This is a genomic window from Streptomyces sp. NPDC058619 (genome assembly GCF_042717785.1).
GTDB lineage: Bacteria > Actinomycetota > Actinomycetes > Streptomycetales > Streptomycetaceae > Streptomyces.
In genome coordinates this window covers 339366-395876 of the sequence record NZ_JBHXQN010000001.1, presented here as the reverse complement: position 1 = coordinate 395876, position 56511 = coordinate 339366, and the positions used below count along the sequence as shown (strand labels likewise).

At 72.2% G+C, this 56511-nt stretch carries 55 protein-coding genes (2 of these 55 running past the window's edge); 37 read left to right on the top strand and 18 right to left on the bottom strand.

The features are described 5' to 3' along the window. The 3 genes in view from ACFWTC_RS01935 to mqnP are tightly spaced (each overlapping or abutting the next) and all read left to right on the top strand, a layout consistent with a single transcriptional unit that may run on beyond the window. Positions 1–168, top strand: the 3' portion of a protein-coding gene (locus ACFWTC_RS01935; RefSeq protein WP_383920970.1) for a menaquinone biosynthesis decarboxylase. Its footprint begins 1290 nt before the window's first position; the window shows 168 of its 1458 coding nt (coding positions 1291–1458); the start codon falls outside the window, past its left edge; the stop codon is at positions 166–168. Further along, complete coding sequence (locus ACFWTC_RS01930; RefSeq protein WP_384025800.1) at positions 165–647, top strand: hypothetical protein; 483 nt, start codon at positions 165–167, stop codon at positions 645–647. The genes ACFWTC_RS01935 and ACFWTC_RS01930 overlap by 4 nt, the downstream gene beginning before the upstream one ends. Next, complete coding sequence (gene mqnP / locus ACFWTC_RS01925) at positions 647–1570, top strand: menaquinone biosynthesis prenyltransferase MqnP (protein WP_383920976.1); 924 nt, start codon at positions 647–649, stop codon at positions 1568–1570. The genes ACFWTC_RS01930 and mqnP overlap by 1 nt, the downstream gene beginning before the upstream one ends. Here the strand turns inward: mqnP and ACFWTC_RS01920 are convergent. Then, on the bottom strand, positions 1551–2093 hold the full coding sequence (locus ACFWTC_RS01920) for a rhomboid family intramembrane serine protease (RefSeq protein WP_384026048.1): 543 nt from the start codon (positions 2091–2093) through the stop codon (positions 1551–1553). The two genes, mqnP and ACFWTC_RS01920, sit on opposite strands and share 20 nt — an antisense overlap. 151 nt (positions 2094–2244) lie before the next feature. Between ACFWTC_RS01920 and ACFWTC_RS01915 the strand changes: the two genes are divergently transcribed. Next, positions 2245–2934 carry a UbiX family flavin prenyltransferase gene (locus ACFWTC_RS01915; protein WP_384025803.1) on the top strand — a complete coding sequence of 230 codons (690 nt, stop codon included), beginning with the start codon at positions 2245–2247 and terminating at the stop codon, positions 2932–2934. On the opposite strand, the gene ACFWTC_RS01910 is transcribed toward ACFWTC_RS01915, so the two are convergent. Further along, positions 2931–3065, bottom strand: coding sequence for a hypothetical protein (locus tag ACFWTC_RS01910; RefSeq protein ID WP_383921040.1), 135 nt, complete (start codon positions 3063–3065; stop codon positions 2931–2933). The genes ACFWTC_RS01915 and ACFWTC_RS01910 overlap by 4 nt on opposite strands. A 122-nt stretch (positions 3066–3187) precedes the next feature. On the opposite strand from ACFWTC_RS01910, the gene ACFWTC_RS01905 reads away from it, so the two are divergent. The 5 genes from ACFWTC_RS01905 to ACFWTC_RS01885 all read left to right on the top strand — a co-directional run bounded on the left by ACFWTC_RS01905 (position 3188) and on the right by ACFWTC_RS01885 (position 7715). Continuing rightward, entirely contained in the window at positions 3188–3643 is a 456-nt protein-coding gene (locus ACFWTC_RS01905; protein ID WP_267724008.1) for an Lrp/AsnC family transcriptional regulator, read from the top strand. An 83-nt stretch (positions 3644–3726) separates the two neighbouring features. Then, the gene (mqnE, locus tag ACFWTC_RS01900; protein ID WP_383920981.1) at positions 3727–4890 is read left to right on the top strand and encodes an aminofutalosine synthase MqnE; all 1164 of its coding nucleotides are present in this window, start codon (positions 3727–3729) and stop codon (positions 4888–4890) included. 133 nt (positions 4891–5023) lie between these two features. Continuing rightward, on the top strand, positions 5024–5548 hold the full coding sequence (locus ACFWTC_RS01895) for a GNAT family N-acetyltransferase (protein ID WP_383920984.1): 525 nt from the start codon (positions 5024–5026) through the stop codon (positions 5546–5548). Between the two features lie 141 nt (positions 5549–5689). Further along, positions 5690–5962: a DUF4229 domain-containing protein gene (locus tag ACFWTC_RS01890; protein ID WP_383921034.1), complete on the top strand. Its 273-nt coding sequence runs from the start codon at positions 5690–5692 to the stop codon at positions 5960–5962. Between the two features lie 394 nt (positions 5963–6356). Continuing rightward, on the top strand, positions 6357–7715 hold the full coding sequence (locus ACFWTC_RS01885) for a dicarboxylate/amino acid:cation symporter (protein ID WP_383920987.1): 1359 nt from the start codon (positions 6357–6359) through the stop codon (positions 7713–7715). 144 nt (positions 7716–7859) lie between these two features. On the opposite strand, the gene ACFWTC_RS01880 is transcribed toward ACFWTC_RS01885, so the two are convergent. Together ACFWTC_RS01880 and ACFWTC_RS01875 are read right to left on the bottom strand one after the other, a co-directional pair. Then, positions 7860–8057 (bottom strand): DUF397 domain-containing protein, encoded by a 198-nt coding sequence (locus tag ACFWTC_RS01880; RefSeq protein WP_384025806.1) that lies wholly within the window; start codon positions 8055–8057, stop codon positions 7860–7862. Further along, a complete protein-coding gene (locus tag ACFWTC_RS01875; protein WP_384025809.1) occupies positions 8054–8911 on the bottom strand; it encodes a helix-turn-helix domain-containing protein in 858 nt (285 codons plus the stop codon). Before ACFWTC_RS01875 ends, ACFWTC_RS01880 begins: the two co-directional genes overlap by 4 nt. 146 nt (positions 8912–9057) lie before the next feature. Here ACFWTC_RS01875 and ACFWTC_RS01870 point away from each other — a divergent pair, with 146 nt between their 5' ends. The 4 genes from ACFWTC_RS01870 (at position 9058) to ACFWTC_RS01855 (ending at position 14814) form a co-directional block, all read left to right on the top strand. Continuing rightward, positions 9058–9546, top strand: a complete 489-nt coding sequence (locus ACFWTC_RS01870; protein WP_384026051.1) for an ATP-binding protein — start codon at positions 9058–9060, stop codon at positions 9544–9546. A gap of 937 nt (positions 9547–10483) precedes the next feature. Further along, a complete protein-coding gene (locus ACFWTC_RS01865; protein ID WP_384025812.1) occupies positions 10484–10921 on the top strand; it encodes a hypothetical protein in 438 nt (145 codons plus the stop codon). 201 nt (positions 10922–11122) lie between these two features. Next, complete coding sequence (locus tag ACFWTC_RS01860; RefSeq protein ID WP_384026055.1) at positions 11123–13021, top strand: AMP-dependent synthetase/ligase; 1899 nt, start codon at positions 11123–11125, stop codon at positions 13019–13021. A gap of 212 nt (positions 13022–13233) precedes the next feature. Then, the gene (locus ACFWTC_RS01855) at positions 13234–14814 is read left to right on the top strand and encodes an alpha/beta hydrolase (protein WP_383921000.1); all 1581 of its coding nucleotides are present in this window, start codon (positions 13234–13236) and stop codon (positions 14812–14814) included. Positions 14815–14894: 80 nt separating this feature from the next. Here ACFWTC_RS01855 and ACFWTC_RS01850 read toward each other — a convergent pair whose 3' ends face one another. Both ACFWTC_RS01850 and ACFWTC_RS01845 read right to left on the bottom strand, forming a co-directional pair. Further along, positions 14895–16076 (bottom strand): lipase family protein, encoded by a 1182-nt coding sequence (locus ACFWTC_RS01850; RefSeq protein WP_383921003.1) that lies wholly within the window; start codon positions 16074–16076, stop codon positions 14895–14897. 180 nt (positions 16077–16256) lie between these two features. Further along, positions 16257–17267 carry an AraC family transcriptional regulator gene (locus ACFWTC_RS01845; RefSeq protein ID WP_383921006.1) on the bottom strand — a complete coding sequence of 337 codons (1011 nt, stop codon included), beginning with the start codon at positions 17265–17267 and terminating at the stop codon, positions 16257–16259. A gap of 162 nt (positions 17268–17429) precedes the next feature. On the opposite strand from ACFWTC_RS01845, the gene ACFWTC_RS01840 reads away from it, so the two are divergent. Continuing rightward, a complete protein-coding gene (locus ACFWTC_RS01840; RefSeq protein WP_383921008.1) occupies positions 17430–19190 on the top strand; it encodes an AMP-dependent synthetase/ligase in 1761 nt (586 codons plus the stop codon). Positions 19191–19260: 70 nt separating this feature from the next. On the opposite strand, the gene ACFWTC_RS01835 is transcribed toward ACFWTC_RS01840, so the two are convergent. Beyond that, positions 19261–19659: a hypothetical protein gene (locus ACFWTC_RS01835; RefSeq protein ID WP_383921010.1), complete on the bottom strand. Its 399-nt coding sequence runs from the start codon at positions 19657–19659 to the stop codon at positions 19261–19263. A 263-nt stretch (positions 19660–19922) separates the two neighbouring features. On the opposite strand from ACFWTC_RS01835, the gene ACFWTC_RS01830 reads away from it, so the two are divergent. After that, complete coding sequence (locus ACFWTC_RS01830) at positions 19923–21671, top strand: hypothetical protein (protein ID WP_383921013.1); 1749 nt, start codon at positions 19923–19925, stop codon at positions 21669–21671. Positions 21672–21896: 225 nt separating this feature from the next. Here the strand turns inward: ACFWTC_RS01830 and ACFWTC_RS01825 are convergent, their stop codons facing one another. After that, positions 21897–22100 carry a cold-shock protein gene (locus ACFWTC_RS01825; RefSeq protein ID WP_267724031.1) on the bottom strand — a complete coding sequence of 68 codons (204 nt, stop codon included), beginning with the start codon at positions 22098–22100 and terminating at the stop codon, positions 21897–21899. A gap of 237 nt (positions 22101–22337) precedes the next feature. Here ACFWTC_RS01825 and ACFWTC_RS01820 point away from each other — a divergent pair, with 237 nt between their 5' ends. From ACFWTC_RS01820 to ACFWTC_RS01805, 4 genes are all read left to right on the top strand, one after another. After that, positions 22338–23195 carry a menaquinone biosynthetic enzyme MqnA/MqnD family protein gene (locus ACFWTC_RS01820; protein WP_383926033.1) on the top strand — a complete coding sequence of 286 codons (858 nt, stop codon included), beginning with the start codon at positions 22338–22340 and terminating at the stop codon, positions 23193–23195. Positions 23196–23415: 220 nt separating this feature from the next. Further along, positions 23416–25188 (top strand): serine/threonine-protein kinase, encoded by a 1773-nt coding sequence (locus tag ACFWTC_RS01815; protein WP_384025816.1) that lies wholly within the window; start codon positions 23416–23418, stop codon positions 25186–25188. Positions 25189–25260: 72 nt separating this feature from the next. Next, on the top strand, positions 25261–26460 hold the full coding sequence (gene mqnC, locus ACFWTC_RS01810; RefSeq protein WP_383926027.1) for a cyclic dehypoxanthinyl futalosine synthase: 1200 nt from the start codon (positions 25261–25263) through the stop codon (positions 26458–26460). Between the two features lie 7 nt (positions 26461–26467). Continuing rightward, entirely contained in the window at positions 26468–27118 is a 651-nt protein-coding gene (locus ACFWTC_RS01805) for a hypothetical protein (RefSeq protein WP_383926024.1), read from the top strand. A 46-nt stretch (positions 27119–27164) separates the two neighbouring features. Here the strand turns inward: ACFWTC_RS01805 and ACFWTC_RS01800 are convergent, their stop codons facing one another. Both ACFWTC_RS01800 and ACFWTC_RS01795 read right to left on the bottom strand, forming a co-directional pair. Further along, complete coding sequence (locus tag ACFWTC_RS01800) at positions 27165–27548, bottom strand: response regulator transcription factor (protein ID WP_383926022.1); 384 nt, start codon at positions 27546–27548, stop codon at positions 27165–27167. Between the two features lie 52 nt (positions 27549–27600). After that, positions 27601–28530: a DUF3152 domain-containing protein gene (locus ACFWTC_RS01795; protein WP_383926020.1), complete on the bottom strand. Its 930-nt coding sequence runs from the start codon at positions 28528–28530 to the stop codon at positions 27601–27603. A gap of 334 nt (positions 28531–28864) precedes the next feature. Between ACFWTC_RS01795 and ACFWTC_RS01790 the strand changes: the two genes are divergently transcribed. Further along, positions 28865–29557 carry a demethylmenaquinone methyltransferase gene (locus ACFWTC_RS01790; protein ID WP_383926017.1) on the top strand — a complete coding sequence of 231 codons (693 nt, stop codon included), beginning with the start codon at positions 28865–28867 and terminating at the stop codon, positions 29555–29557. Between the two features lie 7 nt (positions 29558–29564). Further along, on the top strand, positions 29565–30476 hold the full coding sequence (locus ACFWTC_RS01785; protein WP_383926015.1) for a glutaminase: 912 nt from the start codon (positions 29565–29567) through the stop codon (positions 30474–30476). 75 nt (positions 30477–30551) lie between these two features. Here ACFWTC_RS01785 and ACFWTC_RS01780 read toward each other — a convergent pair whose 3' ends face one another. Then, positions 30552–31082 carry a GNAT family N-acetyltransferase gene (locus tag ACFWTC_RS01780; RefSeq protein WP_383926013.1) on the bottom strand — a complete coding sequence of 177 codons (531 nt, stop codon included), beginning with the start codon at positions 31080–31082 and terminating at the stop codon, positions 30552–30554. 97 nt (positions 31083–31179) lie between these two features. On the opposite strand from ACFWTC_RS01780, the gene ACFWTC_RS01775 reads away from it, so the two are divergent. After that, positions 31180–32463 (top strand): geranylgeranyl reductase family protein, encoded by a 1284-nt coding sequence (locus ACFWTC_RS01775; RefSeq protein WP_384025819.1) that lies wholly within the window; start codon positions 31180–31182, stop codon positions 32461–32463. A 130-nt stretch (positions 32464–32593) separates the two neighbouring features. Here the strand turns inward: ACFWTC_RS01775 and ACFWTC_RS01770 are convergent, their stop codons facing one another. Both ACFWTC_RS01770 and ACFWTC_RS01765 read right to left on the bottom strand, forming a co-directional pair. Further along, positions 32594–32845 (bottom strand): hypothetical protein, encoded by a 252-nt coding sequence (locus ACFWTC_RS01770; protein WP_383926007.1) that lies wholly within the window; start codon positions 32843–32845, stop codon positions 32594–32596. Between the two features lie 246 nt (positions 32846–33091). Beyond that, positions 33092–33976: a C40 family peptidase gene (locus tag ACFWTC_RS01765; RefSeq protein ID WP_383926005.1), complete on the bottom strand. Its 885-nt coding sequence runs from the start codon at positions 33974–33976 to the stop codon at positions 33092–33094. 793 nt (positions 33977–34769) lie between these two features. Between ACFWTC_RS01765 and ACFWTC_RS01760 the strand changes: the two genes are divergently transcribed. The 14 genes from ACFWTC_RS01760 to nuoN are packed head-to-tail and all read left to right on the top strand — an operon-like array spanning position 34770 to position 50610. Then, positions 34770–35129: an NADH-quinone oxidoreductase subunit A gene (locus tag ACFWTC_RS01760; protein ID WP_030010013.1), complete on the top strand. Its 360-nt coding sequence runs from the start codon at positions 34770–34772 to the stop codon at positions 35127–35129. A gap of 15 nt (positions 35130–35144) precedes the next feature. After that, the gene (locus ACFWTC_RS01755) at positions 35145–35699 is read left to right on the top strand and encodes an NADH-quinone oxidoreductase subunit B family protein (protein ID WP_007265818.1); all 555 of its coding nucleotides are present in this window, start codon (positions 35145–35147) and stop codon (positions 35697–35699) included. Continuing rightward, the gene (locus ACFWTC_RS01750) at positions 35696–36415 is read left to right on the top strand and encodes an NADH-quinone oxidoreductase subunit C (protein WP_267724072.1); all 720 of its coding nucleotides are present in this window, start codon (positions 35696–35698) and stop codon (positions 36413–36415) included. The genes ACFWTC_RS01755 and ACFWTC_RS01750 overlap by 4 nt, the downstream gene beginning before the upstream one ends. Further along, entirely contained in the window at positions 36415–37737 is a 1323-nt protein-coding gene (locus ACFWTC_RS01745) for an NADH-quinone oxidoreductase subunit D (RefSeq protein WP_383926002.1), read from the top strand. The genes ACFWTC_RS01750 and ACFWTC_RS01745 overlap by 1 nt, the downstream gene beginning before the upstream one ends. Beyond that, complete coding sequence (nuoE, locus tag ACFWTC_RS01740; protein WP_383926000.1) at positions 37734–38471, top strand: NADH-quinone oxidoreductase subunit NuoE; 738 nt, start codon at positions 37734–37736, stop codon at positions 38469–38471. Before ACFWTC_RS01745 ends, nuoE begins: the two co-directional genes overlap by 4 nt. After that, positions 38471–39868: an NADH-quinone oxidoreductase subunit NuoF gene (nuoF, locus tag ACFWTC_RS01735; RefSeq protein ID WP_383925998.1), complete on the top strand. Its 1398-nt coding sequence runs from the start codon at positions 38471–38473 to the stop codon at positions 39866–39868. The genes nuoE and nuoF overlap by 1 nt, the downstream gene beginning before the upstream one ends. Then, on the top strand, positions 39865–42372 hold the full coding sequence (locus ACFWTC_RS01730) for an NADH-quinone oxidoreductase subunit G (protein ID WP_383925995.1): 2508 nt from the start codon (positions 39865–39867) through the stop codon (positions 42370–42372). Before nuoF ends, ACFWTC_RS01730 begins: the two co-directional genes overlap by 4 nt. Beyond that, positions 42369–43721 (top strand): NADH-quinone oxidoreductase subunit NuoH, encoded by a 1353-nt coding sequence (gene nuoH, locus ACFWTC_RS01725; RefSeq protein ID WP_383925992.1) that lies wholly within the window; start codon positions 42369–42371, stop codon positions 43719–43721. Before ACFWTC_RS01730 ends, nuoH begins: the two co-directional genes overlap by 4 nt. 3 nt (positions 43722–43724) lie before the next feature. After that, positions 43725–44315, top strand: a complete 591-nt coding sequence (gene nuoI / locus ACFWTC_RS01720) for an NADH-quinone oxidoreductase subunit NuoI (protein ID WP_383925989.1) — start codon at positions 43725–43727, stop codon at positions 44313–44315. Next, positions 44312–45127 (top strand): NADH-quinone oxidoreductase subunit J, encoded by an 816-nt coding sequence (locus ACFWTC_RS01715; protein ID WP_383925987.1) that lies wholly within the window; start codon positions 44312–44314, stop codon positions 45125–45127. The genes nuoI and ACFWTC_RS01715 overlap by 4 nt, the downstream gene beginning before the upstream one ends. Beyond that, on the top strand, positions 45124–45423 hold the full coding sequence (gene nuoK / locus ACFWTC_RS01710) for an NADH-quinone oxidoreductase subunit NuoK (RefSeq protein WP_112449176.1): 300 nt from the start codon (positions 45124–45126) through the stop codon (positions 45421–45423). The genes ACFWTC_RS01715 and nuoK overlap by 4 nt, the downstream gene beginning before the upstream one ends. 12 nt (positions 45424–45435) lie before the next feature. Continuing rightward, positions 45436–47331, top strand: coding sequence for an NADH-quinone oxidoreductase subunit L (nuoL, locus tag ACFWTC_RS01705; protein ID WP_383925984.1), 1896 nt, complete (start codon positions 45436–45438; stop codon positions 47329–47331). Position 47332: 1 nt separating this feature from the next. After that, the gene (locus ACFWTC_RS01700; RefSeq protein WP_383925981.1) at positions 47333–48958 is read left to right on the top strand and encodes an NADH-quinone oxidoreductase subunit M; all 1626 of its coding nucleotides are present in this window, start codon (positions 47333–47335) and stop codon (positions 48956–48958) included. Continuing rightward, a complete protein-coding gene (nuoN, locus tag ACFWTC_RS01695; RefSeq protein ID WP_383925978.1) occupies positions 48955–50610 on the top strand; it encodes an NADH-quinone oxidoreductase subunit NuoN in 1656 nt (551 codons plus the stop codon). Before ACFWTC_RS01700 ends, nuoN begins: the two co-directional genes overlap by 4 nt. A 63-nt stretch (positions 50611–50673) precedes the next feature. Here the strand turns inward: nuoN and ACFWTC_RS01690 are convergent, their stop codons facing one another. The 3 genes from ACFWTC_RS01690 to fahA all read right to left on the bottom strand — a co-directional run bounded on the left by ACFWTC_RS01690 (position 50674) and on the right by fahA (position 53382). Further along, positions 50674–51273 carry a Uma2 family endonuclease gene (locus tag ACFWTC_RS01690; protein ID WP_383925975.1) on the bottom strand — a complete coding sequence of 200 codons (600 nt, stop codon included), beginning with the start codon at positions 51271–51273 and terminating at the stop codon, positions 50674–50676. A 109-nt stretch (positions 51274–51382) separates the two neighbouring features. Next, positions 51383–51988, bottom strand: a complete 606-nt coding sequence (locus ACFWTC_RS01685; RefSeq protein WP_383925972.1) for a hypothetical protein — start codon at positions 51986–51988, stop codon at positions 51383–51385. A gap of 170 nt (positions 51989–52158) precedes the next feature. Next, positions 52159–53382, bottom strand: a complete 1224-nt coding sequence (fahA, locus tag ACFWTC_RS01680; RefSeq protein ID WP_383925969.1) for a fumarylacetoacetase — start codon at positions 53380–53382, stop codon at positions 52159–52161. A 141-nt stretch (positions 53383–53523) separates the two neighbouring features. Here fahA and ACFWTC_RS01675 point away from each other — a divergent pair, with 141 nt between their 5' ends. After that, complete coding sequence (locus tag ACFWTC_RS01675) at positions 53524–54330, top strand: HAD family hydrolase (RefSeq protein ID WP_383925966.1); 807 nt, start codon at positions 53524–53526, stop codon at positions 54328–54330. Positions 54331–54433: 103 nt separating this feature from the next. Here the strand turns inward: ACFWTC_RS01675 and ACFWTC_RS01670 are convergent, their stop codons facing one another. Next, the gene (locus ACFWTC_RS01670) at positions 54434–56437 is read right to left on the bottom strand and encodes a CocE/NonD family hydrolase (protein WP_383925963.1); all 2004 of its coding nucleotides are present in this window, start codon (positions 56435–56437) and stop codon (positions 54434–54436) included. Positions 56438–56458: 21 nt separating this feature from the next. Next, on the bottom strand, positions 56459–56511 hold the 3' end of the coding sequence (locus ACFWTC_RS01665; RefSeq protein WP_383925960.1) for a hypothetical protein. The gene runs 649 nt beyond the window's last position; only the last 53 of its 702 coding nucleotides appear in the window; its start codon lies off the right edge, out of view; its stop codon occupies positions 56459–56461.

Below are 56511 nucleotides of genomic sequence, written 5' to 3'. Positions count from 1 at the left end.
GACCACGCCTCCTACCAGCAGTTCTGGGGCGGCAAGGCGGGCATCGACGCCACGAAGAAGCTGCCCGAGGAGGGCTACACCCGCGACGGCGGCTGGCCCGACATGGTCGAGTCCGACCCGGCCACCGCGGCACTGGTGGACAGCCGCTGGAAGGAATACGGACTGTGAGCCCGATCGCCGTGGGCGGACCCGCCCTGTTCATCGGCAGCGACACGCCCTGCGTGGCCCTGGTGCGCCCCGAGATCGACCCGGCGCAGCAGAGCGTACGGGAGGCGGCCGAGCGGGCGGGCGTGACGCCCGAGGAGTTCGCCGGCCCCTCGGACCTGTGGCAGCTGATCGCCGACCGGACCGACGGCGAGGGCCGGGAGGTCGACCTGCCCGAGCTCGCGGACGCCGACGCGGCCGCCTTCGCGGAACGACTGCTGACGGCGACCGCCGACCCGGAGGCCGAGTTCTCGGTGGAACTCGCGGTGGCCGGGCACGGCCTGCTCCGCCTCGACGGCCGTCCGGCGGGCGAGGGCTTCGCCTTCCTGGCGCGCGTCACCCCGCCCGGGTCCGACGCGGCGGCGCCGCTGGACGTGGAGATCGGCCCGACGGCCCTCTCGGACCTGCGCGCCGAGCTCGAACAGTTCCGCCGGAGCCTGTGATGGCCACCGCCGACGGGATCGTCGGGCAGGGCAGTCCCGCGCCGGAGGCCACCGGCAAGGTCAAGGCCTTCCTGCGGCTCGTGATGATCGAGCACTCGGTCTTCGCGCTGCCCTTCGCCTACATCGCCGCGCTGACCGCCATGTTCCGGCTGGACCGTACGGTCCACTGGGGCACGCTGCTGCTCGTCACCGTGTGCATGGTGGGCCTGCGGACCTTCGCGATGGCCGCCAACCGGATCATCGACCGCGAGATCGACGCCCGCAATCCGCGCACCGCCGGCCGCGAGCTGGTCACCGGAGCGGTGTCGGTGCGGTCGGCGTGGACCGGGGCCGGGATCGCGCTCGCCGTCTTCCTCGGCTCGGCCGCGCTGCTGAACCCGCTCTGCCTGGCGCTGGCGCCCGTCGCGGTGATCCCGATGGTGGTGTACCCGTACGGCAAGCGGTTCACGAACTTCCCGCACGCCATCCTGGGCCTGGCCCAGGCGATGGGCCCGGTCGGGGCCTGGCTGGCCGTCACCGGCGAGTGGTCCGGCGACGCGGTGATCCTCGGGCTCGCGGTGGGCGTGTGGATCGGCGGCTTCGACCTGATCTTCGCCTGCCAGGACGTGGCCGCGGACCGCGCGGAGGGCGTCAAGTCCGTCCCGGCCCGCTTCGGCGTCCCGGCGGCCCTCTGGGGCGCCCGCGGCGCGCACGTCGTGACCACGGGCCTGCTGGCCTGGTACGCCCTGGCGACGGGCGCGGGCGCGTTCTTCTGGGCCGGTCTGGTGGTCGTCGTCGCGGCGTTCCTCTACGAGCACACCATCGTGAAGCCGCACGACCTGTCCCGCCTGAACCGGGCCTTCTTCACGGTCAACGGCTTCATCGGTATCGCGCTCTTCGTGTGCGCCCTGCTCGACCTCGTGGTCAGGGGCCTGACCGTATAGGTCGGCCGGGTCGCCGGAAGTACAGCGCCGTCAGCACGCCCGCGACCAGGCCGATGAGGTGGGCGTACCAGCCGACGCCGGAGTCGGTCGGCACCACGCCGAGGAGGAACGACCCGCCCCAGTAGGCGGCCGCCGCCAGGCCCACGGCGATGCCCAGCGGGCTGCGCTCGACGAAGCCGCGCACGACCACGTACCCGAAGAGGCCGAAGACCAGGCCCGAGGCGCCGGCCCCGAGGGTGTGGGGCGGGGCGACCAGCCAGGAGCCCGCGCCGACGGCGAGGCAGACCAGGCCGCTCACGGCGAGGAAGCGCCGGATTCCGCTGAGCGCGGTCACGAAGCCGAGGACCAGCAGCGGGAAGCTGTTGGACGCCACGTGGCCGAAACCGAAGTGCAGGAACGGGTGGGCGACGATGCCGATCAGGTGGTCGGGGTCGCGGGGCCTGACGCCGTAGGGGTCCAGGGCGTGGCCGGTGACCACGTCGACCCCCTCGATCAGCCAGAGCAGGGCGATCAGACCGAGCATCAGCTTCGCGGCGGCCTTGGCCCTCTCGCTCCGCGTCCAGGTCGTTTCCAGCGTGGTGCTCACGTGCGCCCCCTCGTCCCGTCCCACCCCCTGGAACGTCTGGGACACCTTAACGAGTGCCCGCTCGCATTGGCCGGATAGTCTCGGAGGTATGACTGAGCGCAAGCGCACCCCGTGGGTGGTCGGGGTTTCCGGGGCGTCCGGGACGCCGTACGCGGCGGCGGTGCTCCGCGGGCTGCTCGCGGCGGGGGAGGACGTCGACCTGGTGGTGAGCCGGGCCTCGCGCCTGACGCTGCTGGACGAGACCGGGATCGCGTTCCGGGACGCGCACTGGCGGGACGACCTCGCGCAGTGGCTGGCCCGGGGTGCAGACGGCAAGCCGGGGACCTTCCAGGACGTACCGCTCGACGACGTGCGGTACTGGGGTGCCGGGGACCTGGCGGCGGGTCCGAGTTCGGGCTCGTACCCGGTGAAGGGGATGCTGATCGTGCCCGCGTCCACGGCGTGCGTGGCGGGGGTGGCGCTCGGGCTGTCGAAGGACCTGCTCCAGCGGGTCGCGAGCGTGACGCTCAAGGAGCGGCGCCGGCTGGTGGTCGCGGTGCGGGAGACCCCGCTGAACGGGCAGACGCTCAAGCACCTGGTGGCGCTGGAGGAGGCGGGCGCGGTCGTGCTGCCCGCCTCTCCGGCGTTCTACGCGGGTGCGACGCACATCCAGGACCTGGTGGACTTCGTCGCGGGGCGGGTGCTCGACGCGGCAGGGGTGCCGCACGGGCTGTACCGCCGTTGGGAGGGGGAGCTCGGTGGGGGCTCCCGCACCCGGGAGGCGAGCGGTGGCGGCTAGGCCTTCTTGGCGCCCCGCGGCTTGCGGGTCTTGTCCACGCGGTGCGCGGCGGCGGGCTGGTGGGCACGGGATCGGTTGGCCAGCTCCTGGAGCTGTCGCATGTGCGCGTAGGCCATCTCGATCGTGTACACGGTGAACCACTCCTGAAGATCGTCATTGATCTGTTGAAAGATTCGCAGGGTGTTGACCCTGCGTGCCTTAGATTCTATACCTAGACTTGCAGGATCACCGAATAATGGAAGGCTCCACGTAAATGGACACGGTGGATAGGCAGCTCATCCAGGCACTTCGCGAGAACGGTCGTGCCTCGTACGCGGAGCTGGGCCGTCTCGTGGGCCTCTCCGGCCCCAGCGTCACCGACCGCATCAACCGGCTGGAGACGGCCGGCGTCATCACGGGCTACCGCGCGACCGTGGCAGCCGCCGAGCTCGGCCTCGGCGTCACGGCGCTGATCGGCATCTCGCTCTCCGACGCCGCCGACCACGAGGACGTGGCGCGCCGGCTCAAGGACCTCGCCGAGATCGAGGACTGCTGGTTCATCGCGGGCGACGACTCCTTCATGCTGAAGGTGCGCGCCAACGACGTGGACGGTCTGGAGAAGATCATCCGAAGGCTCTCGGGGACGAAGGGCGTCTCGCGCACCCGGACGACCATCGTGCTCTCCACCAAGTGGGAGAACCGGGTCGGGGAACTGCCTGAGGAAGCCTGAGAGTACGGTTGGTCGCGGTTGCAGGCAGCAGGCGGCAGCAGCAGGACAGGGTTGCGGGACACAGAGGAAGGCGGGCGACCGGCATGGACGCTGGGCTCAAGCGCGAGCTGGAGGAGAAGGTCCGCTCCGGCGAGCGGCTGACGCGTGAGGACGGTATCGCCCTCTACGAGTCGGACGACCTGGCCTGGCTCGGCGGCCTCGCCCACGAGGTGCGGACGCGGCTGAACGGTGACGTCGTCCACTTCAACGTCAACCGCCACCTCAACATGACGAACGTGTGCACGGCGTCGTGTGCTTACTGCTCGTTCCAGCGCAAGCCGGGCGAGAAGGACGCGTACACGATGCGCATCGAGGAGGCCGTACGCCTGGCCAAGGCCATGGAGAACGACAACCTCACCGAGCTGCACATCGTCAACGGCCTGCACCCGAACCTGCCGTGGCGCTACTACCCGCGCTCGCTCTCGGAGCTGAAGAAGGCGCTGCCGAACGTCTCGCTGAAGGCGTTCACCGCGACCGAGATCCACCACTTCGAGACGATCTCCGGAATGTCGGCCTCCGACATCCTGGACGAGCTGATCGAGGCGGGCCTGGAGTCCCTCACCGGCGGCGGCGCGGAGATCTTCGACTGGGAGGTCCGCCAGCACATCGTCGACCACCGCACCCACTGGGAGGACTGGTCGCGCATCCACCGTCTCGCGCACTCCAAGGGGCTCAAGACGCCCTCGACGATGCTGTACGGCCACATCGAGGAGCCGCGCCACCGCGTGGACCACGTGCTGCGGCTGCGCGAGCTCCAGGACGAGACCGGCGGCTTCCAGGTCTTCATCCCGCTTCGCTACCAGCACGACTTCGTGGACATGCAGGACGGCAAGGTCCGCAACAAGCTCCAGGCGCGGACGACGATGGCGACCGGCGCGGAGGCGCTGAAGACCTTCGCGGTCTCGCGGCTGCTCTTCGACAACGTGCCGCACGTGAAGGTCTTCTGGGTGATGCACGGCGTGCAGACCGCCCAGCTGGCGCTGCAGCACGGTGCGGACGACATGGACGGCTCGGTCGTCGAGTACAAGATCACGCACGACGCGGACAACTACGGCACCCCGAACAAGCTGGGCCGTGACGACCTGCTGGAGCTGATCCGGGAGGCCGGCTTCCGCCCGGTCGAGCGCAATACGCGCTACGAGATCATCCGCGAGTACCCCGGTCCGATCGAGGGCCTGCGCGAGACCCCGCAGGCGATGCGCGTCTGACCCGCCCGCCCGCACTCCGCTGACGCAAGCCCCGGCCGGGACGGCCGGGGCTTGCGTCGTCGGTGCGTGGTCGAGCCGTGCGTGGTCGAGCGGGTGCGTGGACGAGGCGGAATGTAATGAATAGAATCCACCTATGACCCTTACTTTCACCCTGGATCCGGTGATCGACACGGCCCTGCGTGACGGCATCCTGGAGCTGTGGGCCGACGTCACCAACGCGGACGGCGCCGTCGGATTCGTCCCTCCGGTCACGGTGGACGACATCCGTCCCGCGCTGATCACGCAGCTCGCCTCGGTGGCCGACGGGGGCAGCCGGCTGCTGGTCGGCCACGACGCCGACGGCGGGCTCGCGGCGACCGCGTTCCTCACCCACAACACGCACCGGCTCCAGCTCCACTGGGTGTGGGCGTACACGGTGATGGTCCACCCGCGCCTCCAGGGTCGCGGGTACGGCCGCGACCTGATGGCCGCGGTGGAGGCCGCGGGCCGCTCCATCGAGGGCATCGACGCCATCCGCCTCGGCTGCCGCGGCGGCTACGGCCTGGAGCGCTTCTACGCGGCCTGCGGCTACAAGGAGGTCGGCCGCGTCCCCGAAGCCATCCGGGTGGCGCCGGGCGACGACCGCGACGACATCACGATGCTCCTGCCGCTGCGCTGACGCGCGGTGGGACCGGACCCCCGGCGGCCTCGTTCGCAGGGCGGGCGTGCTTCACTGGACGGGCACATCCCGACGCAGGACGACGAGAGAGAAGGGGTCACCGTGTCCCTCAAGCCGAGCGCAACGATCCGCTACACCGCGATGCGCCTGGGCATCTTCGTCGGATGCCTCGTCGCCGTCGCGGGCCTCGTCCGCCTCGGCTGGGTGCCCTCCTCGATCGGCGACGCCAACTTCGCCTGGATCGTGCTGCTCGCCCTCGTGATCTCCGCCCCGCTCTCCTTCGTCCTCCTGCGCAAGCAGCGCGACGAGATGTCCGAGCAGATCTCCGGACGCGTCGCGGGTGCGAAGGAGAAGCTCGCCTCGAACCGCAGCCAGGAGGACCTGGCGGACGACACGGCGCGCGTGAACTCGTAGCTCCCTCCGTTGGCTTCATCACACACCGAACGGCCCCAGCACCGGGTGTACCGCCCGTAACGCTGGGGCTTTCGCGTTCCCCCGGCCGGTGTGCGGGGCTCCCGTACGCCGCCAACCCAAAGAACGCCTTTGAGATTCTCAAAGCAGAAGTGTTAGCGTGTTCAACATGTCGACCCCAGCTGCGCACCCGATGACCATGAGCGTTCCGCTCGTGGCGCGCCTGCACGTCGACCTCTGCCGCCGCGTGTCCGCGGCCTGTTGCTGTTGTCGCTGACGACCGCTCCGCGTTGAGCCGTACCGATGCAGCAGCGGTCCCGGCCGGCCCTTTTCCGGCTGCCGCCACCGCAGAACCCATCCCCGCCAGTTCGTTGTGCGTCACCCCCGGAGAGTGTCCGTGTCCGCGACCCCCCAGGCCCAGGCTCCCGCCAAGGCCTCGTTCAAGTTTCCCTTCTGGGCCCAGATAATCGCCGGTCTCGCGCTCGGTGTCCTGTTCGGCTGGCTCGCCCGCAGCCAGGACATCAGCTGGCTCGGCACCACCCTGGAGAAGACCGGCGACCTGTTCGTCCAGCTGCTGAAGCTGGCGGTCGCCCCGCTCGTCTTCTTCGCGATCCTGGTGTCGATCACCAACCTCCGCAAGGTGAACAACGCCGCCCGGCTCGCCTCCCGCACGCTCCTCTGGTTCATGATCACCTCGCTGATCGCGGTCGGCATCGGCATCGGCATCGGCCTGCTGACCGACCCGGGCTCCGGCACCGGCCTCACCGCCGCCGACGGCAAGGAGCCGAAGCGGACGGGTTCCTGGATCGACTTCCTGACCGGCATCGTGCCGACGGACATCGTCACGCCGTTCACCGAGCTCAAGGTCCTCCAGATCGTCTTCCTGGCCGTCGTCGCCGGCATCGCCGCCCTCCAGCTGGGCAGCAAGGCCAAGCCGGTCCTCGACCTCGCCGAGTCCGTCCTGGAGCTGCTGCAGAAGGCCCTGTGGTGGGTCATCCGCCTCGCCCCGATCGGCACCATCGGCCTCATCGGCACGGCGATCGCCACGTACGGCTGGGACCTCATCGGCAAGTACGCGACCTTCACCGCCGACGTCTACATCGGCTGCGCCCTCGTGATGTTCGGCGTCTACCCGCTGCTGCTCGCCACCGTCGCCAAGGTCAGCCCGCTCCAGTTCTTCAAGGGAGCCTGGCCAGCCATCCAGCTGGCGTTCGTCTCCCGCTCCTCGGTCGGCACCATGCCGGTCACCCAGAAGGTCACCGAGCGCCTCGGCGTTCCGAAGGAGTACGCCTCCTTCGCCGTCCCGTTCGGCGCCACCACCAAGATGGACGGCTGCGCCGCCATCTACCCGGCGCTCGCCGCGATCTTCATCGCGCAGATCTTCGACGTGCAGCTGGGCATCAAGGAGTACCTGCTCATCGCCTTCGTCTCGGTGATCGGCTCGGCCGCGACGGCCGGTCTGACGGGCGCCACGGTCATGCTGACCCTGACGCTCTCCACCCTCGGCCTGCCGCTGGCCGGCGTCGGCCTGCTGCTGGCGATCGACCCGATCCTCGACATGATCCGCACCGCCACCAACGTGGCCGGCCAGGTCCTGGTCCCGGTCATCGTCTCGGCCCGCGAGGGGATCCTGGACAAGGAGGCGTACGCCTCGGCCTCGGCCTCCGCCCTGGACGAGCCGGAGCCGGCCCCGGCACAGGCCCCGGCCGCCACCGCGGCGGACGCCCCGGCGGAGAAGGTCCCGGCCACCGTCTGACCGCCGCACCGCACGGCACCCCGCACCCGTCGCAGCCCCTGCCCCGTCCGGGCGGGGGCTGTCGGCGTACCGGGCGGCCGGTGGTTCGTTCAGGTGGGGGGAACCGCAGCGGGGCGCGGCGCGTGGTCTTCGCGTCCCGGCCGGTCAGCGGCCGGACGTGTGCGCCACGAACTGTGCCCAGGCGTGCGGGGCGACGGTGAGGTGGGGGAGCCGGGTGTCCTTGGAGTCCCGGACGTGGACGGCCCCGGTGGCGGTCGCGTCCGCCACCTCGACGCAGGAGTCGCCTTCGCTGCCGTCGCTGTAGCTGCTCTTGAACCAGTGCGGTTCGGAGTGCTCGGTCATGTCTCTCCCAGCAGTTCCTCGATGAAGCCCTGCGACTCCAGGGGTGTGAGCGCTTGGGCCCGGATCATTCCATAGCGCAGCTCAAGGATCCGGAGCTGCCTCGGGTCGGAGACCGGACGCCCGCCGAACGCGCCTTCCGAGCGGCCGACCGCCGTGCCGTCCCCGAACTTCAGCACCTCGATCCCGCCGTCCATGCCCGCGTGAACCTCGCGGTCGGTCGGCATCACTTGGAGTGCCACATGTCGCAACCGGGCTACTTCCAGAAGACGTTCGAGCTGTCGCCGCCACACCATTGTGCCTCCGATGCGGCGGCGCAGGGATGCCTCTTCCTGGACGAAGCTGAGCGAGGGCGCGGGCTGCCGGTCGAAGAGTGAGCGCCGCGTCATGCGGGCCGCCACGTACCGCTCCACCTCGTCCTGACCGTAGGCGGGCTGGCGCATCTCGAAGAGTGCCCGGGAGTAGTCCTCCGTTTGCAGAAGGCCGTGTATTCCGTGGATGCGGTAGGCCCCGATCTCGACCGCCCGACCCTCCAGCTTCGCCAGGGCGCGGATCTTCTTCGGGTAGCGGACCTGCTCGGCGTCCGCCTTCATGGCGGCGATCCGGCCGTCCGCCCGCAGTACCTCGTCCGCCCTGTCCAGGTACTCGGGGCGGGGGATGCGCTTGCCCGCCTCGACCTTGCGGACGAGGTCCTCCCCGTACCCGATCGCCGTGCCGAAGTCGGCCGTGCGCAGGCCCGCCGTCTCGCGCCACGCGCGGAGCTGGCGTCCCAGCGCGGCCAGGACCGCCGCACCCTGTTCGTCCTCGGGGTCGACGTCCCAGCCCGCGTCGTCCGTACCGTCCCTGTCCACGCTCACGCGCGCCCACCTCCGACGTGCCGAAGTTCTCTCCGCGCCCTGTTCCCGGAGGGCTTCCGGACAGCCCGGACAGCGCGGGACAAGCGCCGGACAAAGGCCGGACGCAGGGGAGTTGTCGGTCCTCACGGTAGGGGGGTCCGGCCACGCTGAGTGATGTGAACACTCAAATCTGGGACTCCGCCGACGCGTTCGGCGCCCGGCTCGCCGCCACCCCCCGCGGCGCCCGGCAGGCCCGCCGTCTCGCCGTCGAGAAGCTCGCTGCCTGGGGTGTGCCGTCGGACGGACCGGCGCTCATCGTGGCCGAGCTGGCCGCCAACGCCGTGACCCACGGGCGGGTGACCGGGCGGGACTTCCGGATCGGTCTCACCTTGGGCGGCGGCGTGCTGCGGATCGAGGTGGTCGACACGCGCGGCGACCGGGTCCCGGGTCTCCGCGACGCGGACGAGGCCGCCGAGGGCGGGCGGGGACTGCTGCTGGTGGACGCGCTCGCGGACCGGTGGGGCGTGGACCGGGGGCTGCCGCCGTGCAAAGTGGTGTGGGCCGAGGTGGACCTGGCCGGAGGGCCGGAACACCGGGTCGTGGCCGAGCGCGACCCGGGCGGGCCAGACGTAACCCCTTGCAATCACGGGAGCTGAAACCAACCAACCCACCCCACCAGCCCCCCGTAACTCACATGGGTGAACTGGGCCAACTCGGCTGGATTTATCGATGGTTGCCGGGCATATGCTCGGCCCACAACGTCAGACATGAGACGGCCCCCGGCGGGACTGGCATCCCGGTCGAGGGCCTGACCAAGCAGGAAGCAATCACCTTCCCCATGGCTCTGAAGCAGCTTAGCGCGCCCTCGCGCGCCGCGTCCCGGGAACGTGCCGGGGTCCCCGCAGGGGGCGGTGTCGTCCACATCAAGGCGCGGCACACCGAGCAGTACACGGTGGTCGGCAACCACCTGGCCCAGCACCGTGAGCTGTCGCTGACGGCGATGGGCCTCGCCCTCCACATCCAGTCGCTGCCGACCGGCGCCAAGGTCGGCATCAAGCGGCTCACGGACCGGTTCCCGGAGGGTGAGGTGCGGATCGCCTCCGCCCTGCGGGAGTTGGAGGCGCACGGATACCTGGAGCGCAGCCGCGTGCGGCTGGCGAGCGGGCAGGTGGTCACCCGTACGGTGTCCTACAACCGCCCGCAGACCACCCATCCGGGCCTCCCGGAGCGCCCGACGCCCCCGGCCCCGCGCCGCGAGCCGGCCGTTCCGCCGGAGCGGGGGGAGGGCGCCGTACGGCGATCCCGCCCCGTGGCCGAGCCGGTGCCGGTGACCGTGGCCGAGCCGGTGTCCGAGCCCCCGCCCCCGCCCGGGCCCCCGCCCGGGCCCGGGGGTGCGGTCGTGCCGGGGTCCGGCGCGGGTGCGAAGCCCGGGGCGGAGCCCGCACACCCCCGCCGGACTTCGGGCCGTGGCCCGAGTGCGAGCCGTGCTTCGACCTTGAGCCGGAGCCGGAGCCGGAGCCGGAGCCGGAGCTGGAGCTGGAGCCCGAGGCCGAGCCCCCGCCCGCCGAGCCCTGGTCCTGGCCCGAGCCCTGGGTGGCCGTACCCGAAGCGGCCTCCGCGTCGGCCCCGGCCCCCGTGGCGGGGGAGCCGCCCGGCGCGGCGCTCCGCCAGGACGCCGTCGAGCTGCTGGCCCGGCTGCGCGAGGACGACCCCCGGCTGCTGCTGGCCGAGCGGCACGTCCGGCGGCTCGCGCCCGGGGTGTCGGCCTGGCTGGAGCGCGGGGCCGAGCCGGAGGCCGTACGGCACGTGCTCGCCGGGGGGCTGCCCGCCGAGCTGCGCAACCCGGCGGGGCTGATCGCGCACCGGCTCGCGACGCAGGTCCCGCCGCGGCTGGGGCCGCGACCGGCCGGCCCGCGGGCCGCGCGGCCCGACCCGATGCAGAACTGCGACGGCTGCGAGCGGGCCTTCCGGGCGCCCCGGCCCGGCCGCTGCCGGGACTGTCCCGAGGAGGTGGCGGACTCCGTCGCGTGAGACCGGCCGCAAGGTCGTCAGCGCCGTCGGGCGCGGTCGGGTGCCGTCGGGCGCGCCGATGGCCGCCGGGGCTCGTGCGGATTCTCCGTGCGGTCCGCGTGCGCTCCGGGTGGTCCAGTGGTGAAGAAAGGCTCCGAGGGCTGTTCAGGAGCGGTTACCGGTGCGTAAATTACCGGCGGTAACTCCCTTCCCCAGCCGCCGCTGGGTGATACCCCCGGCCGAGGAGACCGTGCAGTGGAAGCCGTACCGAAGCTGGTGGAGCCCGTCAAGACCGTGATCGGCGGCAGGGTGCGCGAGGTACGGGTCCCCGCGCTGGCGCCCGTACCGGACCGCGGTTCCCTGGGGGACCTCCCCTTCGACAACGCCCGCGAGGCCCCCGGCGAGGCGGTGCTCGCGCGCAAGGACCGGGACGGCCGCTGGTGGGACATCACGGCCGCCGAATTCGCGGCCGAGGTGCTCGCCGTCGCGAAGGGCCTGATCGCCGAGGGGCTGCGGGAGGGCGATCGGCTCGCCATCATGGCCCGTACGACCTACGAGTGGACCCTCCTGGACTTCGCCGGATGGGCCGCCGGACTGGTCACCGTCCCCATCTACCCCACCTCCTCCGCCCTCCAGGCCCGCTGGATCATCCAGGACTCCGGCGCCGTGGCCTGCGCCGTCGAGGACACCGCGCAGGCCCGCATCATCAGTTCGGAGCGCGGCAACCTGCCCTGGCTGCAACACCTGTGGGAGTTCGACACCGGAGCCGTCGCCCGCCTGGTCAAGGCCGGGGAGCACCTGCCCGACGCTCTGGTGCACGCGCGGCGGGCCGCCCGTACGCCCGACTCCGTCGCCACCCTCATCTACACCTCGGGCACCACCGGCCGGCCGAAGGGCTGCGTGATCACCCACGCCAACTTCTTCGCCGAGGTCGACAACTCGATCGAGCTGCTGCACCCCGTCTTCAAGTCGGTCAGCGACGACCCCGCCTCCACCCTCCTCTTCCTGCCGCTCAGCCACGTCTTCGGACGGATGGTCGCCGTCGGCTGCATGCGGGCCCGCGTCAGACTCGGGCACGCGCCCAGCATCCGCACCGAGGACCTCCTCACCGACCTCGGCGGGTTCCGCCCGACCTTCCTCCTCGCCATCCCCTACGTCCTGGAGAAGGTCTACAACACCGCCCGCGCCACCGCCGAGAAGATGGGCCGGGCCGCCTCCTTCGACCGGGCCTCCAAGATCGCGCAGAGCTTCGGCGAGCTGGTCGAGGGCAAGGCGCCCGGCCTCGGGCTGCGCGCCGCCCGCGCCCTGTACGAACCGCTCGTCTACCGCCGGGTCCGGGCCGCGCTCGGGGGCCGCGTCAAGTACGTCCTCAGCGGCGGATCCCCCCTCGGCCGCCGGCTCGCCGCCTTCTACACCGGAGCCGGCATCGAGGTCTTCGAGGGCTACGGGCTCACCGAGACGACCGGCGCCAGCACCGTGACCCCGCCGCTGCGCCCCCGCCTGGGCACGGTGGGCTGGCCGCTGCCGGGCACGGCCGTACGGATCGCCGACGACGGGGAGGTGCTGCTCGGCGGCCGCCACGTGTTCGCCGGGTACTGGAACTCCGGGCACGCGGTGCCGCCCGACACCTGGCTGCCGACCGGCGACATCGGGGAGCTGGACGACGACGGCTACCTCACCATCACCGGCCGCAAGAAGGACCTGATCATCACCTCCGGCGGCAAGAACGTGGCCCCGGCGCCGCTGGAGGACTGGCTGCGGGCCCACCCGCTGGTCGGCCAGTGCCTGGTGGTCGGCGACAACCGGCCGTACGTCACCGCGCTGATCACGCTGGAGCCCGACGGGCTGATGCACTGGCGCCAGATGCACAAGAAACAGGACGTACCGATGAGGATCCTCGTCCAGGACGAGGAGCTGCGGGCCGACCTCCAGCGGGCCGTGGACGAGGCGAACAGCCTGGTGTCGCGGGCCGAGTCGATCCGCCGCTTCACGGTCCTGCCGGGGGACTTCACGGAGGAGGGCGGGCACCTGACCCCGTCCATGAAGCTCAAGCGGGACGCGATCGCGCGCGACTACGCCCGCCAGATCGACGAGCTGTACCGGGGCCCGCGCGAGGGCTGAGGGCTGAGCCGTTCGGGCCGCGGGCCCGGTGGGCGGGGGCCGGGGACCCGGCCGGGCGGAGGCCGCGGGCCCGGGGGCCGGGGGGCCGGGGGACCGGGGCGGCCCGGCTGCGCGGCGGGCTCCACCGGGGGCGGGGGTACTGGGCGGGCGGGGTGGGTGGGTGGCGTTTATGGTGGGCTGAACGGTCCGGGGGGCCGCCCGAGGAGGGTGCAGTGCCCCGTACGCGAACCGCCGCCGCGGCCTGTGCGCTGGCCCTGGCCGCCCTGGGCACCGACCCCGTGGCCGTCCCGGCGCCGACCCCCACCGGCACCGCGGCCCGGGGCGACCCGCAGGCCCCCTCCCCGGGGCAGCGCGTCCGCTGGGGGGCGTGCCCCGAGCGGCGGGTGCCCGCCGGAATGCGGTGCGGGACCGTCGAGGTGCCGCTGGACCACGCCGACCCCGGCAAGGGGACGATCAAGGTGGCCCTGGCGCGCCTCCCCGCCACCGGCCGCGGCCGGCACCTCGGCTCGCTGCTGCTGAACTTCGGCGGACCCGGCGCCCCGGGCGTCGCCGGCCTAGCCGCCGACCCCGACGCCTTCGCCAAGCTCGGCGAACGGTACGACCTGGTCGCCTTCGACCCGCGCGGAGTCGGCCACAGCGCCCCGGTGTCCTGCGCCGGCTCCCAGGAGACCGGCGAGGACGCGGCCACCGACGCGGCCGCCCAGCTGGCCGCCCTGCGCGCGGTGGCCAAACGCTGCGAGCTGGCCTCCGGCCCGGTCCTCCCGTACGTCGGCACCGTGAACGTCGCCCGCGACATGGACGCGGTGCGCCGGGCGCTGGGCGACGCGAAGCTCAACTACCTCGGCTTCTCCTACGGCACCCGGCTCGGCGCCGTGTACGCCGCGCAGTTCCCCCACAGCACCGGCCGCATGGTCCTGGACGGCGTGGACACCCTGTCCGAGCCGCTGGCCGAGCAGGCCCTGGCCACGGCTCGCGGCCAGCAGCGGGCCCTGGACCGCTTCCTGTCCTGGTGCGCCCGCCGGCCGGGCTGCGTGTACGGGACCAACACCCGCACCGCCAAGGAGCAGGTCGACGACCTCGTGGCACGGCTCGACCGGCGTCCGCTCATCGGCGGCGACGGCTCGTACGTGACCGGCCAGGACGTGGCCGGCTCGATCGGCGCCGCCCTCTACTCGCCGCACGCCTGGCCCGCGCTCGCCGACGCGCTGAAGCTGGCCGAGGAACACGCGGACCCGGTCGGGCTGCTCCAGCTCGGCGGCCCGACCGGCCCCTCCGACGAGGACGACGGCGGGGACGGCGACGAGGACGGCGGCGGGGCGGAGCCGCAAGGACCCGGCTCGGTGCCCGCCGACAACGCCGACGCGGCGCTCGCCGCCGTGAACTGCGCCGACGACCCCGACCGGTCGAACGACACGGCGAGCCCGGCCCGCATCGAGAGCGAACTGGAGTCCCTGCGGCCCGAGTTCGAGAAAGCCTCGAAGATCTTCGGGCCGCGCCAGCTGATGACCGTACTGGCCTGTTACGGCCGGCCCGCGGGCACCGACTTCATCCGCCGGATCGACCGCCCCGGCGCCCCGCGGATGCTGCTCGTCGGGACCCGGGGCGACCCGGCCACCCCGTACGAGTGGACGGAGGAGACGGCGCGCCGGCTCGGCTCCGCGGTGGTCCTGGACCACAAGGGCGACGGGCACACCGGCTACCTCGCCTCGCCCTGCGTGCGGGAGTACGCGGACCGCTTCCTGCTCGACGGACGGCTGCCGTCCGGGACGCGGTCCTGCCCCGCCGGCGAGTGAACCGGCGGGGCCTGCGGCGGGCGGCCCGGGGCGCGCGGCCGCCGGGCGGGTGCGGCACGCGTCCGCCGTGCGGGCCGCGCTCAGCAGTTGGCGCGCGTCGGGCGTCCGGCGAAGCGGTCCGCCAGCCAGTTCGCGACCGCAGGGGACTGGGTGATCACGCCGCTGACGTGCTCGCCGAGCCAGATGGTGTCGAACTCGACGTTCGCGCCCCGCGCACACCACTCGGAGCGCAGCCGGCTGCCCACCGCGTACGGGATCAGCTCGTCGGCGAGCGCGTGGTACTGGTACACGGGCGCCGCCGGGGCGGTGTGCCCCAGCCGGCTCTGGTTCAGCCGGGCCTGCCAGTCGGGCTGCGCGAGGGGGTTGCGCGTGGTCAGGTCGGAGATCCGCTTGAACGAGCCGGCGATGGCGTCGATCGCCACGCAGTTCTCCTTCATCGCGCCGACCAGCACCTTGCCCGCCGGGTTCAGGTAGGAGTCGAGCCTCAGCTCCGGGAAGGCGGCGTCCTGGCCGGCCGCCGCCATGAAGATGAGGCCGGAGCCGTAGGAGCCGTTGTTGAAGTCGGCCACCTTCAGCAGGTCGGCGGGCACACCGCCGGTCGCGGTGCCCTTGACCTGGAGCTCCGGCGCGTACGAGCCCTGCAGCTCGGCGGCCCAGCTGCTGGCCTGGCCGCCCTGGGAGTACCCCATGATGGCGACCGGTCCGGTCGGCGACAGCCCGGCCTGCGGCAACCGCTGGGCGGCGCGGGCCGCGTCGAGGACGGCGTGCCCGGCGGAGGGGCCGACCGTGTAGGTGTGGACGCCCGGGGTGCCGAGGCCCTCGTAGTCGGTGACGACCACGGCCCAGCCGCGCAGGGTGAGCTGCTGGATGAGGTTGGCCTCCATGGCGGTGCCGTACGGGATGTTGTTGCTGGGCGCGCAGGAGTCGCCCATGCCGACCGTGCCGACGGCGTACGTGATCAGCGGGCGCGGGCCGGTGCGGCCGTCCTGCGGGACGATGACGGTGCCGGAGACGGTGTTCGGGGCGCCGTCGGCCGTGGTGGACCGGTAGTGGATCTTCCAGGCCTTGGTGAGGGTGGGCTGCCCGGGCAGCGGGTGGAAGGCGGAGGGGGCGCTGCTGACGACATCGCCGGGGGCGCCGGCGGCGGCGCCGGCACCGGCACCGTCCTGCGCCGTGGCGGCGGGGCTCCAGGCGGTGAAGGCCAGGGCGGCCACGGCGGCAAGGGCGGTGCTGCGCAGGCGCGGGGGGTTTCGGAAACGCATGGGGCGGCTCTCCCAACGGTCCGTGCGGGGGTAGGTGAGGCGAAGGTAGCGACCGACCGGTCGGCATGTCGCTGACCGCACAGCTCACCTTTCCTGACCCGGACTCCCAACCCCTCCCCGCCGCACGGACCGTCAGCCGAACGGGACCGCCGCCGAACGGCCGCGCCGGGGGACCCCGGCTCAGCCGCCTGAGGCGATGCGGTAGGCGCCCGGGGTCGTGCCCGTCCAGCGGCGGAACGCGCGGTGGAAGGCCGTGTCCTCCGAGAAGCCCAGGCGGGCGGCGAGTTCCGCGATCGGCTCGCTGCTCTCCGCCAGGCCCGCGATGGCGGCGTCCCGCCGGACGTGGTCCTTCAGCTCCTGGAACGAGGTCCCCTCCCGCTGGAGCCGGCGCCGCAGGGTCGCCGGGGACACCGCCAGGCGCGCCGCCACCTCCCCGAGCCCCGGCAGCCGCGGTGACGTGCGCAGCTGCCGGGCCAGGGCCCGGCGCACCTGCTCCGCGACCGTGGTCCCGTACTCCGGCCGGGACAGCAGGTCGAAGGGGGCCCGGCGCAGCATCGCGTCGAGCGCGGGCTCGTCCCGTACGAGCGGTGCGGTCAGCCAGTGCGCGTCGAAGGCGGCGCCCGTACGGTCCGCGCCGAAGCGGACCGGGCAGTCGAACAGGACCTCGTACTCCTCCGCGTGCGGCGGCGGCGGGTAGGCGAAGGCGGCCTCCGCGAGCGGGATGCGGCGGCCGATGAGCCAACTGCTCAGCCGGTGCCAGATGGCGAGCACGCACTCGGTGAGGAAGCGCTCCTCGTCCCGGTCGAAGTCGTTGCGGACGGTGAACCGGGCCTGGCCGCCGACCACGTCGAGCGCCAGCTCCGGCCCGCCGGGGAACAGCCCGTAGAAGGCGGCCGCGCGCTGCGTCGCCGCGCCGAGGTCCCGGCAGCCGAGCGAGGCGCAGCACATCATCGCGAACGTGCCGGGGCGGCTCGGGACCGGGCTCAGGCCGAGGAACTCGTCCTGCGTGGCCCGGTACAGCGCCCGGAACAGCCGGGCGAACTGCGCGGCCGTGATCCGCGCCCGGTCGTCGCCCAGCAGCAGCGGCGGGATCTGCGCCGCCTGGAGCAGCGGCACGGTGTCGAGGCCGCCGGCGCGGGCCCCCGCGAGCAGGGCCCGTACGTGGTGCACGGTGATCGTCCGCCTCCCCATGCCTGCGACGGTAGCCGCCGGGGCCCCGGTGCGATACGGACGCGACACCACCCGTCGCGCCCGATGAGCGCTGCGGCCAGCGCGGCTGACGCCTCCGGTCATGCCGCGGGGCCGCCCGCGGTGCCTAGCGTCGGGGGTCACCGATTCCCGGGAGGGCATGCGATGGACGGTCGGCCCAGCACACTGGCGGAGTTCACCCGGTGGACCGGGGAGCGGTACGGCTCCGGGACCGCCCTGCGGTTCCGGCCGCGGACGGACCCGGGCGAGGGCGCGGCCGCGGAGGCCCGCGGCGGGTGGCAGACCCGTACGTACGCCGAACTGGACGCGGAGGTACGGGCCGTCGGGTGCGCGCTCCTCGGGCTGGGGGTCGCCGCCGGGGAGCGGGTCGCGGTCCTGGCGCAGACGCGGCCGCAGTGGACGTACACGCACTTCGGGGTGATGGCGGCGGGCGCCGTCCTCGTGCCGGTCTACCCCACGGCAGGGGAGGAGGAGCTGGCCTGGGTGCTGTCGGACTCCGAGGCGGTCGCGGTGGTCTGCGACGACGCGGCGCAGCGCGAGCGGGTCGAGGCACTGCGGGGGAAGCTGCCGGCGCTGCGGGCGGTGGTGCTCATGGACGCGCTGCCCGGCCTGGACCGGGCCCCGGAGGCCGCCCTGCTGGCGCGGTCGGCCGCCGTCACTCCGGAGGCGGACGCGTCGATCGTCTACACCTCCGGCACGACCGGACTGCCGAAGGGCTGCCGGCTGACCCACGGCAACCTCGGCGCCGTCCAGGACGCGACGCTCCCTCTGGTCAGGGGCGGCCCGGGGGACTCGACGTACCTGTACCTGCCGCTGGCGCACCTGCTGGCCCAGCTGATCCAGTTCACGACGCTGCTGGAGGGCGGGGAGCTCTGCTACTTCGGCGGCCGGATCGAGGACGTGCTCGCGGAGCTGGGAGCCGTACGGCCCACCCACCTGCCCTCCGTGCCCCGGCTGTTCGAGAAGCTGCACACGGTGGTGCTGTCCCTGGCGGAGGCCCGCGAGGGCGGCCGGGAGAGCTTCGAGGAGGCGGTGCGGATCGGCGTGCTCGCGGCGGAGAACCGGCTGCCCGAGTCGCTCCGGGCGGCGCACGAGGCGGCCGAGGAGTCCCTGTACTCCCTCGTCCGGGGCGCGTTCGGCGGCCGCCTGAAATGGGCGCTGACCGGCGGCGCCCCGATCGCGCCGGCGACGCTGGACTTCCTGCGGGCGTGCGGGATCGCCGTGTTCGAGGGGTACGGGATGACGGAGTCGGGCGGGGTCATCTCCCTCAACCACCCGGACGCGGTGCGGTACGGGACGGTGGGCCGGCCGGTCGCTGGCTGCGAGGTGCGGATCGGGGAGGACGGCGAGGTCCTCGCGCGGGGGCCGATGGTCTTCCCCGGCTACCACGCGAACCCGAAGGCCACGGCCGAGACCGTCGACCCGGAGGGCTGGCTGCACACGGGGGACCTCGGCGAGCTGGACGGGGACGGCTTCCTGCGCATCACCGGCCGCAAGAAGGAACTGGTCATCACCTCGGCGGGGAAGAACCTCACCCCGACGGAGGTCGAGTTCGCCGTCCAGCGCTCCCGCTACGTCTCCCGGGCGGTGATGATCGGCGACCGCCGCCCGCACCCGGTCGCCCTGATCACCCTGGACGCGGAGGAGATCACGGCCTGGGCCGCCCGCGAAGGCCTCGACCCGGGACCCGACCCGGCCGCCCACCCCGCGGTTCGCGCCCTGGTGGAAGCGGCGGTCGAGCAGGCCAACGCCACGGTCTCGCGCCCGGCCCGCATCCGGGCCTTCCACATCCTCCCGGAGGAGTTCTCGATCGCGGCCGGCACCCTCACCCCGACCCTCAAGCTCCGCCGCGCGGCGGTCGCCCAGCGGTACGCCCGGGAGATCGAGGGGCTGTACACGCAGTGAGCGCAGACGAGGGGCGGACGGGGTCAGGGGCGGAGGTACTCAGGGCGGAGGTGCTCGGGGGCGGAGGTGCTCAGGGGCGGGGCCAGTTCTTGGTGGAGTCCTCCAGACGGGCCAGCTCCGCCGCGTGGGCGCTCAGGCGGGTGGCGGTGCTGCTCGAGGTGTAGAGGACCGTGCCGACGACGGCGAAGGGGAGGGAGAGGAGGGTGAGCGCGAGGAGCCCGCCCAGGTCCCGCTCGGCTTCGCAGGACCCGCCCTCGGCCTCGGCGTAGGTCTCGGGCTGCCGCCCGTCCCCGGCGTCGTAGAACACCCGGGACTCGCAGTCCTGGTCGGAGGGCCCGGCGAACGGGAGCAGCAGCTGCGCGGCGACCCAGAGCCAGACGCCCGACGCCGCGGCGAGCAGGCCGAAGCCCCAGGCGAGCCGGCGGGCGGCCTTCTCGCGGAAGTCCCGGTCGTACACCAGTGCGCTCATGCGCCCGAAGCTAGCAGCGGCTCCCGGCCGGGGCGGCGGGGGGCGGCGCGGGGCGGGGGTGAAAACGGATCACGCAGGGCAATCCGGGCGGCTGGTCCGGGCCTTGGGCCACCCGTCCGTAAGGTTCCGGCGAAGCCGAGACGAATGGTGCGTCACATCTGCCGGGGGGACGGCGAGTCGCTGTCGAATACCTGATAGACAGTGGATATTCACGGCCCGACCGGCCGTACACCTTTGACGGCTCCTGGGGGGATCGCCGCACTGTGAAGCCGCTTCACCGTCACTTCGTCAACACCTCGCGCAAGGTCCTGTGCACGGCCGCCCTCGCGGCCAGTCTCACCACCGCAGCGGTCGTGAGCACCCCGTCGACCGCCGATGCGGGCGAGTCCGAGCCGACGCCGGACAGTCCCCAGGCCGCCGACCGAGGCGACGCGCGGCTGGACCTGCCCGGGGAGGTCGCCGACCCGCAGGTGCCCGCGGGCGCCGCGACGCAGGAGGGGGCCAACGGGATACCCGCCACCGCCCTCGACGCCTACCAGCGCGCCGGGCTGTCGGTGGCCGCCGCGCTGCCCAACTGCAAGCTGCCCTGGGAACTGCTCGCCGGCATAGGCCGGGTCGAGTCCGTGCACGCCTCCGGCTACGGCCTCAAGACCGACGGCTACACCGAGAAGCCGATCCGCGGCCCGCGCCTCGACGGCAACGGCTTCGCCGAGATCCGCGACACCGACCGGGGCGAGTGGGACGCGGACGTCGTGTACGACCGCGCCATCGGCCCGATGCAGTTCATCCCGTCCACCTGGCGGATCTGGGGAGCCGACGGCAACGGCGACGCCAAGCGCGACCCCAACAACCTCTACGACGCGGCGCTCGGCGCCGGGCTCTACCTGTGCGCCGGCGACAAGGACCTGACGAACGCCGCCAAGCTCGACCAGGCGATCCTCAGCTACAACAACTCGCGCGAGTACGTGAACACGGTGCTCGGCCACATGCGCCAGTACCAGACCGGCGGCGCCGCCGGGGTCCCCAACCCGCCCGCCGGGAACTACCCGACCACGCCGCCCGGCACCCTGCCCACCCCGCCGCCCCGGACCTCCCCGCCGGTGGTCGTCACCCCGTCGGCGCCGGTCAGGCCGACGACCCCGCCGGTGAAGCCCACGACCCCGCCGGTGACGCAGCCCGAGAAGCCCGTACCGCCCGCCGCGCCGCACCTGGCCGAGCTGACGATGCTGGGCGGCGCGGGCCTCAAGGCTGAGACCGGAGCGGCCTTCGCCGAGGTCCCGAAGGTGAAGGTGGCCCTCAGCGACGGCAAGCCCGCCGTCGGCCAGGACGTCGTTTTCACGGTCGAGTCGGACACCACCGGCGGCACCGCCTTCCCGAAGGCCCCCGTCGACTCCCTCGTGGTCAAGACGGACGCGTCGGGCATCGCGACCGCCCCCGGCCTCAAGGCGGGCGCCAAGCCCGGCACGTTCACCCTGCGGGCCTCCGCCTACGACAAGGTCGGCAGGCTCTCGGTCGGGTTCACCGGCACGGTCACGGCGAAGCCGGTCGTGGACCTGCTGGCCCGCCCGGCAGGGTCGAAGCCGCTGACGGCGGTCGCCGGCAAGAGCTTCAAGGGGGTCGAGCTCCTCGCCACGGCGCAGGGCAAGCCGCTCGCCGTGAGCGGAGTCCTCGCCGAACTGGTGGAGAAGAAGGACGGCGCGTGGGTCCCGGTGGACCCGGCGACGGCGAAGGGCCCGTACTTCAAGGGCGCCAAGGAGGGGGAGAAGGTCACCCGCCTGAAGCTTCCCGCGACCGGCGCCGACGGGAAGATCGTCCTGCCGGAGCTGTTCACGGCCGCGGACCTCGCCCCGGGCACCTACCACCTCCGCCTGACCACCCCGGGCGAGGTCACCCTGGTCCTGGACTTCGAGGTGACCGCCGCCGGGGCGACCACCCCGCCGGCGGGCCCGCCGACCACTGCGCCGACGGACCCGGCGAAGGGTCCGGCGAAGGCTCCGGCCAAGACCGCCTGACCCCCGATCGGCCGCCGCCCCCGCGAGGGCCGCGGCCGAACCGGGCCGGCACGCACGTACGGCTGTGGGCCCCGGCACCGGGAGAACGGTGCCGGGGCCCACAGCCGTACCCGCCCCCCCGCCCACCCGGGAGGGGAAAGGCAGGAGCCCCGCCGCTCTGCTCGCGCAGAGGGACGGGGCTCCTTGGGTACTGCTTTCCAACCGCGATGAGGTTGGCCCAGGCGACTAGGCCGGGGTGACGTTCTCCGCCTGCGGGCCCTTCGGACCCTGCGTGACGTCGAAGTTCACCGCCTGGTTCTCTTCCAGGGAGCGGAAGCCAGCGGCATTGATCGCGGAGTAGTGGACGAAGACATCCGGGCCGCCGCCGTCCTGGGCGATGAAGCCGAAGCCCTTTTCAGCGTTGAACCACTTGACGGTTCCGGTAGCCATGAGCCCTCCTATGGGCCAAAGGGTCGCCCTGCTCCAGAACCTGCTAAGAAGTCTGAAAACTACAAAAGCCTGCGGGTCACATTCTCCGCAGGCCTCGTACTGCAAGGGAAACCAAACTGCAACTTGCGACGAGCCTAGCACGCACCCTCGGGCCAGGACCAGAGGGAAAGATCACGTCACCCGGACGTTTGAGACCCGCCGGAACGCTGACGTGATGAGGGGGGCTAGTCTCGCGATGTGGACGTCTATCGCAGCCGGCCCCGCGTCGGCCACATTCAGTTCCTGAACTGCCTGCCCCTCTACTGGGGGCTGGCCAGAACCGGCACGCTGCTGGACCTGGAGCTGACCAAGGACACCCCGGAGAAGCTGAGCGAGCGCCTCGTCGCGGGCGAGCTCGACATCGCCCCCATCACCCTCGTGGAGTTCCTCCGCAACGCCGACCAGCTCGTCGCCTTCCCCGACCTCGCGGTCGGCTGCGACGGGCCCGTGATGTCCTGCGTGATCGTCTCGCAGGTGCCGCTGGAGCAGCTCGACCGCGCCCGCGTCGCACTCGGTTCGACCTCCCGGACCTCCGTACGCCTCGCCCAGCTGCTGCTCACCGAGCAGTACGGGGTCCGGCCCGACTACTACACCTGCCCCCCCGACCTGGGGCTGATGATGCAGGAGGCCGACGCCGCGGTGCTGATCGGCGACGCCGCCCTGCGAGCCTCCCTGCACGACGCCCCCCGGCTCGGCCTGGCCGTGCACGACCTGGGGCAGATGTGGAAGGAGTGGACCGGGCTGCCGTTCGTCTTCGCCGTCTGGGCCGCCCGCAAGGACTACCTGGCCCGCGAGCCCCTCGTCGTCGAGAAGGTCCACGAGGCCTTCCTCGCCTCCCGGGACGTGTCCCTGGAGGAGGTCGCCAAGGTCGCCGAGCAGGCGGCCCGCTGGGAGGCCTTCGACGCCGACCTCCTGGAGCGGTACTTCACCACCCTGGACTTCCGCTTCGGACCCGACCAGTTGGCCGGAGTACGGGAATTCGCGCGGCGTACCGGACCCACGACGGGCTACCCGGCCGATGTCGCCGTGGAGTTGCTGAACACCGTCCGCCTGTAGTCCCCATAGGCGCGGGCGGGCGAATGCCCAGTTTCCCGGGAATTCCCTCCCTTTTCGCATTCCGGGCGTCCGACGGGAATGCGAAAGGGAATGCGGCCCGGGAAGATCGGCGCCGCGGGAAGGCCCGGACCAGGAGCCGCCGCGCCCCCGAAGCCCTAAGGTGCTGAAGGGCCGGACCGTGCGGCGGGCCCGGTCCGGGAACTCGGGGGAGGGGGACGCGATGCAGCCGCTCGAAGCCGGCGAACCGCGGACCATCGGCGCCTACCGGCTGCTCGGCCGGCTCGGCGCGGGTGGCATGGGCCGGGTCTACCTGGGGCGCAGCGCCGGCGGCCGGACCGTCGCCGTGAAGGTCGTGCACCCGCACTTCGCCGCCGACGAGGAGTTCCGGGCCCGGTTCCGCCGCGAGGTCGAGGCCGCCCGGCGGGTGGGCGGCGAGTGGACCGCGCCCGTCCTGGACGCGGACCCCGGAGCGGCCGTGCCGTGGGTGGCGACCGGATACGTGGCCGGGCCCTCCCTGGACCGGGCGCTGGCCTCGTACCGGCCGCTGCCCGAGCCCTCGGTACGGGCGCTCGGCGCCGGTCTCGCCCGGGCCCTGGTCGCCGTACACGGGCTGGGCCTCGTCCACCGGGACGTGAAGCCCTCCAACGTGATGCTGACCCTCGACGGGCCGCGGCTCATCGACTTCGGGATCGCCCGCGCCACCGACGGGACGGCCTCCCTCACCTCCACCGGGGTCTCCATCGGCTCGCCCGGCTACATGTCGCCCGAGCAGATCCTCGGCAAGGGGATCACCGGCGCGGCCGACGTCTTCTCGCTCGGCGCGGTGCTGGCCTTCGCGGCGACCGGGCGGCCGCCCTTCACCGGGGACAACTCCGCCACCCTCCTCTACAAGGTCGTCCACGAGCCGCCCGAGCTGGGCGACGTCCCCGCCGGGCAGCTCCGCGAGCTGATCGGCGCCTGCCTGGCCAAGGCGGCCGCCGACCGGCCCGCCCCCGAGGACGTCGCGGCGGCACTCGGCGACGCCCCGGGCACCCCGGGCTGGCTCCCGGGACCCCTCGTCGAGGCGGCCAGCCGGGCCGCGGTGGCCCTGCTCGACCTCGACGCGACGGCGCCCGAACACCCCTCGGGGCCGGTGCCCTTCACCACCCCCTCCTACGGCGGCGCGGCCGCCCCCGGTGCCGGCTTCGGGGCGCCGGACCCCTCGTACGGGGACCCCTACGGACCGGCCGGGACCGGCTCCGGGCCGCATCCGGCGACGCCGGGCCCGTACGGACGGCCCGACCCGGGACCCGCCGGCTCCGCCGGGCCCGCCGCGGCCGCGGCGGCGGGCGTGCCCGGTCCCCGGAGCGCGCCCGACGGGCGGCAGCTCAGCGTGACCGCCGCCGGACGGCGGTTCAGCTGCACCGTGGTGCTCGCCGCGGCCGCCGTCCTGGCGGCTGTCTCCGGCGGCCTGTACGGGCTCGGCCTGCTGCCCGGCGGCGACGGCGGGGGACGCGACGTGGCCGGCGACACCCGCCCCTCCGCCTCCCTGACGCCCGCCCCGGCGGGCAGCGCGCCGGCCACCCCGCGCGCGAGCGACAGCCCGGGCGCGAGCACCGGCCCGACGGCGAGCGGCCGGCCGCCCGCGGGAACCCGCGACGACGTCCCCCAGGAACTCGTCGGCACGTGGAAGGGCACGGTCACCACCAAGCGGGGGGCTCCCGTCGAGTTCGAGATCACCATCCGGGCCGGCCGGACCGGCAGCGTCGTCGGCCGGGACAAGTCCGTCGTCCCGCTCCTGGGCACCGACTGCAGCGGGGACTGGAAGCTGGCCTCCGCCACCGACCGCTCCCTCGTCCTGGACACCTCGGGCGGCCCCAACCCGGCCCCCGGCATCTGCTCGGGCGGCTCCGCCGACGAGCGCTTCACCCTCGGCCCGGGCGGAACGCTGCACTACCGATCGGGGGACACGGCGGCCGGGAACCCCGAGGGGGATCTCACCCGAAGCCCCTGACCGGCCCGCGGCGGCGCTGGCGTAGGCTGGATCGGTCCGGACCTTGACACACCGCCGAAAGGTGACGCACCGGTGACCGACCAGGCCGCTCTCCAGTCTGTCCTCGACCGCGCCGCCGCGGGGGGCCGGATCACCCGGGAAGAGGCGCTCGACCTCTACCGCCACGCGCCGCTGCACGCACTCGGCCAGGCCGCCGACGCCGTGCGCCGCCGCCGCTACGCCGGTACCGAGCACATCGCGACGTACATCATCGAGCGGAACATCAACTACACGAACGTGTGCGTCACCGCGTGCAAGTTCTGCGCCTTCTACGCGGCCCCCAAGGACGCGAAGAAGGGCTGGTCCCGCGACCTCGACGACATCCTGCGCCGCTGCGCGGAGACCGTCGAACTCGGCGGCACCCAGATCATGTTCCAGGGCGGGCACCACCCGGACTACGGCGTCGAGTACTACGAAGAGCACTTCGCCGCCATCAAGAAGGACTTCCCGCAGCTGGTCATCCACTCCCTCGGCGCGTCCGAGGTCGAGCACATGGCCCGCATCTCCGGCGTCTCCGCCGAGGAGGCCATCGCCCGCATCCACGCGGCCGGCCTCGACTCCTTCGCGGGCGCCGGCGCCGAGCTGCTGCCGGAGCGCCCGCGGACCGCGATCGCCCCGCTCAAGGAGTCCGGCGAGCGCTGGCTGGAGATCATGGAGATCGCCCACCGGCTCGGCGTGGAGTCCACCTCCACCATGCTGATGGGCACCGGCGAGACCAACGCCGAGCGCATCGAGCACATCGCGATGATCCGGGACACCCAGGACCGTACGGGCGGCTTCCGCGCCTTCATCCCGTACACCTACCAGCCCGAGAACAACCGGCTCAAGGGCCGCACGCAGGCGACGATCTTCGAGTACCTGCGCATGATCGCGATCGCGCGCCTCTTCCTCGACAACATCGCCCACATCCAGGGCTCCTGGCTGACCGTCGGCAAGGAGGCGGGCCAGCTCTCGCTGCACTACGGCGCCGACGACCTCGGCTCGATCATGCTGGAGGAGAACGTCGTCTCCTCGGCCGGTGCCAAGCACCGCTCCAACCGCCAGGAGATCATCGACCTGATCCGCAAGGCGGGCCGCACCCCGGCGCAGCGCGCGACCACGTACGAGCACCTGCTGGTGCACGACGACCCGGCGAACGACCCGGCCGACGACCGCGTGGTGTCCCACATCTCCTCCACCGCCCTCGAAGGCGGCACGGCGCATCCCGAGCTGAAGCTCATCTCGACGAACTGACCGCGCCGTGCTGACGCTCCACACCGCCGAACTCCTCGTCCCCGGACCGGGATCCGCCCCCGTGCCCGGCGGCGCGGTCCTCGTCGAAGGGGACCGGATCGCCCGCACGGGGCCGTACGCGGACCTCGCCGCGGCCCACCCGCACGCCCGCTGCCGGCGCTGGCCCGGGGTGCTCACCCCGGGGCTGCTGGTCCGCGGCGCGGACGAGCTACTGGAGCGCACGTACTACCCGGACGACCCGTACGAGGTCGCCGAACTCGGCACGGAACCGGTCACGGGCGAGGCCGCGCTGGCCGGGCTGAAGATGACCGAGGCGCGGTGGGGCCACAGCGCCCGGCGCGGTACGCAGAAACTGCTCGCGCGCGGGGTCACGGCCGTCACCGGCCGCTTCGCGATCGCGGCGGTGCGCACGGCCGTGGTCCGCTCGGGGCTCACGGTCCTGCCCCCGGCGGCGGCGCCGGCCGAAGTCCCCGCGTCCCTGGACCCGTTCGCCGGGCGGGGCTCCGCCGAGGAGGCGTTCCACGGGGTGCTGGAGCCGGGCGCCCCGGCCCGGTTCGCGGTCTTCGCGGCCGCGGATCCGGCGGAGCTGCTGGAGCGGGGCGCGACCAGCTGCGTGGCCACGGTCATCGGGGGACGGCTGCTGCACCGCCGTCGCTGAGCGGGGGGAAGCCGGGGCCGTGCGGCCCGTCACCCGGCGACCCCGGTCAGCCCGGCAGCTCCACGGTCGGCGCGGTCACGACCACCGGGTCAGGGGCCGCCGGGGCCGTTTCCGGCAGGCCCGCTTCCGGCGGGTCCGTTCGCGGCGGTTCGGGCTCCGGTGGGGCCGAGCGCAGGTCCTCGCGGGCGAGGGCCGCCAGCAGGCAGGCCTGGAGGCGGCTGATCCCGCCCAGCTTCGCCCGTATGTTCACCACGTGGAACTTGACCGTGCTGACGGACAGCCGCAGCCCGACCGCGAGCTCCGCGTTGGAGGCGCCGGTGGCCAGGCACAGGAACACGGCCGACTCCTGCTCGGTCAGCTGGGCCCGGGGCCGCGCCGGCTCGCCGTGCGGGGGGAACCAGGCGGGGACGCTGAAGCTGACGACGCGCACGGTTTTCACTCCTCGGCCCCCGGCCGGCCCATCCGGTGGCCGGCCCTCCCGGTTATGGGACGCTCGGGCCCGACAGATAGGTTCCGCCGGCACTGTACGGCCAGGCATTGGCCGTACAGCCCTGGAGCCCCTTGATCTGCTGCATCATCGCGGGCGCGGGCTGCCCGGCCCCCGGGCAGCCCTCGTGGCCGCGGCCGATCTCGTGCCCGACCTCGTGGTTCACGATGAGTGCCCGGTACTCCTCGACCGGGCCGTCGAACTGCGGCGATCCCTCCTGCCAGCGCTTGAGGTTCACCACGACGGTGTGCCCGGCCCGGCAGTTGGTCTCGCCGATCAGCTCGGGGGTGACCACCTCGCACAGCCGGTCGGTGGTCGTCGGCGTGGCGATCTTGACGGTGAAGTCGACCGGCTGGCCCGCCCCGACCAGCTGGAAGGCGTAGGCCGGGTCCTTGGTCCAGCCGCGCGGGTCGCCGAGGATCTTCTCCACGGCGCGGGCGGCCGCGTCCGGATCGAGGCCGCTGTTCTCCTCCACCTCGATCCGCCAGCGCAGCGCGGTCCCCGTGCCCTGGGGCTGCCCGGAGGCGGCGGAGGGCTTGAACGTGCCCGGGCCGGAGGCCGGGACGGCCGCGGTCGACGGGGCGGCGGTCGTCGGCGCGGTGGACGGCTTGGTCACCACCGGGGCCTGCGCCGAGGGCGCGGCGGAGGAGCGCTCGGGCACGGGGGCCGCCTTGCCGCCCTGCGGGGCGGCCGCTCCGGACCCGTCCGCGGGGCTCTCCCCGGCCTCCGGCGTACGGGCGGCGACGGCCGGCTTGTCAAAGACCCCGGCGGAGTCCTCCCCGGGCACCATCGCGTAGCCGGTCGCGGAGACCGCGAGGAGCGCCGCTGAGCCGAGGATCGTACGCCGCAGCCGCGTCCGCCGCTGTGCCCGGCGCCGGGCGCGCGGGCCGAGGGGGGATCGACCGGTGGAATGGCCTGCCGGCATCGTGAAGCCCTTTGCTCGGCGGCCGCTGCCGGACCGGCCGCCACGGGGGGCCACGGTCCGGAGGTGACCCTCACCGGGCCGCACCCGGCCAGTCAACGCGGCCGCGGGCCATCGGCGTAACTGGCCTTCGGGCCAGTTGTGTGGTTGGGACTCGGTGTGGGCGGGTATACCGGGTGGCCGTCGCGGAGGGCAGGTGCCGCCGCTCCACCCCGTGCGGCCCGGCCGCCCCACGCCGCCCCGGGAGCCCCGGTCGAGCCGCCGCGTCCGGGGGAGCCGCGGCCTGAGAGGATGGGCCCGTACCCGATCCGCTTTCCACACCGAGGGGCGAACACCAGTGACTAGGGCTTCCCTGGACAAGCAGCCGCACGAAGTCGCCTCCATGTTCGACGGGGTCGCGGCGAACTACGACCTCACCAACGACGTCCTCTCGCTCGGCCAGGCCCGGCTGTGGCGCAAGGAGGTCGCCAAGGCGGTCGGCGCGCGCCCCGGGCAGAAGGTCCTCGACCTCGCCGCGGGCACCGCGACCTCCTCGCTGCCCTTCGCCGCGACCGGTGCGTACGTCGTCCCCTGCGACTTCTCCCTCGGCATGCTCCGCGAGGGCAAGAAGCGCAACCCCTGGCTGCCGCTGACCGCGGGCGACGCGACGAAGCTGCCGTTCAAGGACGACACCTTCGACACCGTCACGATCTCCTTCGGCCTGCGCAACGTCCAGGACACCGACGCCGCCCTGCGCGAGCTGTACCGGGTGACCAAGCCCGGCGGCAAGGTCGTCATCTGCGAGTTCTCCCAGCCGACCTGGGCACCCTTGCGCACGGTGTACACCGAGTACCTGATGAGGGCCCTGCCGCCCGTGGCCCGCGCCGTGTCCTCCAACCCCGACGCGTACGTGTACCTCGCCGAGTCCATCCGGGAATGGCCCGACCAGCCCGCGCTGGCCGCCCTGCTGCAGAAGGCCGGCTGGTCCAAGGCCGCCTGGCGCAACCTGAGCGGCGGGATCGTCGCGCTGCACCGCGGCACCAAGGACTGAAACTGCCGTGGACTACCAAACGCTGCTGGAACAGGTCGCGGCGGACATCGCCCCGCTGATCGGCAGCGGAACGCCCGCCGAGTACATCCCGGCGCTCGCGTCCGTGGACCCCGCACAGTTCGGGATGGCCATCGTCGACCTCGACGGCAACGTCCACGGGGTGGGCGACTGGCAGGTCCCCTTCTCCACCCAGTCGATCACCAAGGTCTTCGCGCTCGCCCTCGCCCTGGCCGAGGGCGGCGTCAGCCTGTGGGAGCGGGTGGGACGGGAGCCGTCCGGCAACCCGTTCAACTCCCTCGTGCAGCTGGAGTACGAGAACGGCATCCCGCGCAACCCGTTCATCAACGCGGGCGCCCTCGTCGTCACCGACCGGCTGCAGACCCTGACCGGCGACGCGAGCAGCGAACTGCTCGACTTCCTTCGCGAGGAGAGCGGCAACCCCGACATAGGCTTCGACGCCGAGGTCGCGGCCTCGGAGCAGGCGCACGGCGACCGCAACGCCGCCGTCGCGCACTTCATGGCCTCGTACGGGAACATCGACAACCCGGTGCCCGCCCTGCTGGAGCACTACTTCTGGCAGTGCTCCATCGAGATGAGCTGCGCCGACCTGGCCCGCGCCGGCCGCTTCCTGGCCCGGCACGGCCTGCGCGCGGACGGCTCCCGGCTGCTGACGCGCAGCGAGGCCAAGCAGATCAACGCCGTCATGCTGACCTGCGGGACCTATGACGCGGCGGGCGAGTTCGCCTACCGGGTCGGGCTGCCCGGCAAGAGCGGGGTCGGCGGCGGCATCGTCGCGGTCGTCCCCGGACAGTGCACCGTCGCCGTGTGGAGCCCCGGGCTGGACGCCCAGGGCAACTCGGTCGCGGGCGTGGCGGCCCTGGACCGGTTCACCACCCTGACGGGCCTGTCGGTCTTCTGACCGCCGCCGCGGGCCGCGGGCCGGCGTGGGCACGGCCGCGGCACGGCGCCCCGGCCGGGTCGGCGGCGGTCGCGGTCAGCTTCCGGACAGCGTCAGCTCGTAGCGTCGGCCGTGGCGCACGCCGCCCGGGAGCAGGAAGCGCTCCGCCAGGGTCATGCCGAGCCGCTCCGCCACCGCGATCGACCGCTGGTTCTCGTCGTTGATCATCGCGACGACGTGCGGGACGCCCACCGCGCGGACCCGCTCCACGGTGGCCAGCGCGGCGGCGTACGCGTACCCCTTGCCCCACGCGGAGCGGCCCAGCCGCCAGCCGATCTCGATCTCCCCGACCGGTCCCCACTCCTTCTCCCGGGGCCACGGCTGCGCGCCGGTGAAGCCGATCACCGCGCCGTCCGTGTCGAGCAGGGTCCACAGGCAGTGGCCGAGCTGCGCGTCGTGCATGCGCTGGCGCGCGGTGAACTCCTCGTACAGGGACAGTTCGGCGGGCCCGCCGAGGAATTCCATCACCTCCGGATCGTCGAAGACCCGGTGCCAGGCACGCGCGTCCTCGTCGGTGGGCACGCGCAGCTGCACGGCGGGAAGCGGCCGGGTCGGCGAGGTGGTCATCGGAGGCACCCTTCGGATCGCGATCTCTCTCGCTGCATAGACTGCACATGTCCGGTGCCGTTGGGCACCCTTTATCGAGCCTTCGGGAGACCCCGCAGTGACCGAGCCCCTCTCCGAACACTCCGCGGACGTGATCGTCGTCGGGGCCGGGCCCGCCGGCTCGACCACCGCGTACTACCTCGCCAAGGCCGGATTGGACGTCCTGCTCCTGGAGAAGACCGCGTTCCCCCGCGAGAAGGTGTGCGGTGACGGGCTGACCCCGCGCGCCACCAAGCAGCTGGTCTCCATGGGCATCGACATCTCCGAGGAAGCCGGCTGGCTGCGCAACAAGGGCCTGCGGATCATCGGCGGCGGCCAGCGCCTCCAGCTGGACTGGCCGGAACTCGCCTCCTACCCGGACTACGGACTCGTGCGCAAGCGCGACGACTTCGACGAGACCCTGGCCCGCCAGGCCCAGAAGGCCGGCGCCCGGCTCTACGAGCGCTGCAACGTCGGAGAGCCGGTGCGCGACCCGCGCACCGGCCACATCATCGGCGTGCAGGCGAAGCTCGGCGAGGAGAAGACCCCGGTCACCTTCAGCGCCCCGCTGGTCGTCGCGGCCGACGGCAACTCCTCCCGGCTGTCCCTCGCGATGGGCCTGCACCGGCGCGAGGACCGCCCGATGGGCGTCGCCGTGCGGACGTACTTCACCTCGCCCCGGCACGACGACGACTACCTGGAGTCCTGGCTGGAGCTGTGGGACCGGCGCGGCGCGCAGGACCGGCTGCTGCCCGGTTACGGCTGGATCTTCGGCATGGGCGACGGCACCTCCAACGTCGGCCTCGGCATCCTCAACTCCTCCTCCGCCTTCAAGGAGCTGGACTGGCGCGAGGTCCTCAAGGCCTGGTGCGCGTCCATGCCCGAGGACTGGGGCTACACCTTGGAGAACATGACGCAGCCGATCCGCGGCGCGGCCCTGCCGATGGCGTTCAACCGGCAGCCGCACTACACCAAGGGCCTGCTGCTCGTCGGTGACGCGGGCGGGCTCGTCAACCCGTTCAACGGCGAGGGCATCGCCTACGCGATGGAGTCGGGCCAGATCGCGGCCGACGTCATCGTGCAGGCACACTCCCGCGCCACCCCGGCGCTGCGCGAGCTCACCCTGCACAGCTACCCGAAGGTCCTCAAGGAGACGTACGGCGGCTACTACACGCTGGGCCGCGCCTTCGTGAAGCTGATCGGCAACCCGAAGGTCATGAAGGTCGCCACCCAGCGCGGCCTGACCCACCCGGTGCTCATGCGGTTCACGCTGAAGATGCTGGCCAACCTGACCGACCCGACGGGCGGCGACGCGATGGACCGCATCATCAACGGGCTCTCGAAGGTGGCCCCGAAGGCCTGACGCGGGCGCGGGGTACGGCCGGTCCTGCGCGGCGGGCCGCGGCGGGGTCTCCCCGGGCGCGGCCCGTTTCGCCGTACCGGGGGCCGTACGGGCCCTCGTACGGGCCGTACGGGCCGCTGCACGGGCCGTCCTACGGCCCCCCGGCGGCGTCCCCGGCGCGGTGCACCGCGCGCACGCAGCGCGTCAGCAGCACCAGCCCGCACAGCAGGAGCACCGCCGAGGCGCTCCAGCCGAGGCCGAGGGACAGCGCGTTCCCGGGCTTCTGCCAGGGGCGGGCGGTGCCCAGCAGCAAGCCGCCGACGGCGAGGAGGCCGAGCCCGGACGCGGCCGGGACGGCGGTGGGGTCGCCGCCGCGGGGGTACGCGTGCGGTCGAGCGCTCACGGGACCACCACCTCCAGGGTCGGGGCGGGTCCGACGGGACGGACGCGCCGCCGCCATCTTCGCAGGGCACCGGGCGGCGCGGCACGGGCCGTCCGCCGGGCGAGCGCCCAGCGGTCGGTGCGGCGCGGCACGTCCCGCTCCGCAGGGCGGCGGCCTCGGTCGCCTGAGGACGCCGAAGGGCCGGCGCTCCACCCCCGAGCGGGGGAGCACCGGCCCTTCCTGACGCTCCGGAGACCGGAGAGCGGCTCAGAGGACGCGCACGGCGCCCGTCGGCTTGTCGTAGCTCATGGAGCGCTCGACGATGCCGGTGCTGGAGTTCTGCGCGCCGACGAACTTGCCGCCGCCGACGTAGACGGCGACGTGGTACGCGCTGCCCTTGGAGCCCCAGTACAGGATGTCGCCCGGCTGCAGGGCGCTCAGGGACACCGAGGTGCCGGCCGAGGACTGCTGCTGGGACATGCGCGGCAGGGTGATGCCGGCCTGGCGGTAGGCGGCCTGGACGAGACCGGAGCAGTCGAACGACGACGGGCCGGTGCCGCCCCGCACGTACGCCTTGCCGACCTGCGCGCGGGCGAAGTTCACGATGGACGCGGCGGAACCGGTGGCCGGCGCGGTGACGGTGCCCTTGCCCTGGGTGGGGGCGGTGCTGGAGTCGGAGCCCGAAGCGGACTTCGAGCCCGAGCCGGAGTCGGACGCCGAGGCGGTCGCCAGCGTGGAGCGGGCGGAGCTCCGGTTGGCGCGGTCGGCCGCTTCCTTGCGGTCGGCCTCCTGCTTCGCCTTCTTCTCGGCGTCGGCCTTCTGCTGGGCGTCTTCCTTGGCCTTCTTCGCCTCGGCGGCGGCGCCGGTGCGGGCGCTCTCCTCCTGGGCGGTCAGTTCGCCCTCGACGGCGGCCAGACGGGTGTTCTCGGCCGCGACGGTGACGGCCGAGGAGGCGTCGGCGCCGAGGTCCAGGTTGAGGACCGGCATCTCGAGCGTCGTCTCGGCCACGGGCTCTGCGGTCGGCGACGCGCTCGCGGTTCCGGCCATGGCCAGGGTGCTGAGGACGCCACCGGCTACTCCGGCGCGGACCGCGAGCTTCGAGGCGCTGCGGCGGGGCTTCCGGTGGCTGGGTATGTGAGCGGTGTGGGACATGAGGACAAGCGCTATCAGGGCGTCAGGGGTCCCTTCAAGAAACGTGGTCTGCGCCACAGTTGTGCGCGAAGGGGGCTAACCGGGCGCGTCGAGCCTCTTATTGACGCAGTAACGGGCTAATCGGACACACCGTCACAACCCTGTGATCATGTGGTTTCTGCATTAAGTCCGAATTGATCCACGGCCTACCATTCCGCCGGACAGTTGGCCAAGCCCCATTTCGGAAGCGCCAATTCACCGTGATGCAGGTCACAGTGACGTCACGCTGTGCGGACGCCGTGGCCCCGCTGTGACCCGGCCGTGAAGGCGTCGCGTGGTTCGTGAACGGATGCACGTGCGCGGGAGTCCGTTCTGTCCGGCTTGCACCCCGCGTCCACCTCGGTACGCGGACGGTCCCCCGGTCGGGGGAGGCGAGTTGCCGATAGCACGCGGTCCACACTCTTGCCAATTTGCATGTATGGGGCACACTTGATAGTGGAGGTGTGCCCTCTACCTGCGGTAACGACGCTGGATGTCACCATTCGTAACCGTCCGGATGCTTCGCGTATGAAGATCACTGCTCATCCGACTTCATGATCGTTCGCCAGGTGGTGGAGATCACAAACTCGTTGTTGTAACCCGTGTCGCAGATCACAGAGAGGCGGGCATAAGATGCGCAGCAGTCCGGCTTGTGAACTGCCTCACATGTACACGATCTTCGCGAGGCGGGTCACGCCCCCAGTCCATTACTGGGCGGCACCCCCGGCCGGTACGGCGGTCCAACGGTCAAGGACGACTGGAAGGAGCGAGGAGCGTGAATGCGTACGCGCCCATCCTCGTGCTCGGCGCCCTCGGCGCAGGGTTTGCGATCTTCTCCGTGGTCATGGCCACGCTGATCGGTCCAAAACGGTACAACCGGGCAAAGCTTGAAGCGTATGAGTGCGGCATCGAGCCGACTCCGATGCCGGCCGGCGGCGGCCGCTTCCCCATCAAGTACTACCTGACGGCGATGCTCTTCATCGTCTTCGACATCGAGGTTGTCTTCCTCTACCCCTGGGCCGTCACCTTCGACTCCCTGGGGATCTTCGGGCTCGTCGAGATGCTGCTCTTCGTGCTCACCGTCTTCGTCGCCTACGCCTACGTCTGGCGCCGCGGCGGCCTGGAATGGGACTGAGGGGCTGAAGTTTCCATGGGACTGGAAGAGAAGCTGCCGAGCGGCTTTCTGCTGACCACCGTCGAACAGGCCGCGGGATGGGTGCGCAAGTCATCCGTCTTCCCCGCGACCTTCGGCCTCGCCTGCTGCGCCATCGAGATGATGACCACCGGAGCGGGCCGGTACGACCTGGCCCGCTTCGGCATGGAGGTCTTCCGCGGCTCCCCGCGCCAGGCCGACCTGATGATCGTGGCCGGCCGGGTCAGCCAGAAGATGGCGCCCGTGCTGCGGCAGGTGTACGACCAGATGCCCGCTCCCAAATGGGTCATCTCCATGGGGGTTTGTGCATCCTCGGGCGGAATGTTCAACAACTACGCCATCGTCCAGGGCGTCGACCACATCGTGCCGGTGGACATCTACCTCCCCGGCTGCCCGCCGCGCCCCGAGATGCTGATGGACGCGATCCTCAAGCTCCACCAGAAGATCCAGGGCTCCAAGCTCGGCGTGAACCGGGAAGAGGCCGCCCGCGAGGCGGAGGAGGCCGCCCTCAAGGCACTCCCCACCATCGAGATGAAGGGGCTGCTCCGGTGAGCGAGACCCAAGAGCCGGAGAACGGCAGCAACGTCCCCGCTCCGAGGGCCCAGGGCCCCGAGGTCATCGGCGTCCGCACGGGCATGTTCGGGGCGGCGGCCGGCGGCGACACCAGCGGCTACGGCGGCCTGGTCCGCACCGTGGCCCTGCCCGGCGCGAGCAGCCGCCCGTACGGTTCGTACTTCGACGAGGTCGCCGACGAGCTCGAAGGGGCCCTGGAGGAGCAGGACGTGCTCCCCGGGAACGCCATCGAGAAGACGGTGGTCGACCGGGGCGAGCTGACCTTCCACATCGCCCGCGAGCACCTCGTGCGCGTCGCGCGCACCCTGCGCGACGACCCGGCCCTGCGCTTCGAGCTCTGCACCGGCGTCTCCGGGGTGCACTTCCCCGGCGACAAGGGGCGCGAGCTGCACGCCGTCTACCACCTGCGCTCGCTCACCCACGGGCGGATCCTGCGGCTGGAGGTGTCGGTCCCGGACAGCGACCCGCACGTCCCCTCGCTGGTGGCGGTCTACCCGACCAACGACTGGCACGAGCGCGAGACCTACGACTTCTTCGGCCTGGTCTTCGACGGGCACCCCGCCCTGACGCGGATCATGATGCCGGACGACTGGCAGGGCTTCCCGCAGCGCAAGGACTACCCGCTCGGCGGCATCGCCGTCGAGTACAAGGGCGCCCAGATCCCGGCTCCCGACCAGCGGAGGTCGTACAGCTGATGTCCACTTCACACGCCTCCTCCCGGGAGACCACCGAAGGCCTCGTCTACACCGTCACCGGCGGCGACTGGGACGAGATCGTCCAGTCGGCGGCCCGCGCGGACGACGAGCGGATCGTCGTCAACATGGGCCCCCAGCACCCGTCCACCCACGGAGTGCTCCGCCTGATCCTGGAGATCGACGGCGAGACGGTCACCGAGGCCCGCTGCGGAATCGGCTACCTGCACACCGGCATCGAGAAGAACCTCGAATACCGAAACTGGACGCAGGGCACCACGTTCGTGACGCGCATGGACTACCTGACGCCGTTCTTCAACGAGACGGCCTACTGCCTCGGCGTCGAGAAGCTGCTCGGCATCACCGACCAGATCCCGGACCGCGCCACCGTCATCCGCGTCCTGCTGATGGAGCTCAACCGGCTCTCCTCCCACCTGGTGTGCATCGCCACCGGAGGCATGGAGCTGGGCGCGACCACGATCATGATCTACGGCTTCCGCGACCGCGAACTGATCCTGGACGTCTTCGAGCTGATCACCGGCCTGCGCATGAACCACGCGTTCGTCCGGCCCGGCGGCCTCGCCCAGGACCTGCCCCCGGGCGCGGTCGACCAGCTGCGCGAGTTCGTCAAGACCATGAAGAAGAACCTGCCGGAGTACGACAAGCTCGCCACCGGCAACCCCATCTTCAAGGCCCGCATGCAGGACGTCGGCTACCTCGACCTGACCGGAGCCATGGCGCTCGGCGCCACCGGCCCGGTGCTGCGGTCCGCCGGCCTGCCGCACGACCTGCGCAAGTCGGACCCGTACTGCGGTTACGAGACGTACGAGTTCGACGTCCCGACCACCGAGACCTGCGACTCGTACGGGCGGTTCCTGATCCGCCTGGAGGAGATGCGCCAGTCGCTGCGGATCGTCGAGCAGTGCCTGGACCGGCTGCAGCCGGGTCCGGTGATGGTCGCCGACAAGAAGATCGCCTGGCCGGCGCAGCTCGCCATGGGGCCCGACGGCCTCGGCAACTCGCTCGACCACATCAAGAACATCATGGGCACCTCCATGGAGGCCCTCATCCACCACTTCAAGCTGGTGACCGAGGGCTTCCGGGTCCCCGCCGGGCAGGCCTACGCGGCCGTCGAATCGCCCAAGGGCGAGCTCGGCGTCCACGTCGTCTCCGACGGCGGCACCCGCCCCTACCGGGTCCACTTCCGGGACCCGTCCTTCACCAACCTGCAGGCCATGGCCGCGATGTGCGAAGGCGGCCAGGTCGCCGACGTCATCGTCGCCGTCGCCTCCATCGACCCCGTGATGGGAGGCGTCGACCGATGACCGACATCCAACTGGGCATGCCCCGGCTGCCCGCCCCGGACTACCCGGCGGAGGTGCGCGAGCGGCTCGCGGCGGACGCCGCCGAGGTCATCGCGCGCTACCCCGACAGCCGCAGCGCGCTGCTGCCCCTGCTCCACCTCGTCCAGTCGGAGGAGGGCTACGTCTCGCGCACCGGCATCCGCTTCTGCGCCGACGTGCTGGGCCTGACCACCGCCGAGGTCACGGCCGTGGCCACCTTCTACACGATGTACCGGCGGCGGCCCTCCGGCGACTACCAGGTCGGCGTCTGTACGAACACCCTGTGCGCGGTGATGGGTGGCGACGCCATCTTCGACGAGCTCAAGGAACACCTCGGGGTCGGCAACAACGAGACCACCCCCGACGGCAAGGTCACCCTCGAACACATCGAGTGCAACGCGGCCTGCGACTTCGCCCCCGTGGTGATGGTGAACTGGGAGTTCTTCGACAACCAGACCCCCGAGTCCGCCAAGGCCATGGTCGACGACCTGCTGGCCGGCCGCCCGGTCGAGCCGACCCGGGGCGCGCCGCTGTGCACGTACAAGGAGACGGCCCGCATCCTTGCCGGCTTCCCGGACGAGCGCGAGGGCGCGGTGGAGGCCACCGGCGGCGCCGGCCCCGCCTCCCTCATCGGGCTGCGCATCGCCCGCGGCGAGACCCCGCACACCTCGATCGTGCACCCGCGGGGCGAGACCACCACCCAGGGAGGGGAGTGATGACCGTGTCCACTCCGAAGGAAAGCCGCGGGGACACCTCCCCGCCGGAAGCCGGGGGAAGCGGCAGCCCGGAGAAGCTCCTGGCGCCCGTCCTGTCGGCGTTCTGGGACGACCCGCAGTCGTGGACGCTGGCGACCTACCGGCGCCACGGAGGCTACGAGGGCCTGCGCAAGGCGTTGGCCATGACGCCGGACGAAGTGATCGCCTACGTCAAGGACTCCGGTCTGCGCGGCCGCGGCGGCGCCGGCTTCCCCACCGGGATGAAGTGGCAGTTCATCCCGCAGGGCGACGGCAAGCCGCACTACCTGGTCGTGAACGCGGACGAGTCGGAGCCGGGCACCTGCAAGGACATCCCGCTCCTCTTCGCCAACCCGCACTCCCTCATCGAGGGAATGATCATCGCCTGCTACGCGATCCGCTCGGAGCACGCCTTCATCTACCTGCGCGGCGAGGTCGTACCGGTGCTGCGGCGCCTGCACGAGGCGGTGCGCGAGGCGTACGAGGCCGGATACCTCGGCAAGGCCGAATCCCGGGACAAGGGGGGCCTCGGCAGCGGGCTCGACCTCGACATCACGGTGCACGCCGGGGCGGGCGCGTACATCTGCGGCGAGGAGACGGCGCTGCTCGACTCCCTCGAAGGCCGGCGCGGACAGCCCCGGCTGCGGCCGCCCTTCCCGGCCGTCGAGGGGCTCTACGCGTGCCCCACCGTCGTCAACAACGTCGAGTCCATCGCCTCGGTGCCCGCGATCCTGGACAAGGGCAAGGACTGGTTCAAGTCCATGGGGACCGAGAAGTCCCCCGGCTTCACCCTGTACTCGCTCTCCGGGCACGTCTCCGGCCCCGGCCAGTACGAGGCCCCGCTCGGGATCACCCTGCGCCAGCTGCTCGACATGAGCGGCGGGATGCGCCCCGGACACCGGCTGAAGTTCTGGACCCCGGGCGGCTCCTCCACCCCGATGTTCACGGACGAGCACCTCGACGTGCCCCTCGACTACGAGGGCGTCGGCGCGGCCGGCTCGATGCTCGGCACCAAGGCACTCCAGTGCTTCGACGAGACGACCTGCGTGGTGCGGGCCGTCACCCGCTGGACCGAGTTCTACGCCCACGAGTCCTGCGGCAAGTGCACCCCGTGCCGCGAGGGCACGTACTGGCTCGTCCAGCTGCTGCGCGACATCGAGGCCGGCAAGGGCGTCATGTCCGACCTCGACAAGCTGAACGACATCGCCGACAACATCAACGGCAAGTCCTTCTGCGCCCTCGGCGACGGTGCGGCCAGTCCGATCTTCTCCTCGCTCAAGTACTTCCGCGAGGAGTACGAGCAGCACATCACGGGCAAGGGCTGCCCCTTCGACCCCAAGAAGTCGACCCTCTGGGCTGACACGGAGGTGAACGCATGACCATCACCACCAACGCGCCGGCCGGTGGCGGCGAGGCCGCCGTACCCCCGGAGAGCCTGGTGTCGCTGACCATCGACGGCATCGAGCTGTCGGTGCCCAAGGGCACCCTGGTGATCCGGGCCGCCGAACAGCTCGGCATCGAGATCCCCCGGTTCTGCGACCACCCCCTCCTCCCGCCGGCCGGTGCCTGCCGCCAGTGCATCGTCGAGGTCGAGGGCCAGCGCAAGCCGATGGCCTCCTGCACGATCACCTGCACCGACGGCATGGTCGTCAAGACGCAGCTGACGTCGGAGGTCGCCGACAAGGCCCAGCGCGGGGTGATGGAGCTGCTGCTCATCAACCACCCGCTGGACTGCCCGGTCTGCGACAAGGGCGGCGAGTGCCCGCTGCAGAACCAGGCGATGTCCCACGGCAACGCCGAGTCCCGCTTCGAGGGCAGGAAGCGCACCTACGAGAAGCCCGTCCCGATCTCCACCCAGGTGCTGCTGGACCGCGAGCGGTGCGTGCTGTGCGCGCGCTGCACCCGCTTCTCCAACGAGATCGCCGGCGACCCGATGATCGAGCTGCTGGAGCGCGGCGCGCTCCAGCAGGTCGGCACCGGCGAGGACGACCCGTTCGAGTCGTACTTCTCCGGCAACACCATCCAGATCTGCCCCGTCGGCGCGCTGACCTCGGCCGCCTACCGGTTCCGCTCCCGCCCGTTCGACCTCGTCTCCTCCCCGAGCGTGTGCGAGCACTGCGCGGGCGGCTGCGCGACCCGGACCGACCACCGGCGCGGCAAGGTGCTGCGCCGCCTGGCCGGCGAGGACCCCGAGGTCAACGAGGAGTGGATCTGCGACAAGGGCCGCTTCGGGTTCCGCTACGCGCAGCGCCCGGACCGGCTCACCACCCCGCTGGTGCGCGGCACCGACGGCATCCTCGCCCCGGCCAGCTGGCCCGAGGCGCTGGAGGCCGCGGCGAACGGGCTGGCCGGGGCGCGCGGCCGGGCCGGCGTGCTGACCGGCGGCCGGCTCACCGTCGAGGACGCCTACGCGTACGCCAAGTTCGCGCGCGTGGTCCTCGACACCAACGACATCGACTTCCGGGCCCGCGTGCACAGCGCGGAGGAGGCCGAGTTCCTGGCCGCCTCCGTCGCCGGCACCGGCAAGGACCTCGACGGCACCGGCGTCACGTACGCCTCGCTGGAGGCGGCGCCCGCGGTGCTGCTCGCCGGCATCGAGGCCGAGGAGGAGGCCCCCGGCGTCTTCCTGCGGCTGCGCAAGGCCCACCGCAAGCACAAGCAGCGGACCTTCGCCCTCGCCCCCTTCGCCACCCGGGGCCTGGCCAAGGCGGGCGGCACCCTGCTGGCCGCCGCCCCCGGCACCGAGCCCGCCTGGCTCGACGCGCTGGCCACCCGCGGCGGCCTGGAGGCCGGCGGCTCCACCGCCGCCGACGCGCTGCGCGAGCCCGGCGCCGTCATCGTGGTCGGGGAGCGCCTCGCCGGCGTCCCGGGCGCGCTGACCGCCGCCGTACGGGCCGCCAACGCCACCGGCGCCGAGCTGGTGTGGATCCCGCGCCGGGCCGGCGAGCGGGCCGCCGTCGAGGCTGGCGCGCTGCCGTCCCTGCTGCCCGGCGGCCGCCCGGCCACCGACCCGCGCGCCCGCGACGAGGTAGCCACCGCCTGGGGCCTGGACGAACTCCCGCACCGCTACGGGCGCGACACCGGCCAGATCGTCGAGGCCGCGGCCACGCGCGAGCTGTCCGCCCTGCTGGTCGCGGGCGTGGAGGTCGCCGACCTGCCCGACCCGGCCCGCGCCCGCACCGCGCTCCAGGAGGCCTTCGTGGTCTCCCTGGAACTGCGGCCCAGCGAGGTCACCGACCACGCGGACGTGGTCTTCCCGGTCGCCGCGGTCGTCGAGAAGCCGGGCGCGTTCGTCAACTGGGAGGGCAGGGTCCGGCCGTTCGAGGCCGCCCTCAAGCCCGAGCAGATGACCCGGCGCCTCGCCCCCGCCGACTCCCGCGTGCTGCACATGCTGGCCGACGCGGCCGACCGGCCGATCGCCCTGCCCGACGTGCACGCCGTACGCCGGGAGCTGGAGCGGCTCGGCCCGTGGGAGGGGGCGCTCGCCTCCGAGCAGTCCACCGACCCGGAGCCGCTGCCCCGCCCCGGAGCGGGCGAGGCGGTCCTCGCGGGCCACCGCCTGCTCCTCGACCAGGGCCGCCTCCAGGACGGCGACGACGCCCTGGCCGGCACCCGGCACGAGGCCAGCGCCCGGCTGTCGGCGGCCACGGCCGCCGAGACCGGCGTCAAGAGCGGCGACGTCCTCGCGGTCACCGGCCCCGCCGGGACCGTGGAACTGCCGTTGCGGATCACCGAGATGCCCGACCGCGTGGTCTGGCTCCCGCTGAACTCCACCGGATCCGGCGTCCTCGCCGACACCGGCGCCCGTCCGGGCACCCTCGTGCGCATCGGTCCGGCGACCCCGGCCGGCGCGGGCGCCAGCACTGCGGAGGTGGACGCGTGAACGCGGTACAGATCGCCGCGGAGGACCTCTCCCTCTTCGGCCGCGACGTCTGGTGGCTCGTCGTCCTCAAGGCCGTCTTCTGCTTCGCCTTCCTGATGGTGACCGTGCTGTTCTCCATCGTGTGGGAGCGCAAGGTCGTCGCCTGGATGCAGCTGCGCATCGGCCCCAACCGGCACGGCCCCTGGGGCATGCTCCAGTCGCTCGCCGACGGCGTGAAGCTCATGCTGAAGGAAGACCTGATCGTCAAGCGGGCCGACAAGGTCGTCTACGTCCTGGCCCCGATCATCGCGGCCATCCCGGCCTTCATGGCCATCGCGGTGATCCCCTTCGGGCCCGCGGGCAACGAGGTCTCCATCTTCGGCCAGCGCACCACGATGCAGCTGACCGACCTGCCCATCGCGATGCTCTACATCCTCGCGGTGGCCTCGGTCGGCATCTACGGGATCGTGCTCGCCGGCTGGTCCTCCGGCTCGACCTACCCGCTCCTCGGCGGACTGCGCTCCTGCGCGCAGATGATCTCGTACGAGATCGCGATGGGCGCGGCCTTCGCCTCGGTCTTCCTCTACTCCGGGTCGATGTCGACCTCGGCGATCGTCGAAGCCCAGGCGGACCGCTGGTACATCATCCTGCTGCCGGTCTCCTTCATCATCTACGTGATCACGATGGTCGGCGAGACGAACCGCGCGCCCTTCGACATGCCGGAGTCCGAGGGCGACCTCGTCGGCGGCTTCAACACCGAGTACTCCTCCATCAAGTTCGCGCTGTTCATGCTCGCCGAGTACGTCAACATGGTCACCGTCTCGGCCGTCTCGGTCACCCTCTTCCTGGGCGGCTGGCGGGCCCCCGCGCCGATCTCCACCTACTGGGAGGGCGCGAACCACGGCTGGTGGCCGATGCTCTGGTTCGTCCTCAAGGTGCAGCTCCTCCTCTTCTTCTTCATCTGGCTCCGCGGCACGCTGCCCCGCGTGCGCTACGACCAGCTGATGAAGCTGGGCTGGAAGGTCCTGATCCCGGTCTCGGTGGTCTGGCTGATGCTCGTGGCGACCGTTCGCGCGCTGCGCAACGAGGCCTACGACTTCAGCGAGATCGTCCTCTACGTCGGCGGCGCCGTCGTGGCGATCCTGCTCCTCTCCTTCGTCGTGGACCTCTTCCGCGACAAGCGCGAGAAGGCGGCGGCCCAGGAGGCCGTCCACGACGCCGAGCCCTTCGACCCGCTGGCGGGCGGGTTCCCCGTACCGCCCAAGCCCGGCCAGCAGCTGGCACCCGTACCGCGCCGGAGGTCCCGCCGCGAGCGGGATCTGATCGTCAGCGGCGGGACGAATTCCGACAGCGACCGAGAGGAGGCTTGAGAGATGTCCGACGACAAGTGGCAGAACCCGGTGGCCGGCTTCGGCGTGACCTTCAAGGCCATGTTCAAGAAGCGCCTCACCGAGCAGTACCCGGAGCAGCAGAAGACCACCGCCCCGCGCTTCCACGGACGGCATCAGCTCAACCGGCACCCGGACGGTCTGGAGAAGTGCATCGGGTGCGAACTGTGCGCCTGGGCCTGTCCCGCCGACGCGATCTACGTGGAGGGCGCGGACAACACCGAGGAGGAGCGCTACTCCCCGGGCGAGCGCTACGGCCGCGTCTACCAGATCAACTACGCCCGCTGCATCCTGTGCGGGCTGTGCGTCGAGGCGTGCCCGACGCGGGCACTCACCATGACGAACGAGTTCGAACTGGCCGACTCCAGCCGCGAAGCGCTCATCTACACCAAGGAGCAGCTGCTCTCCGGCCTCACCGAGGGCATGGTCGAGGCGCCGCACTCGATCTTCCCCGGCACGGACGACACGGACTACTACCGCGGGCTGGTGACGGGCGCCGCCCCGGGCACGGTCCGGCAGGTCGCGGTGTCCAAGGGCGAGACGACGGCGGACGAATCCGAGGAGGTGGGGGCATGAGCACGATCGCCGCTGCGGCCACCTCGCTCACCTCCACCGGTGAGGCCGTACAGTTCTGGATCCTCGGCACCGTCGCCGTCATCGGCGCGCTGGCCACGATCCTGATGAAGAAGGCCGTCCACAGCGCGCTCAGCCTGGCCGGGACGATGATCATCCTGGCGGTCTTCTACCTCGCGAACGGGGCGTACTTCCTGGGCGTCGTCCAGGTCGTCGTCTACACCGGCGCGATCATGATGCTCTTCCTCTTCGTGGTCATGCTCGTCGGCGTCACCGCCGCCGACTCCCTCACGGAGACCATCAAGGGGCAGCGCTGGCTGGCCGCCCTGTGCGGACTCGGCTTCGGCATCCTGCTGATCGCCGGCATCGGCAACGCCGGGATCACCCACTTCAACGGGCTCGGCCGGATCAACTCCGGCGGCCACGTCGAGGGCCTGGCCCAGCTGATCTTCACCAAGTACGTCTTCGCCTTCGAGATCACCGGCGCGCTGCTGATCACCGCCGCCGTCGGCGCGATGGTGCTCACCCACCGCGAGCGCACCGAGCGGGCCGCCACCCAGCGCGAGCTCGCCGACCGGCGCGTGCGGGGCGGCGTCCAGCTCCCGCCGCTGCCCGCCCCCGGCGTCTACGCCCGGCACAACGCGGTGGACGTCCCGGGCCTGCTGCCGGACGGCACCCCGTCCGAGCTGACGGTCAATCAGACCCTGCGGGCCCGCGGCCAGATCCGGGACGTCTCCGGCCAGGCCCTGGACGACCTCAAGGCGCTGGAGCAGGCCTCCGCGGAGCGCCTCGGCCGTGAGGAGGCCTCGAAGTGAATCCGGTCAACTACCTGTACCTGTCGGCCCTGCTGTTCACCATCGGCGCGGCCGGCGTGCTGATCCGGAAGAACGCGATCGTGCTGTTCATGTGCGTCGAGCTGATGCTCAACGCCTGCAACCTCGCCTTCGTGACCTTCTCCCGCATGCACGGCAACCTCGACGGCCAGATCATCGCCTTCTTCACGATGGTCGTCGCCGCCGCGGAGGTCGTGGTGGGCCTCGCGATCATCGTGTCCCTGTTCCGTACCCGCCACTCGGCCTCGGTCGACGACGCCAGCCTGATGAAGCTGTAAGGGGCGTTCACCGTGGAGAATCTGATTGCGCTGCTGGTGGCGGCGCCCCTGCTCGGAGCGGTGGTGCTGCTGTGCGGCGGCCGGCGCCTCGACAAGACCGGCCACTGGATCGGCACGCTGCTGGCGGCCGTGTCCTTCGGCATCGGGGTCGCGCTGTTCGCCGACATGCTGGGACGCGGCGCCGAGGACCGCACCCTGCACCAGTTCCTGTTCAGCTGGATTCCGGTGGAGGGCTTCCAGGCAGACATCGCGTTCCAGCTCGACCAGCTGTCGATGACCTTCGTCCTGCTCATCTCCGGGGTGGGCACGCTCATCCACGTGTACTCGATCGGGTACATGGAGCACGACGAGCGCCGCCGCCGCTTCTTCGGCTACCTGAACCTGTTCGTCGCGGCGATGCTGCTGCTCGTCGTCGCCGACAACTACCTGCTGCTGTACTTCGGCTGGGAGGGCGTCGGCCTCGCCTCGTACCTCCTGATCGGCTTCTGGCAGCACAAGCCCAGCGCGGCCACCGCCGCGAAGAAGGCCTTCCTGGTCAACCGCGTCGGCGACATCGGCCTGTCGATCGCGATCATGCTGATGTTCACCACGTTCGGCACCTTCGCCTTCGGCCCGGTGCTCGGCGCGGTCGGCGAGACGTCCGAGGGCACGCTGACCGCGATCGGCCTGATGCTGCTGCTGGCCGCCTGCGGCAAGTCGGCGCAGGTGCCGCTCCAGTCCTGGCTCGGTGACGCGATGGAGGGCCCGACCCCGGTCTCGGCTCTGATCCACGCCGCCACCATGGTCACCGCGGGCGTCTACCTGATCGTCCGCTCGGGCGCCATCTTCAACGGGGCGCCCGACGCCCAGCTGGTGGTCACCGTCGTCGGCGCGGTCACGCTCCTCTTCGGTGCCGTCGTCGGTTGCGCGAAGGACGACATCAAGAAGGCCCTCGCGGGCTCGACGATGTCGCAGATCGGCTACATGATCCTCGCCGCGGGCCTCGGCCCCATCGGCTACGTCTTCGCGATCATGCACCTGGTCACGCACGGCTTCTTCAAGGCCGGCCTGTTCCTCGGCGCGGGTTCCGTGATGCACGGGATGAACGACGAGGTCGACATGCGCAAGTACGGCGGCCTGCGGAAGTACATGCCGGTCACCTTCGTGACCTTCGGCCTCGGCTACCTGGCGATCATCGGCTTCCCCGGCCTGTCCGGCTTCTTCTCCAAGGACATGATCATCGAGGCGGCCTTCGCCAAGGGAGGCACCCAGGGCTGGATCCTCGGCGGGGTCACCCTGCTGGGCGCCGGCATCACCGCCTTCTACATGACCCGCGTCATGCTCCTCACCTTCTTCGGCGAGAAGCGCTGGCAGCCGGACGCGGACGGCCATGCGCCGCACCCGCACGAGTCCCCGAAGTCCATGACCATCCCGATGATCGTCCTCGCGTTCGGATCGGTCTTCGCAGGCGGGTTCTTCGAGATCGGCGACCGGTTCCTCAACTGGCTGGAGCCCGTCACCGGGTACGAGCACGGCCACCCGCCGGTCAGCGCCCTGACGGTGACCGCCGCCACCATGGTGGTCCTGGCCGTCGGTGTCGCGATGGCCTGGTCGATGTACGGCCGGGGGCCCGTCCCGGTGGTCGCCCCGCGCGGTTCGGTCCTCACCCGGGCCGCCCGCCGGGACCTCTACCAGGACGACTTCAACCACGCCGTGCTGGTGCGCGGCGGGGAGCACCTGACCCGTTCCCTCGTGTACGTGGACCACAGCCTGGTCGACGGAGTGGTCAACGGGACGGCCGCCGGCGTCGGCGGGCTGTCGGGCCGGCTGCGCAAGCTCCAGAACGGCTACGCCCGCAGCTACGCGGTCTCGATGTTCGGGGGCACGGCGATCCTGATCGCCGCGACCCTGCTGATGAGGGCGGTGTGAGATGAATTTCCCGCTTCTGACGGTGACGGCGGCGCTGCCCGCGGTCGGCGCGATCCTGACGGCGGCCGTTCCGGCCGCCCGCAGGACGCTCGCCAAGTGGCTCGCGCTGCTGTTCTCGCTGGCGACCCTGGCCCTGGCCGTGCTCGTCGCGATCCGCTTCGAACCCGGCGGAGACCGCTACCAGCTGACCGAGTCCCGTGCCTGGATCGCCGACTTCGGCGTCCGCTACGAGCTCGGGGTCGACGGCATCGGAGTGGTGCTCATCGCGCTCACCGCGCTGCTGATCCCCTTCGTGATCGCAGCCGGCTGGAACGACGCCGACCCCCTTGCCGAGCCGATGAGTGGCTCCGCCACGTGGCAGGCGTCCCGCTGGCGGCCGACGCAGGGCTTCTTCGCCCTGATCCTGCTGGTCGAGGCGATGGTGATCATCTCCTTCGAGGCCACCGACGTCTTCCTCTTCTACATCTTCTTCGAAGCCATGCTCATCCCGATGTACTTCCTCATCGGCGGCTTCGGCGACCGGGCGCACTCGGGATCCGACGAGAACGCGGCCGCGCAGCGCTCGTACGCGGCGGTCAAGTTCCTCCTCTACAACCTGGCCGGCGGCCTGATCATGCTGGCCGCCGTCATCGGGCTCTACGTGGTCGCCGGGAACTTCTCGCTCCAGGAGATCACCGCCGCCCGCGCCGCGGGCACGCTCGACATGGCGACCAACACCGAACGGCTGCTGTTCCTCGGCTTCTTCTTCGCCTTCGCGGTGAAGGCCCCGCTGTGGCCGCTGCACACCTGGCTGCCGAACGCGATGGGCGAGGCCACCGCACCGGTCGCCGTCCTGATCACCGCGGTCGTAGACAAGGTCGGCACGTTCGCGATGCTCCGCTTCTGCCTCGGACTGTTCCCGGAGGCCAGCAAGTGGGCCACCCCGGTGATCCTGGTCCTGGCCCTGATCAGCATCGTCTACGGCGCGCTGGTCGCGGTCGGCCAGCGGGACATCAAGCGGCTGGTCGCGTACGCCTCGATCTCGCACTTCGGCTTCATCATCCTGGGCATCTTCGCGATGACCTCCCAGGGCCAGTCCGGGGCGACGCTGTACATGGTCAACCACGGGATCTCGACGGCTGCGCTGATGCTGGTGGCCGGGTTCCTGATCTCGCGCCGCGGTTCGCGGCTCATCGCCGACTACGGGGGCGTCCAGAAGGTGGCCCCGGTCCTCGCGGGCACCTTCCTGATCGGCGGCCTCGCCACCCTCTCGCTGCCGGGCCTCGCGCCCTTCGTCAGCGAGTTCCTGGTCCTGGTCGGGACGTTCTCCCGGTACCCGGTCGTCGGCATCATCGCCACCACCGGCATCGTGCTGGCCGCGCTCTACACACTGGTGCTCTACCAGCGGACGATGACCGGCCCCGTGAAGGAGGAGGTCCGCACCATGCCGGACCTGCACCTGCGGGAGGTGCTGGTGGTCGCGCCGCTGATCGTGCTGCTGATCGGACTGGGCGTCTACCCGAAGCCGCTGACCGACATCGTCAATCCGGCGGTGCAGCACACCATGTCCGACGTGAAGCAGACCGACCCGGCGCCCGAAGTGGCCGTCGAGGCCGTGCCTGCGAAGAATGGGGAGGCGGCCAAGTGAGCACCGTCACTGCTGCCCAGGGCCTGTGGACTCTGGCGGCCGACGGACCGGTCGACCGGATCCCGGCGCCGGTCATCGAGTACGCGCAGCTCGCGCCCACGCTGATCGTGGTGGGCGCGGCGATCATCGGAGTCCTCGTCGAGGCCTTCGTCCCCCGCAAGTCCCGCTACTACGTGCAGGTGTTCCTCGCCGTCGCCGCGCTGGCCTCGGCCTTCGCAGCGGTCGTCGGCCTCGCCGCCGGCGGGTACGGGAGCACCAAGGCGCACGTCGCCGCCATGGGCGCCATCGCCGTCGACGGCCCGGCGCTGTTCCTGCAGGGCACCATCCTGCTGGCCTCGATCGTGGCCGTGTTCACGTTCGCCGAGCGGCGCCTCGACCCCGAGACGCACGGCAACCGGGTGGACTCCTTCGCCGCCCAGGCGGCGTCCGTACCGGGCAGCGAGAGCGAGAAGGCCGCCGTGAAGGCGGGCTTCACCACCACCGAGGTGTACCCGCTGGCGCTGTTCGCGATCGCCGGAATGCTGATCTTCCCGGCGGCCAACGACCTGCTGACGCTGTTCATCGCGCTGGAGGTCTTCTCCCTCCCGCTCTACCTGCTCTGCGCCGTCGCCCGCCGCCAGCGGCTGATGTCGCAGGAGGCCGCGGTGAAGTACTTCCTGCTGGGCGCCTTCTCCTCCGCCTTCCTCCTCTTCGGCATCGCGCTGCTCTACGGGTACGCGGGCTCGGTCTCGTACGCCGCGATCGCCGACGTGGTCGACGGCACGGTCACCAAGGTCGACCCGGCGCTCGCCTCCACCATGGGCAACGACGCGCTGCTGCTGATCGGCGGCGCGCTGATCCTGATGGGCCTGCTCTTCAAGGTCGGCGCGGTCCCCTTCCACATGTGGACCCCGGACGTCTATCAGGGCGCCCCGACCCCGGTCACCGGCTTCATGGCCGCAGCAACGAAGGTGGCCGCCTTCGGCGCCCTCCTGCGCCTCCTCTACGTGGTCCTGCCGGGCCTGCGCTGGGACTGGCGGCCGGTGATGTGGGGCGTCGCGATCGTGACGATGCTGGCGGGCGCGGTGATTGCCGTGACCCAGACGGACGTCAAGCGGCTGCTGGCGTACTCCTCGATCGCGCACGCGGGCTTCATCCTGGCCGGTGTCATCGCGACCTCGGCGGAGGGCGTCAAGTCCGTCCTCTTCTACCTGGGCGCGTACTCCTTCGTGACGATCGGCGCCTTCGCGGTGGTCACGCTGGTGCGCGACGCGGGCGGCGAGGCCACGCACCTGTCCAAGTGGGCCGGTCTGGGCCGGCGTTCGCCGCTGACCGCGGCGGTCTTCGCCGTGTTCCTGCTGGCCTTCGCCGGCATCCCGCTGACGTCCGGCTTCTCCGGGAAGTTCGCCGTGTTCAAGGCGGCCGCGGAGAGCGGCGCCGGGGTGCTGGTCGTGGTGGGTGTCATCTCGTCCGCGATCGCCGCGTTCTTCTACGTCCGGGTGATCGTGCTGATGTTCTTCAGCGAGCCGAAGGCCGACGGCCCGACGGTGGCCGTGCCCTCGCCGCTGACGATGACCACCATCGCGGTGGGCGTCGCGGTCACGCTGGTGCTGGGCGTGGCCCCGCAGTACTTCCTGGAACTGGCCGGGCAGGCGAGCACGTTCGTCCGCTGACCCGTCCCGGTACGGCGCAGGGCCCGGCCCCTTTGGGGGTCGGGCCCTGTCGCGTGTGCGGTGCTACTCGGCGGTGCGCCGTTTCGTGGTGATGGCGGTCAGGTCGAGGTCGATGGGGAAGGGAGCCGAGACTTTCAGGCGGTCGTGGAAGATGCCCGCAGTCCCGTAGCTCCCGGTCGACGGGTCCAGTTCGTAGACGTAGACCACGGCACGACCATCCTTGTTCTCCACGCGCCAGAAGTGAAGAATGCCTGCTTCCGCATACTTGACCGGCTTGACGCCACGGTCACGACCGACGGACTCGGGCGAGACCACTTCGATGGCCAGGCGGACGGACTCCGCAGGGAGCCGGGTCTGGTCCAGATCGCCCACGGCACTCTCGTCCACGACGATGACATCGGGTTCGGGGCGGTTGTGACGGTCGATGTCGATCGTGAACTCGCGGAAGACCTCCAAGTCCGGCGGCTGCTGATCCATGAGCTGCCAGGTGAAGAAGTTGACAGCACGCATGTGGAATCGAGTCTGCGGACTCACGAAGATCAGGCTCCCGTCGATCAGCTCCGTGTGCGGAGGCAGATTCGGAAGCGTGTCCAGGTCGTCGGCAGTCCAGCCGCCCGGCGGGGGGATCGGCCAGCTGTGTTCCGGGTTCATCAGTGCTCCCATGAGCCGGAGTCTCGCGAGTGCCGCCAGCGTATCGCCGGGAATCCGCGGAACACCGTCCCTTCGGGTGAGTCATATGCGGGAGGCACGTGACGGCGTCGGCCGGCGCGGGCTAGTGCCCGTGCGCGTGGCCGGTGCCGCCCGCGGCCGGGGTCTTCTTGGGGCAGGTCAGCGCGGGGTTCCAGTTGTGGAAGCGGCCGGCCGGGTTCTTCTTGTACGCCCACATGTGCAGGTCGTAGTGCTTGGGCATGCCCGCCCAGTGGCCGGGCATGGGCCCGTCGAACGGCAGCCCGAACATGCTCGGCCGGTCGTCGGCGGTCTTCAGGTCCTGGTCCCCGTCGGTCGCCATCCACTCCACGGCCTGGAGCGTGCGGCGGCCGTGGCGGTCCTTCTCGGTGCTGTACAGGAGCGCGGTGGGCTTCGCGGGGTCCTTGGAGCCCCAGTTGGCCTGCTTGACGTAGTGGTAGCCCATGGCGCCGACGCCGAACGGGTTGGTCATACAGGTCGCGCCCTTGGGGACGTACCCGTCCCGGAGCGCGGCGCGCTCGTCCACGTACCTGGCCGTCGCCCGGATCGCCGTCGCCATGTCCTTCATCGCCCTGGGGTTCAGCGGGTCGGGCGCGGGCCCCTCGACGCCGTGGGCCGGGGCCACGGCGGTCAGGCCGAGCGACACGGTGGCGGCGCAGGCGAGAACGGCCTTCAGGCTGCGTACGGGCATGGCGGCTCCTCCGGGTGGGGGTACGGGGTACGGGTTCCCGAACCGTCCGTCCACCATCCCGGCCCCCCGCGCGCGGCGCACGCGGGCCGCACCCAAAGGGGTGCGGCCGGCGTGACGGGGCGTCGGGTGAGGGGGCGTCGGGTGCCGGCGGCCCGCGCCGCCCGCGCCCGCTAGCGGGAGCCGGTGATGCGGCCGGTGACCTCGCCGAGACCCACGCGGGTGCCGTCGGGGCCCGGGGCCCAGGCGGTGAGGGTGACGGTGTCGCCGTCCTCCAGGAACGTCCGCTTGCCGTCGGCGAGTTCGATGGCGTCGCGGCCGTTCCAGGTGAGCTCCAGCAGGGAGCCGCGCTGGTCCACGTCCGGGCCGCTGACGGTGCCGGAGCCGTAGACGTCTCCGGTGCGCAGGGAGGCGCCGTTGACGGTCATGTGGGCGAGCTGCTGGGCGGCCGTCCAGTACATCGAGGCGAACGGCGGCCGCGAGACCTCCTGCCCGTTGATGGAGACCGTGATGTGCAGGTCGAAGCCGCCGGGCCGGTCGCTGCCCGCATCGTCGAGGTAGGGCAGGAGCGGGAAGTCCCGGGCGGGAGGGGCGACGCGGGCGGCGTCGAGGGCCTCCAGCGGGGTGACCCAGGCGGAGACGGAGGTGGCGAAGGACTTGCCGAGGAACGGGCCGAGCGGCACGTACTCCCAGGCCTGCACGTCGCGCGCCGACCAGTCGTTGAGGAGGAAGAGGCCGAAGACGTGGTCCTCGAACTCGCCCAGCGCCACCGGGCGGCCCAGCTCGGAGGGGGCGCCGACGACGAAGCCCACCTCGGCCTCGATGTCGAGCTTGACGGACGGGCCGAAGACGGGCGCCGGGTCGGCCGGGGCCTTGCGCTGCCCGGAGGGCCGTACGACGTCCGTGCCCGAGACGACGATCGTGCCCGAGCGGCCGTGGTAACCGATCGGCAGGTGCTTCCAGTTGGGGGTCAGCGCGTCCCCGTCCGGGCGGAAGATCTTCCCGACGTTGGTCGCGTGGTGCTCGCTGGCGTAGAAGTCGACGTAGTCGGCGACCTCGTACGGCAGGTGCAGCTCGACCGCGTCCAGGGGCAGCAGGTGCGGCTCCACGGCCGGGCGGTGGCCGGGGTCGGTGACCCACGCGGTCAGCGCGCGGCGCACGTCGCGCCAGGCGGTGCGCCCGGCGGCCAGCAGCGGGTTGAGGGAGGGCTGCCCGAGCAGCCCGGCGTACGGGGAGCCGAGCGCGGCGGCGGCCGCCCCCGCGTCGAGCACGTGCCCGCCGATGCGCACACCGATCCGGCGGCGGCTCTCCCCGGCGGTCGAGAAGACGCCGTAGGGGAGGTTGTGCGGCCCGAACGGGTCGCCCTCGGGGACATCGAGGGGGCTCTGCTGGGGCATGGGGTGCTGCCTCGCTTTCGACGCGGTCCGGGGGTGTCCCGGGGGCTGGTTGACACGTTACGTGGCTGATGGTGCCTGCGGGAGGCCGGATTCGGGCGCTATTTGTAGGACTTGTCCAACGGGGTCCGTATCCTTGGCGCCGTGACTTCCGCCCTCCCCTTTGACCTGATCGCCACCGACCTGGACGGGACTCTGCTGTGCGCCGGTGACACCGTCTCCGACCGCTCCCACCAGGCACTCGCCACGGCCCGCATCGCCGGAGCCCGCCACATCATCGTCACAGGACGCCCCGTCCCGCAGGTCCGCCACGTCCTGGACGGCCTCGGCTATGCGGGGCTCGCGGTGTGCGGGCAGGGCGCGCAGGTGTACGACGCGGCGCGCGGGGTCCTGCTGCACTCCGTCTCCATGGACCGCGGGCTGGCCGAGGTGGCCCTCGGCAAGATCGAGGCGGAGATCGGCGAGGTCTACGCGGCGGTCAACCAGGAGGGGGTGGACGCGGAGATGCTGATAGGGCCCGGCTACCGGATGTGGCACCCCCACCTGCCGACGGTCCGGGTCCCGCGCAGGTCGGACCTGTGGTCGGCCCCGATCAACAAGGTGCTGCTCCAGCACCCCGAGCTGGACGACGACGAGCTGACGCGGCTCGCGCGGTCGGTGGTCGGCGACCTGGTGAACGTCACCATGGCCGGCGAGCACACGGTGGAACTCCAGCCGCCGGGCATCGACAAGGCCAGCGGGCTGGCCCGGGCGGCGGAGTTCCTGGGGGCGTCGGCCGCGGGGACGATCGCCTTCGGGGACATGCCGAACGACATCCCGATGTTCGCGTGGGCCGCCCGGGGGGTGGCGATGGCGAACGCGCACCGGGAGCTGCTCGCCGTCGCCGACGAGCGGACGCTCTCGAACGAGGACGACGGCATCGCGGTCGTCCTCGAACGCCTCTTCCCCTGACGGGCGGGGCCGAGCCGCCTCCGTGCGGCGCCGTTGCGGGGGCTCCGCCCCCGGACCCCCGCGCCTCAAACGCCGGCGAGGCTGGATTAGGCCGGGCGGCCCGTCAGCCCGCCGTGCGGGGGAGGCGGCGCTCCCACGTGCGGTGGAAGACGACCTCGTCGCCGTCCCGGCACACCACCTCGTTCGACGTCAGGAAGCCGCCCTCGTCGCAACGGATCTCCGACCGGGTCTCGACCCGCGCGTCCCAGCCCAGATCCGGCCGGCGCAGCCGCACCTTCCACTCCGACCGGGTCGTCGCCGACAGCGCGTCCGCCTCCTGGATCTCGTACACCTCCACCGCGTCCTCGCCGAACTCCAGCCCGTCCGGATAGACCCGCGTGCCCCCGTACCGCGGGTCCACCTCCAGCCGCCACGTCCCGCGCGCGACGTCCCGTACGACCAGCCGCTCGGGCCGCGGCCCGTCCAGCGTGTCCGGGTGGACCACCCCCAGCGGCTGCGACTGCTCCGGCTCGCCGAAGGCGATCCCGTCGTCCCCGGCGGACCGCGCCCGCACCGGGAGGGTCACCTCGCTGCCCGCCGGGTCCAGGGTCCAGCCCGCCTCGGAGCCGGCCCGCGGCCAGATCCACGGCCAGTACGCGGAGGACAGTGACAGCCGGATCCGGTGGCCGGGCGCGAAGGCGTGGCCGATGCCGTTCAGCTCGAAGGAGACGTCCTCGTACGCGCCCGTCGGCCACGGGACGGCCCGGTCCCGGCCGTGGCGCGCGGACAGGTTCAGCGCGCCCCGCGTGACGAGCGTCGAGGAGCCGTCCGGAGCCACGTCGCACAGCCGGGCCACGACCTGCCCGTACGGGACGTCCATCCGCAGCCGCAGGGTCACCGCCGGGCGGCCCAGGATCTCCACCGGCTCGCCCTCGCCCACGGGGAACTCGAAGCAGGCCGACTTCGCGTCCTCCTCGCGCTGGTCGGGCGGCAGGTCGGCGTCGTTGCCGAAGGGGAAGAACCGGCCCGCGTCCAGCCCGGTGTGCTGCGGCGAGGCGACCTCGACCGGCGCGCCCTGGAGCCCGTACGGGACGGGGATCACCGACGGGGACGGCCAGGCCTTCTCGCCGACCCAGCGGCCCGGCAGCTCCGCGTACACGGTGGCCGGCGGGTGCGAGTCGCTGATCCAGCAGCGCAGCAGCGGCTCGTCCATCACGCCGTTGTCCTCGCCCTGGAGCCAGTGGTCCCACCAGCGCAGGGTCTCCTGGAGGAAGCCGATCGCCGGGCCCGGCGGCAGCCCGCGGTCGGGGTACTGGTGCGACCACGGGCCGATCAGCCCCCGGACCCGGTCCGCGGGCAGGTGCTCGACCAGCCGCAGCACCGTGTCCCGGTACGGGTCGTGCCAGCCGCCCACCGCGAGGACGGCCGCGCCGACGGCCGCGTAGTCCTCGCAGACGCTGCCGTGGCGCCAGTAGTCGTCCCGGGTCTGGTGCGAGAGCCAGGTGTGGACGAGCGGTTCCACGCCCTCCAGGCGGTCCAGCCACTGCTCCCGCCAGCCGTCGCCCGCGTACAGCGGGTCCGGCGGGCGCGCGGCGAAGGCCAGCATCGTCGCCGCCCAGGCGTGCATGTCCACGGCCAGCACCGAGCCGCCCATGTAGTGCACGTCGTTGTCGTAGCGGTCGTCGGTCGAGCACACGGTCACGACGGCCTTCAGCGCCTCGGGGGCGAGCGCGGCGATCTGGAGGCTGTTGAAGCCGCCCCAGGAGATCCCGAACATGCCCACCGAGCCCGAGCACCACGGCTGCGCCGCCAGCCACTCGACCACGGCGACCCCGTCGGCCAGCTCGCGGGCGTCGTACTCGTCGCCGGGGCGGCCCCCGCTGCACCCGTGGCCGCGCACGTCCACCCGGACCGAGGCGTAGCCGTGGCCCGCGTACCAGGGGTGGCGCTGCCAGTCGCGGGGCGCGGTCCAGTCGGTGAGCCGGTAGGGGAGGTACTCCAGCAGGGCGGGGACGGGCGCGTCCGTCACCGGGCGCCAGATCCGGGCGTAGAGCTCGACGCCGTCGGGCAGCGGGATCCGGACATCCTCGCGGGTGGTCTCGTACGGGAAGTCGGTACGGATGATCATCGGATGGGGTCGCCAATCGCCTCAGTGGACGGGGTGCATCGTGCGCCGCAGCCAGGGTGCGAGCGCGAGGACGG

Excerpts from the sequence above, each read along its gene's own strand:
- mqnP (WP_383920976.1), top strand. The coding sequence starts at position 647 with ATGGCCACCGCCGACGGGATCGTCGGGCAGGGCAGTCCCGCGCCGGAG.
- ACFWTC_RS01920 (WP_384026048.1), bottom strand. The coding sequence starts at position 2,093 with ATGCTCGGTCTGATCGCCCTGCTCTGGCTGATCGAGGGGGTCGACGTG.
- ACFWTC_RS01915 (WP_384025803.1), top strand. The coding sequence starts at position 2,245 with ATGACTGAGCGCAAGCGCACCCCGTGGGTGGTCGGGGTTTCCGGGGCG.
- ACFWTC_RS01905 (WP_267724008.1), top strand. The coding sequence starts at position 3,188 with ATGGACACGGTGGATAGGCAGCTCATCCAGGCACTTCGCGAGAACGGT.
- mqnE (WP_383920981.1), top strand. The coding sequence starts at position 3,727 with ATGGACGCTGGGCTCAAGCGCGAGCTGGAGGAGAAGGTCCGCTCCGGC.
- ACFWTC_RS01895 (WP_383920984.1), top strand. The coding sequence starts at position 5,024 with ATGACCCTTACTTTCACCCTGGATCCGGTGATCGACACGGCCCTGCGT.
- ACFWTC_RS01890 (WP_383921034.1), top strand. The coding sequence starts at position 5,690 with ATGCGCCTGGGCATCTTCGTCGGATGCCTCGTCGCCGTCGCGGGCCTC.
- ACFWTC_RS01880 (WP_384025806.1), bottom strand. The coding sequence starts at position 8,057 with ATGACCGAGCACTCCGAACCGCACTGGTTCAAGAGCAGCTACAGCGAC.
- ACFWTC_RS01850 (WP_383921003.1), bottom strand. The coding sequence starts at position 16,076 with ATGCGTTTCCGAAACCCCCCGCGCCTGCGCAGCACCGCCCTTGCCGCC.
- ACFWTC_RS01845 (WP_383921006.1), bottom strand. The coding sequence starts at position 17,267 with ATGGGGAGGCGGACGATCACCGTGCACCACGTACGGGCCCTGCTCGCG.
- ACFWTC_RS01840 (WP_383921008.1), top strand. The coding sequence starts at position 17,430 with ATGGACGGTCGGCCCAGCACACTGGCGGAGTTCACCCGGTGGACCGGG.
- ACFWTC_RS01835 (WP_383921010.1), bottom strand. The coding sequence starts at position 19,659 with ATGAGCGCACTGGTGTACGACCGGGACTTCCGCGAGAAGGCCGCCCGC.
- ACFWTC_RS01825 (WP_267724031.1), bottom strand. The coding sequence starts at position 22,100 with ATGGCTACCGGAACCGTCAAGTGGTTCAACGCTGAAAAGGGCTTCGGC.
- ACFWTC_RS01815 (WP_384025816.1), top strand. The coding sequence starts at position 23,416 with ATGCAGCCGCTCGAAGCCGGCGAACCGCGGACCATCGGCGCCTACCGG.
- ACFWTC_RS01795 (WP_383926020.1), bottom strand. The coding sequence starts at position 28,530 with ATGCCGGCAGGCCATTCCACCGGTCGATCCCCCCTCGGCCCGCGCGCC.
- ACFWTC_RS01780 (WP_383926013.1), bottom strand. The coding sequence starts at position 31,082 with ATGACCACCTCGCCGACCCGGCCGCTTCCCGCCGTGCAGCTGCGCGTG.
- ACFWTC_RS01765 (WP_383926005.1), bottom strand. The coding sequence starts at position 33,976 with ATGTCCCACACCGCTCACATACCCAGCCACCGGAAGCCCCGCCGCAGC.
- ACFWTC_RS01755 (WP_007265818.1), top strand. The coding sequence starts at position 35,145 with ATGGGACTGGAAGAGAAGCTGCCGAGCGGCTTTCTGCTGACCACCGTC.
- ACFWTC_RS01745 (WP_383926002.1), top strand. The coding sequence starts at position 36,415 with ATGTCCACTTCACACGCCTCCTCCCGGGAGACCACCGAAGGCCTCGTC.
- nuoE (WP_383926000.1), top strand. The coding sequence starts at position 37,734 with ATGACCGACATCCAACTGGGCATGCCCCGGCTGCCCGCCCCGGACTAC.
- nuoF (WP_383925998.1), top strand. The coding sequence starts at position 38,471 with ATGACCGTGTCCACTCCGAAGGAAAGCCGCGGGGACACCTCCCCGCCG.
- ACFWTC_RS01730 (WP_383925995.1), top strand. The coding sequence starts at position 39,865 with ATGACCATCACCACCAACGCGCCGGCCGGTGGCGGCGAGGCCGCCGTA.
- nuoI (WP_383925989.1), top strand. The coding sequence starts at position 43,725 with ATGTCCGACGACAAGTGGCAGAACCCGGTGGCCGGCTTCGGCGTGACC.
- ACFWTC_RS01715 (WP_383925987.1), top strand. The coding sequence starts at position 44,312 with ATGAGCACGATCGCCGCTGCGGCCACCTCGCTCACCTCCACCGGTGAG.
- ACFWTC_RS01700 (WP_383925981.1), top strand. The coding sequence starts at position 47,333 with ATGAATTTCCCGCTTCTGACGGTGACGGCGGCGCTGCCCGCGGTCGGC.
- ACFWTC_RS01690 (WP_383925975.1), bottom strand. The coding sequence starts at position 51,273 with ATGGGAGCACTGATGAACCCGGAACACAGCTGGCCGATCCCCCCGCCG.
- ACFWTC_RS01685 (WP_383925972.1), bottom strand. The coding sequence starts at position 51,988 with ATGCCCGTACGCAGCCTGAAGGCCGTTCTCGCCTGCGCCGCCACCGTG.
- fahA (WP_383925969.1), bottom strand. The coding sequence starts at position 53,382 with ATGCCCCAGCAGAGCCCCCTCGATGTCCCCGAGGGCGACCCGTTCGGG.
- ACFWTC_RS01670 (WP_383925963.1), bottom strand. The coding sequence starts at position 56,437 with ATGATCATCCGTACCGACTTCCCGTACGAGACCACCCGCGAGGATGTC.